The 57,671-nt window shown below is 45.1% G+C and carries 49 protein-coding genes and 10 tRNA genes; 40 read left to right on the top strand and 19 right to left on the bottom strand.

Translation table 11 applies throughout. The features are described from left to right. The first annotated feature begins 18 nt into the window (after nt 1-18). The 12 genes from HG547_RS13195 (at nt 19) to HG547_RS13140 (ending at nt 6,377) form a co-directional block, all read left to right on the top strand. Complete coding sequence (locus HG547_RS13195; protein WP_047537217.1) at nt 19-429, top strand: regulatory protein RecX; 411 nt, start codon at nt 19-21, stop codon at nt 427-429. Nucleotides 430-972: 543 nt separating this feature from the next. After that, nucleotides 973-3,597, top strand: coding sequence for an alanine--tRNA ligase (gene alaS / locus HG547_RS13190; protein WP_169548069.1), 2,625 nt, complete (start codon nt 973-975; stop codon nt 3,595-3,597). Between the two features lie 9 nt (nt 3,598-3,606). Then, nucleotides 3,607-4,863 carry an aspartate kinase gene (locus HG547_RS13185; RefSeq protein ID WP_037420970.1) on the top strand — a complete coding sequence of 419 codons (1,257 nt, stop codon included), beginning with the start codon at nt 3,607-3,609 and terminating at the stop codon, nt 4,861-4,863. Nucleotides 4,864-4,981: 118 nt separating this feature from the next. After that, the gene (csrA, locus tag HG547_RS13180) at nt 4,982-5,179 is read left to right on the top strand and encodes a carbon storage regulator CsrA (protein ID WP_006082602.1); all 198 of its coding nucleotides are present in this window, start codon (nt 4,982-4,984) and stop codon (nt 5,177-5,179) included. A 203-nt stretch (nt 5,180-5,382) separates the two neighbouring features. Continuing rightward, nucleotides 5,383-5,474, top strand: a tRNA-Ser gene (locus HG547_RS13175). Nucleotides 5,475-5,494: 20 nt separating this feature from the next. Next, nucleotides 5,495-5,571: transfer RNA gene (locus HG547_RS13170), tRNA-Arg, on the top strand. A gap of 30 nt (nt 5,572-5,601) precedes the next feature. Continuing rightward, a tRNA-Arg gene (locus tag HG547_RS13165) sits at nt 5,602-5,678 on the top strand. Between the two features lie 82 nt (nt 5,679-5,760). Continuing rightward, nucleotides 5,761-5,837: transfer RNA gene (locus tag HG547_RS13160), tRNA-Arg, on the top strand. Nucleotides 5,838-5,880: 43 nt separating this feature from the next. Further along, nucleotides 5,881-5,957, top strand: a tRNA-Arg gene (locus HG547_RS13155). Nucleotides 5,958-6,001: 44 nt separating this feature from the next. Then, a tRNA-Arg gene (locus HG547_RS13150) sits at nt 6,002-6,078 on the top strand. A gap of 36 nt (nt 6,079-6,114) precedes the next feature. Beyond that, nucleotides 6,115-6,206, top strand: a tRNA-Ser gene (locus HG547_RS13145). Between the two features lie 94 nt (nt 6,207-6,300). Then, a tRNA-Arg gene (locus tag HG547_RS13140) sits at nt 6,301-6,377 on the top strand. Between the two features lie 433 nt (nt 6,378-6,810). On the opposite strand, the gene HG547_RS13135 is transcribed toward HG547_RS13140, so the two are convergent. From HG547_RS13135 to raiA (HG547_RS13125), 3 genes are all read right to left on the bottom strand, one after another. After that, complete coding sequence (locus tag HG547_RS13135; protein ID WP_169548068.1) at nt 6,811-9,687, bottom strand: valine--tRNA ligase; 2,877 nt, start codon at nt 9,685-9,687, stop codon at nt 6,811-6,813. Between the two features lie 15 nt (nt 9,688-9,702). Continuing rightward, complete coding sequence (locus HG547_RS13130) at nt 9,703-10,167, bottom strand: DNA polymerase III subunit chi (protein ID WP_169548067.1); 465 nt, start codon at nt 10,165-10,167, stop codon at nt 9,703-9,705. A 1,169-nt stretch (nt 10,168-11,336) separates the two neighbouring features. Then, nucleotides 11,337-11,693 (bottom strand): ribosome-associated translation inhibitor RaiA, encoded by a 357-nt coding sequence (gene raiA, locus HG547_RS13125; RefSeq protein WP_037420938.1) that lies wholly within the window; start codon nt 11,691-11,693, stop codon nt 11,337-11,339. A gap of 297 nt (nt 11,694-11,990) precedes the next feature. Between raiA (HG547_RS13125) and HG547_RS13120 the strand changes: the two genes are divergently transcribed. Beyond that, on the top strand, nt 11,991-12,680 hold the full coding sequence (locus HG547_RS13120; RefSeq protein WP_169548066.1) for a cytochrome b/b6 domain-containing protein: 690 nt from the start codon (nt 11,991-11,993) through the stop codon (nt 12,678-12,680). 61 nt (nt 12,681-12,741) lie between these two features. Here HG547_RS13120 and HG547_RS13115 read toward each other — a convergent pair whose 3' ends face one another. After that, the gene (locus HG547_RS13115; protein WP_169548065.1) at nt 12,742-13,191 is read right to left on the bottom strand and encodes a cytochrome c; all 450 of its coding nucleotides are present in this window, start codon (nt 13,189-13,191) and stop codon (nt 12,742-12,744) included. A 189-nt stretch (nt 13,192-13,380) separates the two neighbouring features. On the opposite strand from HG547_RS13115, the gene trpR reads away from it, so the two are divergent. Beyond that, the gene (trpR, locus tag HG547_RS13110) at nt 13,381-13,656 is read left to right on the top strand and encodes a trp operon repressor (protein ID WP_011073277.1); all 276 of its coding nucleotides are present in this window, start codon (nt 13,381-13,383) and stop codon (nt 13,654-13,656) included. A 31-nt stretch (nt 13,657-13,687) separates the two neighbouring features. Here the strand turns inward: trpR and HG547_RS13105 are convergent, their stop codons facing one another. Further along, nucleotides 13,688-14,065, bottom strand: coding sequence for a hypothetical protein (locus tag HG547_RS13105; RefSeq protein WP_037420926.1), 378 nt, complete (start codon nt 14,063-14,065; stop codon nt 13,688-13,690). 193 nt (nt 14,066-14,258) lie between these two features. After that, nucleotides 14,259-14,921, bottom strand: a complete 663-nt coding sequence (gene slyD / locus HG547_RS13100) for a peptidylprolyl isomerase (protein ID WP_169548064.1) — start codon at nt 14,919-14,921, stop codon at nt 14,259-14,261. A 679-nt stretch (nt 14,922-15,600) separates the two neighbouring features. Between slyD and thrA the strand changes: the two genes are divergently transcribed. The 5 genes from thrA (at nt 15,601) to HG547_RS13075 (ending at nt 25,246) form a co-directional block, all read left to right on the top strand. Further along, nucleotides 15,601-18,069 carry a bifunctional aspartate kinase/homoserine dehydrogenase I gene (gene thrA / locus HG547_RS13095; protein WP_169548063.1) on the top strand — a complete coding sequence of 823 codons (2,469 nt, stop codon included), beginning with the start codon at nt 15,601-15,603 and terminating at the stop codon, nt 18,067-18,069. Further along, nucleotides 18,066-19,004, top strand: a complete 939-nt coding sequence (gene thrB, locus HG547_RS13090) for a homoserine kinase (protein ID WP_169548062.1) — start codon at nt 18,066-18,068, stop codon at nt 19,002-19,004. Before thrA ends, thrB begins: the two co-directional genes overlap by 4 nt. 67 nt (nt 19,005-19,071) lie before the next feature. Continuing rightward, entirely contained in the window at nt 19,072-20,355 is a 1,284-nt protein-coding gene (thrC, locus tag HG547_RS13085) for a threonine synthase (RefSeq protein WP_169548061.1), read from the top strand. A gap of 526 nt (nt 20,356-20,881) precedes the next feature. Beyond that, entirely contained in the window at nt 20,882-21,766 is an 885-nt protein-coding gene (locus HG547_RS13080) for a transporter substrate-binding domain-containing protein (protein ID WP_169548060.1), read from the top strand. Nucleotides 21,767-21,961: 195 nt separating this feature from the next. Then, on the top strand, nt 21,962-25,246 hold the full coding sequence (locus tag HG547_RS13075; protein ID WP_169548059.1) for a S41 family peptidase: 3,285 nt from the start codon (nt 21,962-21,964) through the stop codon (nt 25,244-25,246). A 205-nt stretch (nt 25,247-25,451) separates the two neighbouring features. Here the strand turns inward: HG547_RS13075 and HG547_RS13070 are convergent, their stop codons facing one another. The 4 genes from HG547_RS13070 to HG547_RS13055 all read right to left on the bottom strand — a co-directional run bounded on the left by HG547_RS13070 (nt 25,452) and on the right by HG547_RS13055 (nt 28,385). Next, nucleotides 25,452-25,889 carry an OsmC family protein gene (locus HG547_RS13070; protein WP_169548058.1) on the bottom strand — a complete coding sequence of 146 codons (438 nt, stop codon included), beginning with the start codon at nt 25,887-25,889 and terminating at the stop codon, nt 25,452-25,454. 99 nt (nt 25,890-25,988) lie between these two features. Beyond that, on the bottom strand, nt 25,989-26,339 hold the full coding sequence (locus tag HG547_RS13065; protein WP_023266561.1) for a DUF3325 domain-containing protein: 351 nt from the start codon (nt 26,337-26,339) through the stop codon (nt 25,989-25,991). Next, nucleotides 26,336-28,015, bottom strand: a complete 1,680-nt coding sequence (locus HG547_RS13060) for a PepSY-associated TM helix domain-containing protein (protein WP_169548057.1) — start codon at nt 28,013-28,015, stop codon at nt 26,336-26,338. Before HG547_RS13060 ends, HG547_RS13065 begins: the two co-directional genes overlap by 4 nt. A gap of 1 nt (nt 28,016) precedes the next feature. Continuing rightward, nucleotides 28,017-28,385 (bottom strand): DUF3649 domain-containing protein, encoded by a 369-nt coding sequence (locus HG547_RS13055; protein ID WP_037420902.1) that lies wholly within the window; start codon nt 28,383-28,385, stop codon nt 28,017-28,019. Nucleotides 28,386-28,766: 381 nt separating this feature from the next. Here HG547_RS13055 and HG547_RS13050 point away from each other — a divergent pair, with 381 nt between their 5' ends. Together HG547_RS13050 and raiA (HG547_RS13045) are read left to right on the top strand one after the other, a co-directional pair. Next, a complete protein-coding gene (locus HG547_RS13050) occupies nt 28,767-30,335 on the top strand; it encodes a PAS domain-containing methyl-accepting chemotaxis protein (protein ID WP_169548056.1) in 1,569 nt (522 codons plus the stop codon). 228 nt (nt 30,336-30,563) lie between these two features. After that, nucleotides 30,564-30,920, top strand: coding sequence for a ribosome-associated translation inhibitor RaiA (raiA, locus tag HG547_RS13045; protein ID WP_023266557.1), 357 nt, complete (start codon nt 30,564-30,566; stop codon nt 30,918-30,920). A gap of 64 nt (nt 30,921-30,984) precedes the next feature. On the opposite strand, the gene HG547_RS13040 is transcribed toward raiA (HG547_RS13045), so the two are convergent. Both HG547_RS13040 and HG547_RS13035 read right to left on the bottom strand, forming a co-directional pair. After that, complete coding sequence (locus HG547_RS13040) at nt 30,985-31,680, bottom strand: response regulator transcription factor (protein WP_169548055.1); 696 nt, start codon at nt 31,678-31,680, stop codon at nt 30,985-30,987. A gap of 44 nt (nt 31,681-31,724) precedes the next feature. Continuing rightward, entirely contained in the window at nt 31,725-32,867 is a 1,143-nt protein-coding gene (locus HG547_RS13035; protein WP_169548054.1) for a histidine kinase, read from the bottom strand. Between the two features lie 340 nt (nt 32,868-33,207). Between HG547_RS13035 and HG547_RS13030 the strand changes: the two genes are divergently transcribed. Beyond that, entirely contained in the window at nt 33,208-33,348 is a 141-nt protein-coding gene (locus HG547_RS13030) for a hypothetical protein (RefSeq protein WP_157173871.1), read from the top strand. A 128-nt stretch (nt 33,349-33,476) separates the two neighbouring features. Here the strand turns inward: HG547_RS13030 and HG547_RS13025 are convergent, their stop codons facing one another. Further along, entirely contained in the window at nt 33,477-34,199 is a 723-nt protein-coding gene (locus tag HG547_RS13025; RefSeq protein ID WP_037420892.1) for a YebC/PmpR family DNA-binding transcriptional regulator, read from the bottom strand. A 383-nt stretch (nt 34,200-34,582) separates the two neighbouring features. Between HG547_RS13025 and HG547_RS13020 the strand changes: the two genes are divergently transcribed. Both HG547_RS13020 and HG547_RS13015 read left to right on the top strand, forming a co-directional pair. Further along, nucleotides 34,583-36,151 (top strand): methyl-accepting chemotaxis protein, encoded by a 1,569-nt coding sequence (locus tag HG547_RS13020; protein WP_169548053.1) that lies wholly within the window; start codon nt 34,583-34,585, stop codon nt 36,149-36,151. A 323-nt stretch (nt 36,152-36,474) separates the two neighbouring features. Then, nucleotides 36,475-36,699 carry a TIGR02922 family protein gene (locus HG547_RS13015; RefSeq protein WP_037420886.1) on the top strand — a complete coding sequence of 75 codons (225 nt, stop codon included), beginning with the start codon at nt 36,475-36,477 and terminating at the stop codon, nt 36,697-36,699. 100 nt (nt 36,700-36,799) lie between these two features. Here HG547_RS13015 and HG547_RS13010 read toward each other — a convergent pair whose 3' ends face one another. After that, a complete protein-coding gene (locus HG547_RS13010) occupies nt 36,800-37,381 on the bottom strand; it encodes a TetR/AcrR family transcriptional regulator (protein WP_140907696.1) in 582 nt (193 codons plus the stop codon). A 129-nt stretch (nt 37,382-37,510) separates the two neighbouring features. Between HG547_RS13010 and HG547_RS13005 the strand changes: the two genes are divergently transcribed. Then, nucleotides 37,511-38,578 carry an alkene reductase gene (locus HG547_RS13005; protein WP_140907697.1) on the top strand — a complete coding sequence of 356 codons (1,068 nt, stop codon included), beginning with the start codon at nt 37,511-37,513 and terminating at the stop codon, nt 38,576-38,578. A gap of 79 nt (nt 38,579-38,657) precedes the next feature. On the opposite strand, the gene HG547_RS13000 is transcribed toward HG547_RS13005, so the two are convergent. After that, on the bottom strand, nt 38,658-41,078 hold the full coding sequence (locus HG547_RS13000) for an ATP-binding protein (RefSeq protein WP_169548052.1): 2,421 nt from the start codon (nt 41,076-41,078) through the stop codon (nt 38,658-38,660). A gap of 536 nt (nt 41,079-41,614) precedes the next feature. On the opposite strand from HG547_RS13000, the gene HG547_RS12995 reads away from it, so the two are divergent. Together HG547_RS12995 and HG547_RS12990 are read left to right on the top strand one after the other, a co-directional pair. Next, the gene (locus HG547_RS12995) at nt 41,615-44,272 is read left to right on the top strand and encodes a bifunctional diguanylate cyclase/phosphodiesterase (RefSeq protein ID WP_169548051.1); all 2,658 of its coding nucleotides are present in this window, start codon (nt 41,615-41,617) and stop codon (nt 44,270-44,272) included. Between the two features lie 107 nt (nt 44,273-44,379). Then, on the top strand, nt 44,380-45,609 hold the full coding sequence (locus HG547_RS12990; RefSeq protein ID WP_055647805.1) for a DEAD/DEAH box helicase: 1,230 nt from the start codon (nt 44,380-44,382) through the stop codon (nt 45,607-45,609). A 121-nt stretch (nt 45,610-45,730) separates the two neighbouring features. Here the strand turns inward: HG547_RS12990 and HG547_RS12985 are convergent, their stop codons facing one another. After that, nucleotides 45,731-46,240, bottom strand: coding sequence for a hypothetical protein (locus HG547_RS12985; RefSeq protein ID WP_169548050.1), 510 nt, complete (start codon nt 46,238-46,240; stop codon nt 45,731-45,733). 201 nt (nt 46,241-46,441) lie between these two features. Between HG547_RS12985 and HG547_RS12980 the strand changes: the two genes are divergently transcribed. From HG547_RS12980 to HG547_RS12925, 12 genes are all read left to right on the top strand, one after another. Then, on the top strand, nt 46,442-47,395 hold the full coding sequence (locus HG547_RS12980; protein WP_055647807.1) for a DUF523 and DUF1722 domain-containing protein: 954 nt from the start codon (nt 46,442-46,444) through the stop codon (nt 47,393-47,395). 120 nt (nt 47,396-47,515) lie between these two features. Further along, nucleotides 47,516-48,553 (top strand): MerR family transcriptional regulator, encoded by a 1,038-nt coding sequence (locus tag HG547_RS12975; protein ID WP_055647808.1) that lies wholly within the window; start codon nt 47,516-47,518, stop codon nt 48,551-48,553. Continuing rightward, the gene (phrB, locus tag HG547_RS12970) at nt 48,543-50,081 is read left to right on the top strand and encodes a deoxyribodipyrimidine photo-lyase (protein WP_169548049.1); all 1,539 of its coding nucleotides are present in this window, start codon (nt 48,543-48,545) and stop codon (nt 50,079-50,081) included. The genes HG547_RS12975 and phrB overlap by 11 nt, the downstream gene beginning before the upstream one ends. A gap of 44 nt (nt 50,082-50,125) precedes the next feature. Further along, nucleotides 50,126-50,572 (top strand): nuclear transport factor 2 family protein, encoded by a 447-nt coding sequence (locus HG547_RS12965; protein WP_037420859.1) that lies wholly within the window; start codon nt 50,126-50,128, stop codon nt 50,570-50,572. Then, nucleotides 50,572-51,372, top strand: coding sequence for an SDR family NAD(P)-dependent oxidoreductase (locus tag HG547_RS12960; RefSeq protein WP_169548048.1), 801 nt, complete (start codon nt 50,572-50,574; stop codon nt 51,370-51,372). Before HG547_RS12965 ends, HG547_RS12960 begins: the two co-directional genes overlap by 1 nt. Beyond that, nucleotides 51,369-52,619 (top strand): FAD-dependent oxidoreductase, encoded by a 1,251-nt coding sequence (locus HG547_RS12955; protein ID WP_169548047.1) that lies wholly within the window; start codon nt 51,369-51,371, stop codon nt 52,617-52,619. Before HG547_RS12960 ends, HG547_RS12955 begins: the two co-directional genes overlap by 4 nt. Continuing rightward, nucleotides 52,616-53,407, top strand: coding sequence for a DUF1365 domain-containing protein (locus HG547_RS12950; protein ID WP_169548046.1), 792 nt, complete (start codon nt 52,616-52,618; stop codon nt 53,405-53,407). Before HG547_RS12955 ends, HG547_RS12950 begins: the two co-directional genes overlap by 4 nt. 1 nt (nt 53,408) lies before the next feature. Continuing rightward, on the top strand, nt 53,409-54,665 hold the full coding sequence (locus HG547_RS12945; RefSeq protein ID WP_037420850.1) for a cyclopropane-fatty-acyl-phospholipid synthase family protein: 1,257 nt from the start codon (nt 53,409-53,411) through the stop codon (nt 54,663-54,665). Between the two features lie 21 nt (nt 54,666-54,686). Beyond that, a complete protein-coding gene (locus HG547_RS12940; protein WP_248278746.1) occupies nt 54,687-55,259 on the top strand; it encodes a DUF2878 domain-containing protein in 573 nt (190 codons plus the stop codon). A gap of 20 nt (nt 55,260-55,279) precedes the next feature. Beyond that, the gene (locus HG547_RS12935) at nt 55,280-55,828 is read left to right on the top strand and encodes a chalcone isomerase family protein (protein ID WP_169548044.1); all 549 of its coding nucleotides are present in this window, start codon (nt 55,280-55,282) and stop codon (nt 55,826-55,828) included. Next, the gene (locus HG547_RS12930; protein WP_047534873.1) at nt 55,816-56,367 is read left to right on the top strand and encodes a DUF3833 domain-containing protein; all 552 of its coding nucleotides are present in this window, start codon (nt 55,816-55,818) and stop codon (nt 56,365-56,367) included. Before HG547_RS12935 ends, HG547_RS12930 begins: the two co-directional genes overlap by 13 nt. 91 nt (nt 56,368-56,458) lie before the next feature. After that, the gene (locus HG547_RS12925) at nt 56,459-56,671 is read left to right on the top strand and encodes a hypothetical protein (protein WP_169548129.1); all 213 of its coding nucleotides are present in this window, start codon (nt 56,459-56,461) and stop codon (nt 56,669-56,671) included. 75 nt (nt 56,672-56,746) lie between these two features. Here HG547_RS12925 and HG547_RS12920 read toward each other — a convergent pair whose 3' ends face one another. Beyond that, a complete protein-coding gene (locus tag HG547_RS12920; RefSeq protein WP_169548043.1) occupies nt 56,747-57,091 on the bottom strand; it encodes a DUF3634 family protein in 345 nt (114 codons plus the stop codon). A gap of 154 nt (nt 57,092-57,245) precedes the next feature. On the opposite strand from HG547_RS12920, the gene HG547_RS12915 reads away from it, so the two are divergent. Then, on the top strand, nt 57,246-57,431 hold the full coding sequence (locus HG547_RS12915; RefSeq protein WP_037420841.1) for a hypothetical protein: 186 nt from the start codon (nt 57,246-57,248) through the stop codon (nt 57,429-57,431). A 57-nt stretch (nt 57,432-57,488) separates the two neighbouring features. Here HG547_RS12915 and HG547_RS12910 read toward each other — a convergent pair. Together HG547_RS12910 and HG547_RS12905 are read right to left on the bottom strand one after the other, a co-directional pair. Beyond that, nucleotides 57,489-57,564 (bottom strand) — tRNA-Thr (locus HG547_RS12910). Nucleotides 57,565-57,585: 21 nt separating this feature from the next. Beyond that, nucleotides 57,586-57,661: transfer RNA gene (locus HG547_RS12905), tRNA-Phe, on the bottom strand. Nucleotides 57,662-57,671: the final 10 nt, after the last annotated feature.

Here is a 57,671-nt window from a genome sequence, read left to right as displayed (position 1 = left end):
CAAGAAATCCGCACAAAACTGCTCGAAAAAGGCTTTGAGGTCGCTGATATCGATCCTGTGCTTGATGATTGTGAAGCGTCAGGATTTATCAATGATAAGCGCTATGCCGAGCTTCTCGTTCGAAGCCACATTGCCCGTGGTCATGGACCAATACGCATTCGTCAAGCTATTGCTCAAAAGGGGCTGACTAAAGATTGTATCGAAGCTGCCTTATCTGCAAATGAGCATGATTGGTTTGAGTTGGCAAAAGCGAAAGCCATCAAAAAGTATACGGTCCCTAAAGTGCTTGAAGTAAAAGGCTCACTATCCCGCGAGCAAATTGCAAAAGAAAAAGCCAAACGAGTACGGTTTTTACTGAGCCAAGGCTTTAATTACGAACAAGTCACCTATGCCTTAGATTATGATCCTTTGGAAGATAATGATGACTAGGGCGTGTTGACGTGTCAGGGTTATTTTTGCAGCAGTTTGGCTGGCTTTTCTGCCGCGTTATCGTCCGTTTATGTAGAATAACTACACTGCACTGACTTTGCCTTGCATAAAAGCCAGCCAAATGCTGCCTGAAGTGTTCGTCTGGCAAGCCTTTGCTCTTTGTCACTAGTCATTTGAGTAGAATAACTACACATCATTCCTCGTTTCGCGAGCACGAACTTGCCAGAACTAACAAAATTTAATCTCGAAACGTCAACACCCCCTAATGTAATCATATAAACTTGCCCTGGTCAGTTTGTGCTTATCATTCTTAACTCAGTTCATCTCCCTCGCAGAATTAGTCCTTTTTCACCACTTTCACCTTGGGTTGTTGTGATAAGCCCTGTATTAGATGAAAACTCATCGAAAATATTAGACTCCGAAGCGCGATATCGCTATTCAAGGCTGGTCGTCTTTCTTCAGTCTGCTTATAATGCTGGGCAAATAGAAATACGGCTACCTTATGGTGTAGCTGGTCATGCTTACCCAATTCAGGACGATTTCATGTATCAAACGACAGCAGCGCTTAGAAGTGCTTTCCTCGAATTTTTCCGCAGCAATGGTCACCAAGTTGTGGACAGTAGTTCTCTTGTACCAGGCAATGATCCCACGCTTTTATTCACCAACGCCGGTATGAACCAGTTCAAGGACGTGTTTCTTGGCATGGACAAACGTAGCTATACACGTGCGACCACTGCCCAACGCTGCGTCCGTGCGGGTGGTAAACACAACGATTTAGATAACGTTGGTTACACCGCGCGTCACCATACTTTCTTCGAAATGCTGGGTAATTTCAGCTTTGGTGATTACTTCAAAGAAGATGCGATTCGTTTTGGTTGGACCTTCCTGACTGAAGTATTGAAGCTACCAAAGGAGCGTCTGTGTGTAACTGTTTATCAAACAGATGATGAAGCCTTTGAAATTTGGAATAAAAAGATTGGTGTTGCTGCTGAAAACATCATTCGCATCGGCGATAACAAGGGCGCGCCATACGCTTCAGATAACTTCTGGCAAATGGGCGATACTGGTCCTTGTGGCCCTTGTACCGAAATTTTCTATGATCACGGCGACCACATTTGGGGTGGACGTCCTGGTAGCCCAGAGGAAGATGGCGACCGTTTCATCGAAATTTGGAACATCGTATTCATGCAATACAATCGCCAAGCATCTGGTGAAATGTTACCGCTGCCAAAACCCTCTGTCGATACTGGTATGGGGATCGAGCGTATCGCTGCGATTATGCAAGGCGTGCATTCAAACTACGAAATCGATATTTTCCGCGCCTTGATTGCTAAAGCGGCCGAAATCATCGGTGTGACTGACTTATCTAATAAGTCGCTGCGCGTTATTGCCGACCATATCCGTTCATGCGCCTTCTTAGTTGCCGATGGTGTGATGCCATCAAACGAAGGTCGTGGCTATGTACTGCGTCGTATTATTCGCCGCGCCGTGCGTCATGGTAACAAGTTAGGCGCCACCGAAGCCTTCTTCTACAAGTTAGTTCCGACGCTAATTGAAGTGATGGGCGATGCCGCTAAAGGTCTTGCTGATACCCAAGTGATTGTTGAAAAAGCCCTTAAAGCGGAAGAAGAGCAGTTTGCCCGTACGCTTGAGCGTGGTTTAGGTATTCTGGATAGCGCGTTAAACGAATTGCAGGGCGACACCTTAGACGGTGAAACAGTCTTCAAACTGTACGATACCTATGGCTTCCCAGTGGATTTAACCGCTGACGTATGCCGTGAGCGCAACATTATCGTCGACGAAGCGGGCTTTGAAGCGGCGATGGCTGAACAACGTAGCCGTGCTCAAGCCGCGGGTAACTTCGGCGCCGATTACAACGCAGCACTTAAGATCGATGCTGAAACCGCATTCTGTGGTTACTCAGAACTTACTGGCAATGCTAAAGTCACCGCGCTTTACCTGAACGGCGAGTCTGTTTCAGCGATCAATGCGGGTGATGATGCCGTAGTGGTGCTCGATGTAACGCCTTTTTATGCTGAATCGGGCGGCCAAGTCGGTGACAAGGGTGTATTAGTGGCTCAAGGTATTGAGTTTGCTGTTAGCGATACGCAAAAGTTTGGCCAAGCTTCAGGCCACAAAGGGACCTTAATGGCTGGTAGCTTAAGCGTTGGTCAAGTACTTGAAGCGAAAGTGGATAAAAAGCTACGTCACCGCACTCAGTTAAACCACTCTGTGACTCACTTATTACATGCTGCGCTGCGTCAAGTGTTGGGTACTCACGTTACTCAAAAAGGTTCGTTAGTTGACCCTGAGCGTTTACGTTTCGACTTCTCTCATTTCGAAGCTGTCAAACCTGCTGAGCTGAAACAGGTTGAAGAGTTAGTTAACACCCAAATTCGCCGCAACCATGAGCTGAAAGTCGCTGAAATGGCGATTGATGAAGCCAAAGAAAAAGGCGCTATGGCACTCTTCGGTGAGAAGTACGATGCTCAGGTGCGTGTTGTCACCATGGGCGATTTCTCTATCGAATTGTGTGGCGGTACCCATGTTGGCCGTACCGGTGACATTGGTCTGTTCAAAATTACCTCTGAAGGGGGTATCGCTGCGGGCGTTCGCCGTATCGAAGCGGTAACCGGCGCGGCAGCGATGGCCTATGTGGCACAGCAACAGGCACAACTTGAAGAAGCGGCAGCACTACTTAAAGGCGATACTCAATCCGTTGTGACCAAGCTTAAAGCCCAGCTGGATAAAATGAAGCAGCTTGAAAAAGACATACAGCAACTGAAAGATAAGTTAGCTGCGGCAGCGAGTGCGGATTTAGCGGGTGATGCGGTTGTGGTTAATGGCGTTAACGTGCTGATTAAGAAGCTGGAAGGCGTTGAGGCGGGGGCACTGCGCGGCCTGCAAGATGAGTTAAAGCAAAAGCTGAAATCTGCCGTTATCCTGCTCGGTGTTGCTCAGGAAGGCAAAGTGAACCTTATCGCGGGCGTGAGCAATGACTTAGTTAGTAAAGTCAAAGCTGGTGAACTGGTTGCTATGGTTGCTGCACAAGTGGGCGGTAAAGGTGGTGGTCGCCCAGATATGGCTCAAGCGGGTGGTAGCCAACCAGAAAATCTGGATGCGGCGCTATCTCAAGTATTACCTTGGATTACTGAGCGTTTAGCTTAAGAGGTTGCTGTGCTCGAAAAACGAAAGCTTAGTGGTAGCAAGCTTTTTGTGAAGAAGTTTGGCGGCACCTCGGTGGGTTCGATTGAACGCATCGAAGTAGTTGCTGAGCAGATTGCAAAGTCCGCTCACAGTGGTGAGCTGCAAGTATTGGTCCTTTCTGCTATGGCAGGTGAGACAAATAGGCTATTTGCGCTTGCGGCGCAAATCGATCCCCGCGCAAGTGCGCGGGAACTCGATATGCTTGTCTCTACGGGTGAACAAATCAGTATTGCGTTAATGGCGATGGCGTTGCAACGCCGCGGTATCAAGGCAAGATCCCTGACTGGCGATCAAGTGCAAATCCATACAAATAGCCAATTTGGTCGGGCGAGTATTGAAAGTGTTGATACGGAGTACTTAACCTCCTTGCTGGAACAAGGCATCGTGCCTATTGTGGCTGGATTTCAAGGGATCGATCCTAATGGCGATGTCACAACTTTAGGTCGTGGTGGCTCGGATACGACGGCTGTGGCGCTAGCGGCGGCGCTAAGAGCCGATGAGTGTCAAATATTTACCGATGTACCAGGCGTTTTTACGACAGACCCTAATATCGACAGCAGTGCTAGACGTCTCGATGTGATTGGTTTTGATGTCATGCTCGAAATGGCTAAGCTCGGTGCTAAGGTGCTTCATCCTGACTCGGTCGAATATGCGCAACGGTTTAAAGTACCGCTGCGGGTGTTGTCGAGTTTTGAAGCTGGTCAGGGCACATTAATTCAATTTGGTGATGAGTCTGAGCTTGCAATGCCCGCATCCGTACAAGGAATTGCGATCAATAAGGCCTTAGCAACCTTGACCATTGAAGGGTTATTTACCAGCAGTGAGCGTTATCAAGCCTTATTAGCTTGTTTGGCTCGACTTGAGATAGACGTTGAGTTTATTACTCCTTTGAAATTGAATGAAACTTCACCAGCGGAGTCTGTCAGCTTTATGTTGGCCGAGACGAAAGTGGATGTTTTATTACATGAGCTTGAAGTTTTAAGTGAAAGTCTTGATCTAGGCCAATTGAATGTTGAGCGTCAACGTGCAAAAGTGTCCTTAGTTGGCAAAGGTTTACAGGCAAAAGTTGGATTATTGACTAAGATGTTAGATGTATTGGGTAACGAAACAATCCATGCTAAGTTACTTTCGACATCGGAGAGTAAATTGTCAACTGTGATCGATGAAAGGGACTTACACAAGGCAGTTCGAGCGTTGCATCACGCATTCGAGCTAAATAAGGTGTAATTAAATAACTGTTTGAGTATTGAATACTATTAATTTGTACTCAGCTGACCCTATAATAAGCCCATCTACCGGATGAGTGCCGTGTGTAAGCTGAATTAAGACATAAAGGAGCTATCGAATGCTGATTTTGACTCGTCGTGTTGGCGAAACACTGATGATTGGTGATGAAGTCACAGTTACAGTGCTAGGGGTAAAAGGCAATCAAGTGCGTATCGGTGTGAATGCACCGAAAGAGGTTTCTGTTCACCGTGAAGAAATCTATCAACGCATTCAATCTGAAAAATCAGGTACGCCTTCAGAAGGCGGTAACTTTTAATACGAAGCTTATGCGAGTATTAGTCAGATAAAAAAGTCAGTTTTTAAACTGACTTTTTTATTTTTGAAACCGAAAGATTGGCGTAAATCAACACATTGGCTTGATATAACCGCAATGTGATTAAAAACAGTTCAAATGGAATCGGTTTCAGAAAAAGGGTTTGACTTATTTTCGTCAAACAGTAATATGTGCGCCAAGAAAACGGAGAGGTGGCCGAGTGGCCGAAGGCGCTCCCCTGCTAAGGGAGTATGGGCTTTATCTCCCATCGAGGGTTCGAATCCCTCCTTCTCCGCCATTTCTTACAAATAAAAAACTGCGCGTGTAGCTCAGCTGGATAGAGTACCTGGCTACGAACCAGGCGGTCGGAGGTTCGAATCCTTCCACGCGCACCATTTTTTATTGAAGCAAGATAGATACAAGTCGCGCATGTAGCTCAGCTGGATAGAGTACCTGGCTACGAACCAGGCGGTCGGAGGTTCGACTCCTTCCATGCGCACCATTTCTGCATCAGTTATGTTTAACTCATCAGGTTTGAATTTCAGAAGAAATTTTGTAATTAGTGCTTCAAGTAAGTGTTTTAAGCGCGTGTAGCTCAGCTGGATAGAGTACCTGGCTACGAACCAGGCGGTCGGAGGTTCGAATCCTTCCACGCGCACCATATTCAATCTTAATGCGAATGTGTTGAGATAACTGTTAAAACTGCGCATGTAGCTCAGCTGGATAGAGTACCTGGCTACGAACCAGGCGGTCGGAGGTTCGACTCCTTCCATGCGCACCAATTAGCAGACAGAGCAATTGCTTTGTTAGCAAAACGCAAAAATCGCGCGTGTAGCTCAGCTGGATAGAGTACCTGGCTACGAACCAGGCGGTCGGAGGTTCGAATCCTTCCACGCGCACCATTTTAGTAAGCATTAGCTTACAAATGCAGATTTTGCGGAGAGGTGGCCGAGTGGCCGAAGGCGCTCCCCTGCTAAGGGAGTATGGGCTTTATCTCCCATCGAGGGTTCGAATCCCTCCTTCTCCGCCATTCTATTCCTAGTGAATAGATTTAATTTGCGAGACTTAAGTGCTTCTTCTAGACTCTAGTCTGTCGGTAAGTTAGCAACTTACCCTGTATTTAAGCGCGTGTAGCTCAGCTGGATAGAGTACCTGGCTACGAACCAGGCGGTCGGAGGTTCGAATCCTTCCACGCGCACCATCTATTTAGTTAGATTTAGATAAGCCCTGCAAGCAATTGCAGGGCTTTTTTAATGGAATTTTTCCGCATAATCTCGCTTCAATCCTTATCTCTTCCTATGCTTTAGCGCCTTGATAATCCGCCTCTTACGCCACGTTATGGTTAATCCTGTACCTATGCCTTAAGCGGTAATGTTTATCGCGCTGGCTTGCTGTTTAGCACCTGATAAAGGGATAGCTGTAAGGGTTATCTTGACTCGCAAGCTGAGCTGTAAAAGAGACGAAGAGAAAAGCACGAACAAGGATTAATGTGTTTCTTTGCTTCTCGTCTTAGGAACGAGTCATGAGAGAGGTTTGAAGAGTGTTAGCGCGATCTAGGATGGAGCAATTTAGGACGGGTCAGGGGAAATAAAAAGGGCTATAAAATACAGCCCTTTTTAGCGTAGATGCCGTGATTAGGCTTCTAACTTAGCAAACTCGGCTTTTTGCTCTTTTAGTTTGTCCATATCGCGGGTCAAATCGGCCATCTTAGCGCGCTCTTTATCAATGACGGCTGGCGGTGCTTTCGCCACGAAGCCTTCATTCGATAATTTACCTTCGATACGGCCAATCTCTTGAGTCAGCTTTTCAAGCTGCTTGTCGATACGAGCCATTTCGGCCGCCACATCCACTAGACCTGCCATAGGAATTAATAATTCCATTTCGCCAATTAGACCTGTGGTCGACATTGGCGCCGTTTCACCTTCGCCAAGAATCGTCATGCTCTCTAAGCGCGCAAGCGTTGTGAAGAAGGCTTGGTTAGCCTCAACGCGGGCTTGGTCTTGGGCACTCACGCCACGCAGTAGGGCGTTTAATGGCTTAGAAGGCGCGATATTGAGCTCGGCACGGATATTACGTACTGCAACAATCACTTGCTTAACCCACTCGAGGTCGGCCATCGCGGTCGCATCTACTTTGGCGGCATCATAGCTTGGGAATGGTGCCAGCATGATGGTGTCGCCTTGGGCGCCAGTCAGTGGTTTAACGCGTTGCCAGATGGTTTCAGTGATGTATGGCATCATTGGGTGCATCAGACGTTGCATCGCTTCTAACACATTGACCAACGTATGGCGGGTGCCGCGCATTTGCGCTTCATTGCCGTTTTGCAGTACTGGCTTAGTTAACTCTAAGTACCAATCGCAGAACTGGTTCCAAGTGAACTCGTACAAGGTGTTGGCTGCGAGGTCGAAGCGGTAGTTTGCCATGTGGTCGTCGTAGGTTTTTACGGTTTGGTTGAATAAACCGATGATCCAGCGATCCGCCAGTGACAGTTCCATCTCACCGCCTTGGTAATCCGGTGAGTTCGGGCCGCAATCTTGGCCTTCGGTATTCATCAGCACGTAACGTGATGCGTTCCAAAGTTTGTTACAGAAGCTGCGGTAACCGTCTAAACGCTTCATATCCCAGTTGATATCACGGCCAGTTGAGGCCATTGCCGCTAGGGTAAAGCGTAGGGCATCGGTACCGTGGGCTTCGATGCCATTTTCAAACTCTTTACGGGTGCTTTTTTCGATCTTGGCGGCCAGTTGTGGCTGCATCATGTTGCCAGTACGTTTTTCAACAAGGGCTTCTAGATCGATACCGTCGATCATATCCAATGGGTCAAGTACGTTGCCCTTAGATTTTGACATCTTGTTACCCGCTTCATCGCGGATAAGGCCGGTCACATAAACGGTTTTAAATGGCACCTGTGGCTTACCGTCTTCATCTTTGATGAAGTGCATGGTCATCATGATCATACGGGCAACCCAGAAGAAGATGATGTCAAAACCCGTGACCAGCACATCGGTCGGGTGGAAGGTTTTTAAATCTTCAATATTGTCAGGCCAGCCTAAGGTCGAGAATGTCCACAGGGCAGAGCTGAACCAAGTATCCAGTACGTCTTCATCTTGGCGCAGGGCGATAGCATCATCGATATTGTGCTTAGCACGCACTTCAGCTTCGGTGCGGCCCACATAAACTTTACCGTTCGCATCGTACCAAGCGGGGATGCGGTGACCCCACCATAATTGGCGAGAGATACACCAATCTTGAATGTCGCGCATCCAAGAGAAGTACATGTTTTCGTACTGCTGCGGCACAAACTTAATATCGCCATTTTCAACGGCTTCGATGGCAGTTTTCGCCATAGGCGCAACGGCAACGTACCATTGGTCGGTCAGCATCGGCTCAATAACTACGCCTGAGCGGTCACCGTAGGGCACTTTTAGGCTGTGTGGCGCGATTTTTTCGAGCAGACCTAAGGTTTCAAACTCTGCCACGATTGCATCACGGGCTTTGAAACGATCTAAACCTGCGAAACGCTCAGGTAGGCTGCCATCTAAGGTGGTGTTGATGGTGCCATCGGTATTGACGACTTCGGCTGATGCGCGAATGGCCGCATCTAAGGTCAACACGTTGAACATGGGCAGCTTATGGCGCTTACCAACTTCATAGTCATTAAAGTCGTGGGCAGGGGTGATTTTCACGCAACCTGTACCAAAAGCCATGTCCACATAGTCATCGGCAACGATTGGGATGCGACGATTAACGATAGGCAGCAGAATAAATTTGCCGATCAGTGCTTGATAACGCTCATCGTCTGGATGAACTGCAACCGCGCTATCGCCTAACATAGTTTCTGGACGCGTGGTGGCGACTTCGAGGTAATCTTTACCGTCAGCAGTCAGTTCGCCATCGGCTAATGGATAACGCAGATGCCACATGTGGCCTTGCTTTTCTTTGTTTTCCACTTCGAGATCAGAAATCGCGGTATGCAGCTTGGGATCCCAGTTTACTAAGCGTTTACCACGGTAAATCAAATCATCTTCATAGAGACGGACAAACACTTCTTGAACGGCTTTAGACAAGCCTTCGTCCATGGTAAAACGCTCACGGTCCCAATCCACAGAGGCGCCCATACGACGTAGCTGCTTAGTGATGGTGCCGCCCGATTGCGCTTTCCATTCCCAGACTTTTTCCATAAAAGCATCGCGGCCAAGATCATGGCGGCTCTTGCCTTCTTCGGCTTCAAGCTTACGCTCAACCAGCATTTGAGTCGCAATACCCGCATGGTCAGTACCGACTTGCCACAGGGTGTTTTTACCCTTCATACGTTGGTAGCGGATCAGGGTATCCATGATGGTATCTTGGAAAGCGTGACCCATGTGCAGACTGCCCGTCACATTGGGCGGTGGGATCATGATGCAATAGTTGCCCTGTGAGGCATCGCCGTGGGGCTTAAAGTAACCTTGCTCTTCCCAGTTTTGGTAAAGAGTCTGCTCAATGGACTGAGGATCGTATGTTTTTTCCATGGGAACGTATCTGTCTCAAGCTAAATTAAGTGGATGTGTTGCTAAATTTTGGGTTGTTAATTCAATCCCTAAGCCACGATATTGGCGGTAGCGTTCACGTGCTATCGCCTTATGTTGGTCGTCATTAGCTACAAAATCGAAGATTTGACCAAAGTTTACCGCAAATGGCGGTACTTGGTCTGCAAGATTAATCAGAAGTTGACGACTTTTGTTAGGTCCAAGTCGATCAAAACCGATTTCAACGGGGGAACCCGTGGTTGAGCCTTCACCTTTGAGGTTATGGGGGACAAATGCACTGGGTTCAAACTGCCATAGTAACTCGTCGATTTCGAAGGCGATGTTCTTGTCCTGACAGTGAATATAGACCTGCTGCTGGTTTATAAATCCCTGTTGGGCCAAGCGGCAAGCCAATTGATACATGTCACTAAAGGCCGTGTTCACGCCCATCGGCGGCAGTAGATAAAACAGCGCTTGAGTCATGATTTCAATGCCTTGCTTTGAGTTATGGACGAACGGGTAAGTCTACACTAAAACTCGAGCTGGGTTAACGCTTAGCTCTGGGGTTTTTAGCGGTAGATTAAGCTACGGGGGACTGGTGTTTCACTTAAACAGTTACTGTGCGAAATGTGCATTAGCTTAAGAACAAGCTTGATACTAAGTGCTTAAGTAAATGGTTGAACGACTATGGAGTATAAAAGCAAAGCGCACCCGAAGGTGCGCTGGTTGAAAGACTGGTCAAACAAACTATTCCTCCTAGGTTATTGAGCATTGTTATTAAAGGATTCATTGACGCTTTGTGAATAAACAAACAGATATTGCATTAGATTTGTTTATTCAGCATGTTAACTCACTTTTCAACTTACAACTTTAGCTTACATTTTCACTTACGATTACACTTTAGAACATAGATAAAGAAATCTGGCCGATATTAGTACTTAAAAAGGTACTGGGTATTTTGCTGTTAAGCAGCTCGCCTTGTTTCGTGTTATCTAAATTCTTTTTACTGACTATTTGTAATATGCCCACTTGCTCATATTACCGATAACGCTATTAACCTCCTCATATTGTTTGACTGTTAAGAAGCTAATTCACCTAAAGTGGCCTTTCATGGTACCTATGCGGCTCTATTGCTAACGTCCTCCTCTTGGTTGTTACATTTGGGCTTGAAGAGTGTGTAAGACTTAAACTGGCAATATGATGTAGTAGGTTACTCCTTAATGATCGACTCGTGTGTTAACACCCATTAGTGCGTTTGTCGTTAGTTGTTGGTCATCGGTTTGTACTTTTAGTAACCTCGCATCTCATTTGATAATCAGATGGGAAACGCATAAACATTACAGCTTGGCGTTACCGAATTTATGTGGCTGCTTTAATGCTTTATGTGACTACGTGTGTCACTGTTTTTGAGTGTGAGTTTTGTATGGCGGCGTACTCCTTCTTGTGGTTGTATTAAATGCTATTAAGCTGAAATTCACATCACTTCGATTCTGCTGTCACTTAGTAAAGTGTAGTAGTTATTTAAAGGTTCACACTCTTTTTACTGGCCATTAGGATGGCCTATCAAACTTTTGCTAAAAAATGTGACCTATTAAACCTTATCTACTTTTATGCTCTCGAAGTGATGTGGTCTCGCACTAACATCGAGTAACTTAAGCTGCATCTTCCTCCTCGTAATCATCCTCGACATTAATAGCCTCTTCGGGATGAGCAATGGATGTAAAACGTTGTGCTTCAGGTTTGTGGGTTAATCGATTGAGTTGCTTCTCTAATTTTTGACCCATAGCAGTGATAGCTGCATAAAGATTATCGTGTTTAGCTTGAGCAAAAAGTTCTCCATTTGGGATGCCAACCGACGCTTCAATTTTGAAACCAGGTTTCTCCTCGGTAATAATGACATGGGGATTAATCAACTGCACATCATGTCTAGAAAGTTTCTCCAAACGGCTTTCAATGCGTTCACGGATTGGGGCAGTTACTTCTAATTGCTTGCTCGTAATCTTTAGCATATGTCGAACCTTCTATTTATTTTCTTCAGTTTCAGATTACCAATCTACACCTTTAAAAACGAGATATAAATCACATTTTTTGTCCAGTTAGATACTGTTCGTTGGATATTTGATCGCTTAGACAAATCTCGGTGATTCTTAGCCAAAAAGGCTTGTATTGGCTATCAGAACAGGCCATATTTGATGGGATAACTCCGCAGTCTTTCCTATCATTTACCTATCTTTACTTTAAGTTTTTCACTAGATCCCGATAAAATACCTTCACTTATTTCATTGTTTCGTCGAGTGGCAGGTATTATGGAAACCGAACATATCAAAGTTAAGGTCTGGGATTTACCCATACGCTTTTTTCACTGGGGCATGGTGGCCCTAATGGCCTTATTGTGGTGGAGCGCCGAAGTGGGCGAAATGCAATGGCACCAAATCTTTGCTTATAGTCTGTTGATCTTGATTGGCTTTCGTCTTTTGTGGGGCTTAATTGGCAGTGATACAGCCAGATTTAGCCACTTCGTGCACCACCCTAGGGTTGTGTTTGAGTATTTAAACGAAGTTCGATCAAAGGGCGTGTCTGTGGTATTAGGACATAATCCGATGGGCGGTTATATGGTAATTGTGTTGATTGCCATTATTAGCTTACAGCTAATCACTGGACTGTTTGCTACCGATGATGTGTTTACCGAAGGTCCGCTATACAGCTATGTGAGTGCTGATACGGGTTCGTTTCTCACTTGGTTACATAAGATGAATTTTAACCTGATCTTAGCCTTAACTGCCGTGCATGTGTTGGCGGTTATTGTGCACGCGCTTAAAGGTGACAAGTTAGTCGGTGCGATGGTTAGCGGTTACAAGTGTGTATCTAAGTTTGAGTATGCAAAGTTAGAGTCTCAGTTGGTTTTTAAATCACTGTGGCTGGCATTAATCCTGCTGCTAATCATCGCAGGGGTTGTATTTACTTATTTGATGTGGCCTGTAGTGCAAGTGCTTTAGCGGATGCTTAGGAGTAAAAAGCCTGCATATTGCAGGCTTTTTACAAGAGATTACGAGAACATTAATCTTTTTTGTAAATGTCATGGCAGCCTTTACAGCTCTTGCCAGTATCCATAAAGGCTTGCTTGATTTCAGCTTGGTCACCTTTTTGAGCAACAGTCGCTAAAATTGCAGCATTTTCTTGGAAGGTTTTCATCTTAGCGTCAAAGTCAGCCTTGTCTTGCCATACTTTGGCTAGGGCTTCGGTATCGCCTTTATCTGAACCTTCAATAAAACCTTCGAAAGGGATGTGTGAAAGCGCAGCGACATTTTTTGCGCGCATCGCAAAGGTTTCAGCATCGAAAGGCTTTTTACCTTTCATCATGGCGCCCATATCACCAAAGTTATAAGCAATTAAGCTGAATCCAGATTGGCGATATTGAATCGCATCTTTTGCATCTTCAAAATTGTGTGCTTGAGCAGTTGAAGCCAATAAGGTACCGGCAACGAGAGTTAGGAGTAATTTTTTCATCGTATTCTCACAAATTAGCGTCGAAGTGTGACATTGCTCTGCTATTGTACACAAATTAACTCAATGTACTAGAAGCATTTTTGTCAGTTTTTGTCTAGGTAGGAGGGATAAACGTAACAAGTTATTTGTTGGTAGAGTAAATCTGCTAAACTGCCGTTGTAATGCTTAAACAATACTTATGGGGCGATTATGCGAGCCAATTGGGACTTAGTATTAGAAAAAATTTTGAGCCATGGGAATTATGAAGAGCTGTCGGTATTGTTTCATTTATTGCTGACCGAGGAAGAGCGCAGCGCTATTGCCGGTCGGCTAAAAGTCTTCCAGCTATTGCTAAATGGAGAAATGAGCCAGAGACAAATTGCTGCCGAGTATCAGGTGAGTATTGCGACTATTACCCGTTGTTCTAACTATTTAAAGAATATGGCACCCAGCCATAGGGATAAAATCCAACAGCTTATCAGTTAATTATTTGGGCTCCATTGGACTAGATATTTGATTAAAACTGGGGAGTTGTCGGTATTTTATGTCGGCGGTGGATGGAGCGTCTAACGAGAATATAAAAACTATAACTGAGTAACATAATGGCCAACAAAGGATAAAGATTTTTAGGGAAAAATTTAAAAATAGCTAAGGCAGAAAAGAGATAAATAAAAGGCAATAAATCGTAAATTGTCTTAGGTAGATATCCAGATTTTCGGCGTTTTACAGGATCGGTTCGGCGATTTTGAGAACGTAAATTGTAAATTCTGGCGCCCAAAACAAACACAACAAGAGCAGCAATCAGCGCATAATCAGGTTCTAGCAGCATAAAGCTTAAACAGCCTAGTACCATATAGCCAAAGGGTAAAACTTCATATACTGGTTTTGCTAACATATGCACTCCGTTGCGTGATGTTTATATCGATTTGAAAATATTGTTTTTTTTAGCTGAAAATGCTGTTTGATTTTAAACTTCCCTATTTACCTGCTGATTATAATCATTTGGCGATAAAAAAAGCACCTCCTTATTTAAGGAAGTGCTTTTTTATCAGCTCCTCTGGGAGGGCTATTAGGCTTGTGAACCTACATTAGCCGCGGCAGCCGCAGCCACCGTTGCCATCACATCCCGCTTTAGGTGTGTCACAAGCTTCGTGATCATGGTCATGGTGGTGATGCCCATGGTCATCAGAACCCCCGCAGCAGCCACCAACATCATGACCTGAGCCACCACAGCATCCGCCGCCATGGTCATGTTCATGGCTGTGTCCATGACTGCCACATCCGCCGTGTGCATGAATATGTCCATGGGCAATTTCTTCAGCTGTCGCTTCACGTACATCGATGACTTCAATGTTAAAGCTGAGTGCTTGGCCTGCTAATGGATGGTTGCCATCAACAATCACAACATCATCTTTAACTTCGATGACTTGAACTGGACGCTGGCCCATTTCGGTTTCTGCAATAAAGCGCATACCTGGCACGATGTCTTCGATATCACCGAATGCATCTAATGGTACTGCCTGGCGAAGGCCATCATGGTACGGACCATAGGCCTCTTCGGCACTGATCGTCACGTCCAGTTTTTCGCCCTTAATTTTACCTTCTAATGCGGCTTCTAATCCTGGGATTAGGTTTTCTGTACCATGCAGATACAACATTGGTTCGGCATCAAAAGAGTCTTCTAAAAGTCTGCCTTCTTGATCTGATAAACGGTAATGAATGGTTACCGCGCTGTGTTGGGTGATCTTCATATCGCCTCCGGTTCGGAATGTGCGCGCATAATAACGCGCTTTTAGGGTGCTGGCGATAATTTGAAGTTGCTTATGTTAGATATCGCACAGCTTTTTGTGAGTTCGATTTACTGAGATTAAGGACGATACAAAAGATGAATTGTGGTTTTTTATGAGTTGCCCTTTGTTATGTGCGGAAACAGACTGAAATGCTTTAATTTTCGAATGATGAAAAAATATCATTATAAATTATTTATTTTTTAATAGGTTAAATTGATTGTAATTGTCTGGCGTTACGTTTACGTAAACAGTTTTATATTGATGAAAACGTATTTTTAGCCTATGAAAACTTGATATTTATTAATCTTGAATCACTAATTTACTCAAGTGAAAGATTTGTGCATAAATAATCCAGTTTGGGGGTTGACAAGGTTAGGTGAAAAAGGCAATTCTGTTTAACATCACATTGACATAGATAAGTCTAAACGTATGCATAGCCTTGGTTTCGTAGTAATTACCATTATTACAACCACCACTACAACCACCACTACAACCACCACTACAACCACCACTACAACCAGAGTGGGGGCGGGCTGATACACCCTAAAGAATTTTAACGACGAGCCCGCTTCCCACAAAGAAGCGGGCTTTTTTGTTTTTAGCTTATGTTTCTTAGTCGGGCGCGGTACAGGAGATCAAGATGAAAGTGATGAAATTTGGTGGTACCTCGCTTGCAAATTGGCAGCGATTTTCAATGGCGGCGGATATTGTTGCCAAGGCAGCGAAAGCTGAGCCGGTCGCGACAGTGCTCTCTGCGCCTGCAACAGTGACAAACGCTCTGCTAGAAATGGTCGATGTGGCGGTGAAAGGGGAAGATTATTCACCAGTCATTCAACACGTTGAGCGGGTGTTTACCTCGCTCTATCAGGATGCGGTTAGTTCTGGACTCTCTAGTAGCCAGAGCGAAGTGCTGTTCGCCGGACTAAGCGCGCAGCTTGCACGTTGGCAGGACAGATTACGCGGTATTACGCTGTTGCAGGAATGCCCAGACGGGGTGCGCGCCGAGATCGTGGTTGCGGGTGAGCGTTTGTCTGCTGCGTTGATGGAGCAAGTCATGCTGGCAAAAGGCATTACTTCGGCGCAGCTAGACCCACGTGAACTATTTTTAGGCCGTGGTCGTCCGCTAGAATCCGTGGTCGATATTGCCGTCAGCAAACCGCGATTCAAAAATCTTGCCCTCGATGAGAAGCGGGTTTGGGTGATGCCCGGCTTTACCGCCGCCGATGAAGACGGCAAGGTTGTGACCTTAGGCCGTAACGGTTCTGATTACTCTGCTGCCGTGCTGGCCGCTTGTTTAGATGCTTCAAGCTGCGAGATTTGGACCGACGTTGACGGCGTATACAATACCGATCCTCGGGTTGTTACCGATGCTAAGTTGTTGTCACAGCTCAGTTATCAAGAGGCGATGGAGCTGTCTTACTTTGGGGCTAAGGTGCTGCATCCTAAAACCATTGCGCCTATCGCCCAGTTCCACATCCCCTGTTATATCAAAAACAGCTTTAATCCCGATGCGCCCGGCACTCTGGTATCGAATCAGGCCGATCAGAGCGGCTTGCAGGTGAAGGCCATTTCTAATTTGGATAATCAAACCATGTTTGATGTATCAGGCCCTGGTATGAAGGGCATGGTCGGTATGGCGAGCCGCACACTGGCGGCGATTTCCCGTAGCGGTGTTTCTGTGTCACTCATCACCCAGAGTTCTTGCGAATACAGCATCAGCTTTTGTGTGGCGACCAGTGAGTCCGCCAAGGTGAAATCGGCGCTAGAGCAAGAGTTTGAGTTAGAAATTAAAAGTGACTTGCTAGAACCGATTGCAATGCGCCATGACTTAGCAATCGTCTCCTTGATCGGTGATGGTATGCGTACCCATAAAGGTGTGGCGGCGCGGTTCTTCCAAGCCTTAGCGCAGGCGAGTGTGAATATCATCGCGATTGCCCAAGGCTCCTCCGAGCGCTCTATTTCAACGGTGATCGAACAACGTAAGACCAAACATGCTGTAGCCGCCTGTCATCAAGGCTTTTTCGATGTGCAGCAGTATTTAGATGTGTTTTTAGTGGGTTGCGGTAACGTTGGCGCAGGCTTACTGGAGCAGATCAAACAACAGGCGAGCGTGCTAAAAGAGCAGCACATTAGCATCCGTGTCTGCGGTATTGTCAATTCAAGCAAAATGTTACTCGATAGTGCGGGTATTGATTTAAACAATTGGCAAAACCTGCTTGCCGATAGCCAGCAGCCAAGCGATATACCTGCGCTATTGGCGTGGGTGAAAGAGCAACAGTTATTAAACCCTGTGCTGGTGGATTGTACTTCAAGCGATCAAGTATCGAACCAGTATTTAGAGGTGATGAACGCGGGCATGCACGTGGTGACGCCGAATAAAAAGGCTAACACTCGCGATTACGCCTATTACCAAGCTTTGCGTCAAACAGCATTAAAGCAACGTCGGCAGTTTCTGTATGAGACCAACGTGGGCGCAGGATTACCCGTTATCGATAACTTGAAAAAACTGTTATTCGCCGGTGATAAATTGCACAAGTTTAATGGCATTTTGTCAGGCTCCTTATCCTTTATCTTCGGTAAACTCGATGAGGGTATGTCACTTTCTGAGGCGACTAAACTGGCGCGGGAAAAATGCTTTACTGAGCCCGATCCTCGCGATGATTTAAGTGGCATGGATGTGGCGCGTAAGGTACTGATTTTGGCCCGTGAAGTGGGGTTGAAACTTGAGCTAAATGATATTGTTGTCGACTCAGTCTTGCCCGCAGGTTTTGATGATTCAGGCGATGTGGAAAGTTTTATGGCGCGTTTACCCGAGGCTGATGCGGCGATTGCGGCGCGAGTGGCTGAGGCGAAAGCGCAGGGTAAAGTGCTGCGTTATGTGGGGCAGATTGAAGAAGGCGCGTGCTATGTGCGTATCACCGAAGTCGATGCTACCGATCCACTTTATAGCGTAAAAGGCGGTGAAAATGCCTTGGCATTCTACAGCCGTTATTATCAGCCGATTCCCTTTGTGTTGCGTGGATATGGTGCGGGCACAGAAGTGACTGCGGCAGGTGCCTTTGCCGATGTATTAAGAACCTTAAATTGGACTCGTGAGGTGAGTGTATGAGTTTGACCGTTTACGCTCCCGCCTCTATGGGTAATGTGGGTGTGGGCTTTGATTTATTGGGCGCAGCACTTGCGCCTATCGATGGCAGTTTACTCGGCGATAGAGTCACGATTGCGGCGGCGGATGCTGGGGTGAGCCTCACTCAAGTGGGAGCTTGGGCGCATAAGTTACCCAGCAATCCCGAGGATAATATCGTCCATCAATGTGCGGTGTTTTTCTTAAAAGCCCTTGGGAAAGAAAACCAAGGCGTGGCATTAACCCTAGAAAAAAACTTGCCCGTCGGCAGTGGCTTAGGCTCGAGCGCCAGTTCTGTGGTTGCAGCGCTTTATGCGCTGAACGAGCATTTTGAACGCCCATACGATAAACAAGCGCTACTCGAACTCATGGGCGAGTTTGAGGGCAAGATCAGCGGTAGCGTGCATTACGACAACGTCGCGCCCTGTTATCTGGGCGGCATGCAGCTGATGCTCAATGTGCCCGGCGCTATCTGTGAGCCGATTCCCAGTTTTAAACAATGGTATTGGGTGGTGGCGTATCCTGGAATTTCACTCTCAACGGCCATGATGCGTAAACTCATGCCAGAACAATACGATAAGTCTGTGGCCATCGATTTTGGGCGTTATTTGAGTGCCTTTGTGCACGCCTCTTATCAGCAAAACGCCAAGCTTGCGATTCAAGTATTAAAGGATGTATTGGCTGAACCTTACCGCGCAGCGGCGATTCCGGGTTATGACAATGCCAGAGCAGCGCTCGCCGAATTAGGCATGTTAACTACTGGCATCTCGGGCAGTGGGCCAACGCTGTTTTCTGTGACTGACGATCTCGCGATCGCTAACGCCGCTAAGGCGTGGTTAGAGGCTCATTATCTGACCGAAGCGGGGGGCTTTGCCCATGTTTGTCGCCTCGATGAGCAAGGCACGCGCCGAGTCGATTGATTTTTCTTACTTTTAAAAGCATTAAGCCTAAGCCTTAAAGGTTTGGCACTGATAAGGTCGAGTGAGCATGGAACTATATAATTTAAAATACCCTTCGCAGAAAGTGAGCTTTAAGGAAGCGGTGCAATTAGGACTTGGTAAAGACAGAGGGCTGTTTTTTCCTACTCAAATCCCTGTGTTGCACGATATTGAGGCGCTGCTGGCGATGCCTTTTGTCGAGCGCAGTAAAAAAGTTCTCGGCGCTTGGCTCGCCTCTGAATTGGGTCAAGATACGGTAGATCAACTGGTTGAGCGTGCCTTTAATTTCGATTTACCCTTAGTGGCAGTCGATGAGCAGCGCTCGTGCCTCGAGCTTTTCCATGGGCCCACCTTAGCATTTAAGGATTTTGGCGCGCGCTTTATGGCGCAATGCATCAATGTTTTTGCTCAAGACTCGCGCTTAACCATTTTAACGGCGACATCAGGGGATACAGGGGCGGCAGTGGCCGATGCCTTTTATGGTCTAGATAAAGTCAATGTTGTGGTGCTTTATCCTAAGGGCAAAATCAGTGAGCTACAGGAAAAAATGTTCACTACTTTAGGCAAGAACATCCACACAGTCGCGGTTGAGTCAGATTTCGATGCTTGCCAGCACTTAGTCAAACAGGCATTTGAAGATAGCGATGTGCGAGATGGTTTGCATTTAAACTCGGCTAACTCTATCAACATCAGTCGCTTACTGGCACAGATTTGTTATTACTTCGAAGCGGTTGCTCAGTCAAAACAGCGTCATGAGGCCGATCCTGTGATTGCCGTGCCCAGTGGTAATTTTGGTAATCTCACCGCAGGTTTGTTTGCTAAAGCCATGGGCTTACCCGTTAAACGTTTTATTGCTGCTACTAATGCGAATGACACTGTGCCACGCTATTTAGAGAGTGGCGATTGGCAGCCTAATCCCACTCAAGCCACTATGTCCAATGCGATGGATGTGAGTGAGCCAAGCAACTGGCCGCGCGTTGAAGCTATTTGCGAGAAACTCGGTTGGCCATTGGCAGACTTAGTGGGGATTCGCCTGTCAGAGGTGCAAACCTCGGAGGCGTTGGCAGATCTTTATGCTAAAGGTTATGTATCTGAGCCCCATGCAGCGATTGCGGCTAAAGCGTTAACCCTTAACTTAGTGCCTGGTGAAGTGGGGATATTTTTAGGTACGGCTCATCCCGCTAAGTTTAAGGATGTGGTCGACAGGGAGCTTGCCCTTAACTTACACCTTCCGCCTGAATTAAAAGCGGTAGAGCACAAAACAATATTATCGGCTGAATTAGCAGCTGATTTTGCCCAGCTAAAAAACCATTTATTTGCGGTATTAAACTAGGGCGTGTTGACGTTTCGAGATTAAATTTTGTTCGTTCTGGCAAGCACATGCTCACGAAGCGAGGAATGAAGTGTAGTTATTCTACTCAAATGACGAGTGACAAAGAGCAAGTGCTTGCCAGACGAACCCTTTGGGCAGCACTTGGCTGAAGTTTCTGCAGCGTTATCGTCCGTTTATGTAGAATGCTACACAGCACGGACTTTGCCTTGCATAAACATCAGCCAAATTGCTGCAAAAACAACCCTAAAACGTCAACACGCCCTAATCTTGTAAACGACGATAAATACTAACTAGATGAAATACAAAGGGAGTCGTTTGACTCCTTTTGTATAGATGTTTTTATTATTGTTCACGCTAGTTCGACCAATGGACTGTACTGAGCAACTTGATGGCATCAAGTTGGGATGCCGACTAAGCTTAGATCGAGTCATAAATAAGCCGTAGTAGCTTACATAGCATTAAGCCGTAAAAACTGAGTATTAAACCGTAAAATCATCGAAGAATAACTCGCGACGGGGCAACGATAATGCCAAAGTGCATTTTTCAGTTTAGCCATATCTTGCTGTTATATATTTTTATTTTCCCCGCTTGGAGTGTTCCATCCGAAGCGAATGTTTCCGCTTGTTCGAATCCCATTAAAGTCGGTTATAACGATTGGCCTCCCTATGCCTGGCAAGATATGCAGGGGGAGGCTCAAGGACTGGATGTTGAATTACTGCGTGCGTTTGCTGAGTTTTTGGGATGTGAGATTAACTTTATCAATGTCCCTGCGAAGCGTTCACATCAAATGCTGAAAAGTGGCTCACTAGATATAATGATGGGTGCTACAAAGACCGTCGAGCGTGAAGAATATTCATTTTTTTCAGATCCCTACCGTGATGAAGAAGTGCGCTTATTCGTATTAGATGAAAACAAAGACAATGTTAAGTTAGAACGATGGCAGGATATTTTTACTCAAAAGTTGCGGCTCTTAGTGCCAATCAGTGGTTGGTATGGTGCGGATTATGAGAAGACTCGAGAACGTTTAGCACTGGAAAACTTATTGATACTGAGTCCTGATGTCGACAAATCAGTGCAAATGCTCACTTATGACAGAGCGGATCTGATGATTGGGGATGCTATAGCGATGCCCTATATTGCAAGTCAACACCAAGGGGTCAGGTTATCAGCACTTAAACCGATATTGGACCATAATCCAATACACTTAATGCTAAGTAAGCAGAGTATGTCTCCCCTACTGTTAGCGCAATTTAATCGTGCAATTAAGGCGTTAACAATCAATGGTGAAATTGCGCGAATTGTCTATAAATGGCAGCAAATTTCGCTGGCACAGCAATCGAAAATCAGCAATCAATATGGCCCATTTTATCGCTTGTATGCTGGGTTATTAACGTTTGATATAGCAAGATAAGCGCTATTCTAATGAGTATGCAAAATGATAAGTCTATGACACATTTGCTAAAACATCTCTTATTTTAAGTTACTGCTCTCTCTATCAATTTCTGCTAGCTTGTTGGGTTACTGGGTTAGACTTTGGGTCATTATTGGTGAATTTTGCCCACTAGAAAGTCCATTGCTAACAATAACAATAGGATAGAGATTACACATGAAACTTCGTCACTCCGTTGCCTGCTGCATGCTCGCCCTTGGCACTTTGTCTGCAGCGCAGGTATTTGCAGCACAATCGACTAGCAATCAAGGTTATTACCGCGCGCCAGCGTTGCATGACCAGACCTTAGTGTTTACCGCTGAAGGGGACCTGTGGACGCAAACCCTAGGCCAAAAGGCGGCGACGCGCTTGACTACCTTGCCTGCTGAAGAGCTCGGCGCAGCCATCTCTGCCGATGGTAAATGGGTGGCTTATGTGGCCAATTATGAGGGCGCGAGTGAGGTTTATGTGATACCAGTGGCTGGTGGTGTGGCCAAACGCGTGAGTTTCGAAAACAGCCGAGTGCGCGTGCAAGGGTGGACCAGTAAAGGAGAGGTGCTTTATTCCACCGACACTGGCTTTGGCCCAGCGAATAATTGGATGCTGCGTCTTGTCAATCCCGAGAGCTTAACCACAACCGATCTGCCCTTAGCCGATGCGGTGGAAGGGGTGATCGATGCCAATAATCAGTATGTCTATTTTACCCGTTTCGGCCTGCAGGTGACGGGCGATAATGCAAAGGTATATCGCGGCGGCGCTAAGGGCGAATTATGGCGCTTTAAACTGGGTGGTAAAGACGAGGCACAATTACTTAGCAAGCAGCACCAAGGCTCGGTCCGCCAACCTATGCTATGGCAAGACAGACTCTATTTTATTAGCGATAGCGATGGTAATGACAATCTCTGGTCAATGGCGCTTGATGGCAGTGATGCTAAACAGTTGACTCAGTATAAAGATTGGCAAATGCGCGCTGCCCGTATGGATCAAGGCAAAGTGGTGTTCCAGCAGGGCGCAGATATTCATGTTTTTGATATCGCCTCCGCTAAAGACTCATTATTAGATATTGAATTAACCTCCGATTTTGCCCAACGTCGCGAACATTGGGTAAAAGATCCGATGGATTATGCTACCTCCGCTAATCTTGCCCTTGCTGGCGATAAAGTGGTGATTACCGCCCGCAGTCATGTGGCGATTGCTGGGACTGATGGCTCGCGGTTAGTGCAAGTCGCGCTTCCTGGCACTTATCGAGTACGCAATGCCATTCTGAGTCAGGACGGCAAGTCGGTTTACGCCATCAGCGATATGAACGGCCAACAGGAAATTTGGCAATTTCCTGCCGACGGCAGCAGTGGTGCTAAACAGCTTACTAAAGATGGTCATACTTTTAGAATGTCGCTGAGTCAGTCAAGCGATGGTCGTTATCTTGCCCATGACGATAACGACGGTAATGTGTGGCTATTGGATCTAAAGAAAAACACAAACCAAAAAATCATCAGCAACGGTGAGGGACTTGGTCCCTACGCTGATATTCGCTGGTCTAGTGATAGTCGTTTTATTGCGCTAACCAAAGCTGAAATCGGCAAGCAAAGACCACAAATCGTACTCTATTCGGTGGATGAGAATAAGGCCCAAGCACTCACCAGTGACAAGTATGAATCCTATTCACCGACTTTCAGTAGTGATGGTCAGTGGTTATATTTTCTCTCCAATCGCCAGTTTACCGCAACGCCAAGCTCACCTTGGGGTGACCGCAATATGGGGCCTGTATTTGATAAGCGCAGCCAGATTTTTGCGATTGCCTTAGTGAAGAATGCCAAGTTCCCCTTCAGTAAACCAACGGAATTAGTGGCAAAGGCGGCAGAAAAAGCTGACTCAAAAGATAAACCGACGCCTGTAAAAATTGATTGGGCGGGAATTAGCGAGCGTTTATGGCAAGTACCTGTTGATTCGGGTAATTACAGCCAGCTATCCGCCATTGATGGTCGTTTGTATGTACTCGACCAAGCGATTGGTGATGAAAGCCAACCTAACCTCATGACAGTTAAGTTCACTGAGCAGCGCCCTAAAGTCGAAGTGTTTGCTGAAGATGTGGCTAACTACAGTGTCTCTGCTGATGGTCAAAAGTTGTTGCTGCGTAAACAAAGTGATGAAAAGTCGCTGATGATTGTTGATGTGGGCGATAAACTCGGCGATACCGACAATGCCAAGGTACAGACTGACCAATGGCAATTAGCGATTTCGCCAAGCTTAGAATGGCAACAAATGTTTGAAGATGCGTGGTTAATGCATAGAGATTCCTTCTTCGATAAAAAAATGCGCGGTCTCGATTGGCAGGCAACCAAGGCTAAGTACCAACCATTACTCGCACGTTTAACGGATCGTAATGAGCTAAACGATATCTTTATGCAGATGATGGGCGAGTTAGATTCGTTGCACTCGCAGGTGCGTGGTGGTGATTTGCCGAAGGACCCTGACGCGGCGAAGGGCGCGAGTTTAGGCGCTCGATTACAGCAAACTAGCGACGGGGTGAAAATTGCCCACATTTATCAAAATGATCCCGAACTGCCGAGCCAAGCATCACCTTTGAGCCGTATTGAAGTCGATGCGAAAGAAGGCGATGTGCTACTCGCCATCAATGGCACGCCTGTGGACAATGTGGCTGATGTGACCCGCTTATTGCGTAATCAACAGGATAAGCAAGTGTTACTGGAGCTTAAACGTGGTAGCCAAAGCCATAAAACCGTAGTGATGCCTGTGAGCACTCTGGTCGATGGCCAATTACGTTATTTAGATTGGGTCAACCATAATGCGGAGGTCGTGACCAAGGCGAGCCAGGGCAAGATGGGTTATCTGCACTTATATGCCATGGGCGGCGGCGATATTGAGAGCTTCGCCCGTGAGTTTTACACCAATTATGATAAAGACGGTCTGATTATCGACGTTCGCCGTAACCGTGGTGGCAATATTGATAGTTGGATTATCGAAAAACTGTTACGCCGCGCTTGGGCATTTTGGCAGCCAACCCATGGCACGCCTAATACCAATATGCAGCAAACTTTCCGTGGGCATTTAGTGGTGTTAACCGACGAGCTGACTTACTCAGATGGTGAAACCTTCTCGGCGGGAATCAAGGCGCTGGGAATTGCTCCGCTGATAGGTAAACAAACCGCAGGCGCTGGAGTGTGGTTATCGGGTCGTAACTCACTCACAGATAAAGGGATGGCGCGGGTCGCCGAATATCCGCAGTATGCGATGGATGGTCGCTGGGTACTCGAAGGTCATGGTGTAACACCGGATATCGAGGTGGATAACTTACCCTTTGCGACCTTTAACGGCCACGATGCACAGCTCGAAACCGCCATTAGCTATCTTAAGGATGAATTGATTAAGCAGCCTATTCCAGCATTGAAGGCGCAACCTATGCCAGCGAAAGGTATGGCGGAAGATATAAAGGCTAAGTAGTTGGCTTAACGTAAATTTTTAACCGAAATTTAAGCTAATTCAGCTAAGCTGAGTCTGTTCAATGTTAGGGCGTGGTCTTGTAGTTCCCAAGACCACGCCCATTTTTTTGCCTATAGATTTGGTGCTGGTTAACGGTTCATCGTTATTTTTGCGGCAAGGTAATTGGTCTATGGCAAGTCTATCTGCATGAACTTGCCTATAACCATCAAAACTTTATTTGAATATCCGTTGCTAAGCTATTAGCGATAAAGCAGTTTGCATGGGCTTTTTCGTGAATTTTCTCAAGTGTTTCCTGAGTGACTTCCACACCTTCAGCAAAAACGACCTTAGGATTTAAGATCATTTTAGTGACGGCAAGTTTACCAGCTTCATTTTTTCCTAGTTCCGCAGATGCTTCATCGACATAGGACACGACGGGGAGGCGTTTGAGGTGCGCAATGGCGAGGAAGGTCAGCATATGGCAGGAAGACAGCGCCGCGAGCAGGCTTTCCTCTGGATTGACAAAATGTGCATTGCCCTTGTACTCAGGGGCTGAGGATGCCTGAATCGTTTGACCGCTGCCAAAGGTAATACTGTGATCACGGCAAAATTCGTCTTCTTCTGCTGGCGAGGTTTGCCAATTCACTGTTAAGTTAAAGCCCATGTTTTTCTCCTTATTGCAGGACATCAGGGCACTATAGCTTAGCTAAAAAGACTTCTCCAGCATGGGGCGCACAGTTTAGTGCGCCATCTGTGAAACGGTTTAGATCCCACCACTTAACAGTAAGCTGCCAGTCAATACACTGCCAGTAACTATCCCTATGGGAAGGTGGCGTGGGCTGTAGCTTAGGGTCAAAATCACTAACATGGCGGCTAGTGAGATGATCCCCATAAACAGAATACTGCCATAGGCCCAGCCTTGCCCGTGGGCGCAGGTGCTTAAGCTAATGATTAATAACAGCCAAGCAAACAGGGTTAACAGGCGGCTCTGCCATTGTGACGGTGGGCGTTTAAACACATCTTTAAAGTGGCCAAACTTAGCTAACGCAAACAGCGCAAGGGAGAGATAACTAAGCCCGAGAATGCCGAGCATAGGGATAAATTCTGGCATCATGACTTTGCTTCCTCCAAGGGCGATGAGGTAAGTTCGGTTGCGTAAGTGGTCTCAACGGGTTTTCGCATAGGTTTTTTATCTGAAATAGTATTTTTTCGATTCGGTTTTTGCAGTGTTTTTGCCACCACAGAGAGCTTGGTGCTGGAAAATAGCATTACTACACCGATTAAAACCGCTAACACATCAAAACCAACCAAAGCCCACTGTTGAGACTGGATATTATCAATAAAGTGGCTTGGCGATGTGAGTGCATTGAGTATGGGCAGCGCACAATATAGTGTGCCAATCAGCACCAGAGCTATTTGCCAATCGCGTCTGCTGCGCCCGAAAAATGCCCACACGCCCATAGCACCTAAAGCAATAAAGAAGCTGTGTACTTCCCAAGCGGAACGCGTTGCAAAATCGGCGGGTAATATGCGATTGGCATAGAAAAACGCAGCCGTACCCAAGGGCAAGCCTAAGATAAACATGAAGTTTAATCCCTCAACTAAGCGCAGGCCACGGCTCGGTTTCTCGCCTTTATCGATTGCCTTTTGCTGTTTCTGGCGCAAACGAATCGCCCACATTAAGGTGCCAGTCGCTACCATGGCGCAGCCGAGTAAGCCGCAGAAGAAGAACAAAATACGCAGCAACGGCGCAGCAAAACGCGCGGTGTGCAGTGACATCATAGTGTCGTAGGTTGCCACCGTTCCTGACACTTCGTGTGGACTGGCGTATTTGAGTTCACCTGTCACGCCGTTAAACACGAGGAGTGTTGCTTCATCGGTGACATCTTTGCCAGTATTTTGATAGAAGGTCACTTGGCTATTTTTATCTTGAGGATAGGAAACAATCACCAGCTTGATTGGCGCATTACCCCATTCAGCCTGAACTTGGGGTAACAGTTGGCTTAAACGTACTTGCTCGGCATAAATGCCTGAGGCCTTCTCCGTTTGTCTTGCCGGATTGAGTTCTTTTAAAAAGGCTTGATTATCCTCAGGATAAGCTGTGCTTACCGTCCATGGGATATAGATCAGCATCAAGGTAATAAGGCCGGTATAGGTGATCATCAGATGATAAGGCAGTGCAATAACAGAACTGACATTATGGGCATCGAGCCAAGAGCGTGCGCCCTTGTTTTGACGAAAACTAAATAAATCCTTAAAGATACGCTTATGGATAACGATACCGCTGATAAGGGCAATCAGCATAAACATAGTGCAGACGCCCACAATGTAGCGCGCTGTAATGGCGGGCATATAGTGCAGGTCGAAATGTAAACGATAGAAGAAGTCACCCCCACGACTATCGCGGACGTCAGTGATGACGCCACTCCCATCAGCAAGTGCCGTATGTTGCTCGATTTTGCCACGACGTTGCCCTTTTTCAGGCGGCAGTTGCCAAGCAAAGCTAAGCATAGGACTGCGCTGGGTCGGAAAGTTTATTAACCAGCGTTGTGTTTCCGCTGGCGAATGACTCTCAATATAGTGTTGGCCCTTATCAAGCTGGCTTATCAATTGATTTGCTTGATAGTCTTGAAATGTACCGCGGTGAAGTTCTGGCTCAGCCCATAGGCTGATTTCATGGCGAAAATAACTCAGGCTGCCTGCAAAAAAGATCAGCAATAATACCCAGCAAACGAGTAAACCCGCCCAAGTGTGTAGCCAAGATAAGGTTCTAAAAAAGGTTTCTTTCATCTTACTGTCCACACACCTTAAGCAGAGTAAAACACAGGAGGCTAAATAACATCAGATCCCGCCACGCATGCCAGGTTTTACGCACGCAAAAGGCATAAATAATGGCGATGGCATAAAACAAGAATGCCAGCATATTGGCCGTTAATGTGCTCTCAAATCGAGACATTGGCAGTATTTGAGTCAGTAAACAGGCCAGCGTTGCCGCTGCAATATAGCCAGCCAATAACGCAGCACTCGCGCGAACAAATACCTGCAAACCAAATTGAGTTTGCTCTTGTTTTAGCCACCGAATGGCGGCTTGAAAATAACCCGATACAGGACGTACAGCTATCGCTGAGAGGGGGGAATTTGATGTTGGGATATGTGACATAAGTGCTACTTATTTCAGTCAATATTAAACGGTTAATCCAAATGCCAATTCAGCCATAGCTGAATACAGCGGGCATTCTAATGAGCTATCAGGCTATTGTTTTGATGATTATAACGCAGTTGATTTAAATGATAAACAATATCATTTGCATTTATTGAGGCAGTGCACAAAATATCCTTAACACATTTTGAGTGCTAGCTCGCGTTATGCGTAACCCTGTGCAATATGTCACAAATGTTTGGTTTTATTGATGAGATTGATCTTACTTGTTTAGCATTTGGTTAAATTTTCTGCTTTCAGTGTGAACTTAATCAAAGTAGGTGTTCTGTCATTTTGGCAAAATCCCCTGCAACTTTCACTTGGAGTCATTTTGATATCCCTATGCAAACACATTCAAAAAAAGGTGAAAAACACCTATCTGAAAACGCAATCCTACTCTCTACGACCGATTTGAAAGGAAATATTAAGTACGTTAATCAAACCTTTTCGCAGATAAGTGAATATAGCGTTACTGAGTTGCAAGGGAGTCCTCACAATATCGTTCGTCACGAGGATATGCCTGCTGCTGCGTTTAAAATGCTTTGGGATAGAATTAAAAGCGGCAAACCTTGGATGGGCATAGTCAAAAACAAGACCAAAACTGGCGGTTACTATTGGGTCAATGCCTATGTTGCACCTGTATATGAAGATGGCAAAATTCATGAATATCAATCAGTACGTCGCCAGGCGACACCTGAGCAAATCAGAGCGGCTGAAGATGTTTATCAAGGCATTAATCAAGGTAAACAACCTAAAGCATTAAAAAAAGATAGCTTAGGATTTCGGGGGAAAATTCTCTCCTCCATGTTTTTATCTATTACGGCGACGGCGTTTTTGGCATGTTACTCCCCTTTATTAGCCGCACTTGTGGGGGCTTTAGTTGCTTGGGTATTGTGGTACAAGCTTATGCAACCATTACAAGCATTAGTTAGCGTTGCTACTCATATTATTGATGATCCCGTCGCGATGGGGATTTATACCGGTAGACAGGATGAAATCGGGAAAATTGATCTGGCTCTGCGGTTTTTAATTACTGAAATCGGTGGGGTTGTTGGCCGGATGGCGGATTCAGCAAGTGAAATACAAGAGCAGAGCGTCAATCTCAAACAAACCATCACTAATACCTGGGAGCATGCCGATAGTCAGAGCGTGCAAACCACTCAGGCGGCAACGGCAATGGAACAAATGAGTGCCAGTTTTGCTGAGGTAACAGATAATATCCATCGCACGGCATCTGAAATGGTCTCCAGCCATGAGGCTGCACAGCGCGGCCATTCACGGCTTGAAACTGTTATCGAAGCTATCCATCAACTGAGTGTGCAGGTAAGCCATTTTTCCGATGTGGTCCAAACCATAGAGCAGGATAGCCAAGCGATTTATCAAGTGTTAGAAGTTATTCGCTCTATCGCCGACCAAACTAATCTACTGGCGCTTAATGCGGCAATTGAAGCGGCACGGGCTGGGGAGACTGGCCGGGGATTTGCTGTCGTTGCCGATGAGGTGCGGCAATTGTCTAGCCGAACCAGTCAGTCAACTTCACAAATTGAGCAAATTGTGAGTCGATTTAAAGATAGCACGCAAAAAGCGACATCGACGATGACGGCAGGTCAAGAGCAGGTGAAACGTTCTGTCACTTTAGCGCAGGATGCCAGTGTGGCTTTTGGTGAGTTGTTATCCTCTATCGCTCGGATCAACTCTTTAAGTGATGACAATGCCGCAGCAATGACTCAACAGACATCTGTAGCGGCGGAAATTAGCCGTGCTATCCATGTGATCAGCGATTTGGCGCAGCAGAGTTTAGAGCAGACTCAAGATGCGGCGGCTAGGGGCGAGCAGGTTTCGCGCTTATCGACAAAAACTCATCACCTATCACAGCAATTCTGGCAACAAAGCGTGCAGCGTAAGTATTAGCACTTGGCATTCAACTGGTTGGTTTATTTTTTGTCGGTTATAAATCAACCAGTTAATTTATTTTAACGTTCCCGTATTGTGCCATTTCTTTGATGAGTCTCACATTTAGCTGCTGCTAATACCTGTTTCATTCGAAATATTTGTCTAGGGGGCTTGTGTTTTATTTGCCATGCCCCAAGCTCTAATAGTGAAGCGAAAAAAAAGTAAAGACACTAAAAGGGACAACCTATGAAAATTAATCTTTCTGGTCACCATGTCGATGTTACTGATTCTGTCAAAGAACACGTTAACGAAAAGTTTTCAAAAATCGCCACTCATTTCCCCACTCTCATTGGGCTTGATATCATTATTGCTAAGGAGCATGGCGAGTTTCAGGTTGAAATTCGAACAAATTACGAAGGCAGTCGCATCTCCGCCTCTGGTACGGATGAAATCATGTACCCCGCGATTGCTGCAGCAGCTAAAAAATTGGATGCTGCACTAAAACACCGTAAAGGTCAGTTAAAGGCCGATTTACATGAAAAGCCTACCTGCACAACGCCACCTATTGCCCATGAAATTATCCAAGAGATGGATTTACGCTAGTTTTTTGCGGCAGTAATTACATTGAAAAGGGCCTTTAAGGCCCTTTTTCGTTGGTGGGCCCGTCCTAAATTAAGCCGATTTGTAAGCCTTTTAGTACTGCTTGAGTACGGTCTCGGCAATTGAGTTTAGCCAAAATGGTTGAAACGTGGTTTTTCACGGTTCCTTCGGCCAAAAATACTGCATCGGCGATTTCTTTATTGGAAAACCCTCCCGCCATATAGCGTAAAATCTCTTGCTCGCGAGCTGATAACAACGCTTGAGTTGCAATGTTGAGAGGTGCAGGAGATAGAGATGCATGAGATAGGTGCTGCATCTGTTCAAGTACTGAAGGTTCTATCAGATACTCACCTTTGGCAACTGTTTCAATGGCATGCAGTAACTTATCCAGAGACACATCCTTCAATAAGAAGCCATTTGCGCCGGCATGTAAGCTATTTAAAAACAATTCGCTGTCATCAAAGGTGGTTAACATTATTACTGGTAAGGGATTTTGTGCGGCGCGAAGCTGTTTTAGCAAACTAATACCATCGAGCACAGGCATGCGAATATCGCTTAATAGTAAATCTACGGCTTCAGTTTCCAGCAGCCTAAGTGCTTCTTGACCATTCTCGGCCTGCCAAGTCACCTTGATATGCTGAGAAATGGCAATCAGGCTCGCGATCCCCTGACGAACTAACTGTTGGTCTTCCACTAATCCCACCCTGATAGTGTGAGGTGCGGATGGGTTATCAGTTGTGATTGCCGATTGAAGTTTTTCCATAAGTAGCGACTTATTCCTTGTAACCCGTTTTGTTGGGATGTCTTTTACATTGTTGTATTTTGTGGCAGCCGGATAATAAGGCTACAACCTTGAGCATCTTCATTGGGCTGCAAACACACCTTTCCATTAAAGGCTGATAACCTTTCCTGCATGCTATTGAGCCCGATACCTGTTGAAGCGGTTTGGTTGATACCTTGACCATTATCGTTAAGTTGAATGATAAGTTCGGTTTGTTGCTGTTGCATCGACAGCGTGAACTGATTGGCCTTGCCATGGCGCACCCCATTACTGATCCCTTCCTGCAATACCAGTAATAAGGCTTGAGCCAGTTCAGTCGACTGTAGCGGCACTAATGATTTATACCGCAAGCTAACATTAGGTAAACGGCTTGCTATTGCATCAAGCGGCGGCTTTAAGTCGAGGCCAATATTAACCCGCTGCGCACGAACCACGGCGCGGATACTCTCTAATAATTCCTTGGCAAGTGATTTACTCTGATTGACTGTGGATTTGAGCTCCGTAGGTGCTTGATGACTTAATAGCTCAAGTTGCAATGATAACGCAGTGAGTTGGTGGCCGAGAATATCGTGCAAATCCCGTGAGATCCTCAACCTTTCTTGCTGCTCGCTGGTTTGACTCAGCAAGGCTCTCGTGGCGATAAGTTGTTGATTAAGATGTTCCTGTATCCGGCGAGACTCGCGCTCGGACAATCTCGCTTGACTACTGCTGTAAGCAAATAGCTGGAATCCCATATAAATAAGGACATTAAAAATAATACTGTTTGAGGTGTGTGAGTGCAGAATGAAGTAATAGCTAAGATTGGCTAACAGGATTTGTCCTATCGCGGCATTGCGGCTAAAGAACTCGGGTAACAGTGACGCCCATATTACGAGCAAGATGGGTAACAAAGAATGCTCACTTAACAGCATTAAGCCGAGGGTACAGCAAACAAGTACTATGGTTAAAAGCCTATTTATCTTGAGACTTTTACGAGAATGTTCGAAGATTGTCAGCAATAAAAACAATAATATAAACAATGCATAAAGTGCTAAATGGCAACTTTTGTTGAGCGTGGGTAGCTTGGCTTGAATATCTTGATTAAATCCCAGCCAAGCGACAAGTGCCCAAGTGAGGCTACCCGCACCAATTAGCATCGTTTCTGCTTTGGTTAATCGATTTCCTTGCACCTATTTGCTTCCTTCAATCACAATTTATCATCCATTCTAAGGCAAGTATTCCATAAGAAACTATGTCTATCACGCAGGCAAAATCTTAATCCGCTAAGTTATTCGAATTATTTATTTAATTCAGTTTGTGAAGTTTTATCTGATATGTGGTTTATTAACCACGCCTAATAGCGCCAGCTATATGGAGATGCTGCATATTTATTTCAAATCAATATATTAGAGTCCTATCTCAATGTGAGCAGTGTTTTTGATAAAATCAAGCTACGTTGTTTTTATTAAGCGGGAGTTGCGGTGTCGTTAGCCTATGAGGTAATGAGTTAGTGATAGTAGGAATGCAACCTTGGCATTGCGATACCAATTGCCGGATGCGGTAACGCTTTACTACTCGCAGGTGTTAGTGGTCGGTGGGTATTGTATGGATATGGCGCCGCTTTCGGCAGTGGCAACTATTTTCCATAATGATTATGGCCCATCGCGATGATGAGTCCCTCCATGAAGCGCGCTACGAGATCTCGCGCGTTTGGCCAAGTGTGCAGCGATTGAATTTCATGCATGATCGCAAATAAAAACGCAGCTCATTGGCTGCGTTTTTGTTAAGTAAGATTTTAATTAATCTTGAATTTCTGCATTGTGATAAACGTTTTGCACGTCGTCACAATCTTCTAAAGCGGCGATAAATTTATCGAATACTGCCACATCTTCACCGGACACTGGGGTCATAGTTTGAGGCACAAAAGTGATGTTCTCGACTTCAAAGTTGATGTTAGGCATTGCATCTGTCAGTGCCGTTTTAACTTTGAAAAACTCGGTGTGTGGTGCGATAACACTGATCATGCCATCTTCCACTTCAACGTCATTCACATCGACATCGGCCATCATTAGAATTTCGAGGATGGCATCTTCATCTTCACCGGGGAAAACGAACACGGCAGATTGGTCAAACATATGGCCTACTGTACCGGGTGTACCAAGTTTGGCATCGTTTTTTACAAAGGCTTGACGCACTTCGGTGAAGGTACGTTTTACGTTATCGGTTAAGCAGTCGACGATGACCATACAGTTACCTGGGCCGAAACCTTCATAACGGGCAGTATCATAATCTTCACCGCCACCACCTTTGGCTTTATCAATAGCACGTTCAATAACGTGTGCTGGTACTTGATCTTTCTTCGCGCGTTCGATTAAACGACGGAGTGATAAGTTGCCGTCCGGCTCGACACCACCTTGTTTGGCGACTACGTAAATTTCTTTACCGTAGCGTGAGTAAAGGCGGGTTTTCTGGCCAGCTGTTTTCGCCATGGATTCTTTACGGTTTTGATATGCTCTGCCCATCTTGATCTCGTTAGCTCAAAAAAATTGCGCCGATAGTAGCAGTTTTCTTGCCGTATGTGCAGTCACTCGAGTTGGAATTCTTGTCAATAAAGCGATAAGCACCACATTTTGTCAGCTAAAAATGGCCAGAGTATTTTAGGAAGGATTTATTGGGTAATTCGGCGAAATCTATACTAATGTCTAATGCCATAAGCGCGTTAGAGCGCTGAAGATAGACTATAGGTTTTAGGATGAATAGTTCAATTTAGTCAGAAGGATAGACTCACTACGCAGTGTTTGAATTTGTCTATTCTGCTTACTGCGGCCAATCAAATAGCAATGGATAGCAAGTGAATACTCACTTCTCTCACTTTGCATGTTCGTTTTCTTGGTGAGATACAAATATGGAATTACAACATAAAATCGTCATTGCACTGAGTTTAGTCTTAGTTGTGTTTGGCAGCCTTTTACTTAATGCCATCTCCTTATCCGGTTTTACACATGCCTTGGTTTTAGGCGGGATAGTTTGTGTGTGGGTATTATGGATTGTTAAGCGTTTTTTGAGTATCAAGGCGCCAAATCCTGATGAAAATGCTCTTAGGCTCAATCGGTTAAGCTCTCCTGAACATGATATCAGCGTCCAAACCAGTAAGATTGCAATTGGTGCAGCTGAGGTCTCACATTTTATTGATTTATTGAATAAATCGATTGAGTCCAATGGTGAACATGCGAGTGCTATCGCGGTGGCTGCGGCGCAATTGAGTAATACAACTGCTTTGCTTGGTGATAATGCCAGCAGCATTTTAGTCCAAACCCAAGAGGCTGAGCGCTTGAGTGTGCAAGGCAGAACTCAAGCAAAAAAGGGCGTATCTGCTATCGAATCATTAAATGCTGATATCAACACTGCCGCTCAGCAAGTGCAGGCCTTAAAGTCAAAAGCTGAACAAATTCAAAAAATCACCGAGGTCATTAATTCGGTTGCGGAACAAACAAACTTACTGGCATTAAATGCTGCTATTGAAGCGGCAAGAGCTGGAGAGCAAGGGCGAGGATTTGCTGTGGTAGCTGATGAGGTTCGAAGCCTTGCCGGAAAAACGGCTGGAGCGACCCAAGATATCGGTAAGATGCTGCTCGAAATTCGTGCTGAAACAGACAAAAGTTCAGCGTTAATGGAACGAGTGGTTTTGCAAACTGCTGATGTTGTCGGTGCGATGGGGGAGTTGGATGGTCACTTTACTGATATCTCAACCTCTGTAACTTGTTCTGCGCATGCGCTTGGAGATATGGAAGAATCCCTTAAGCAATACAATCATACCACCAATGAGATTAGCAACTCGGTAGCGCAGATCCGTGACTCGCTGACTGCGACAGGAAGACAAAGCATGACGGTTTCTGAGCAGGCGTTTACCCTGTCATTAACGACAGAGGGTATATTTAAAGCATTGTCTCATTGGGATACTCAAACCTTTGATCAACAAGTGCTATTAGTCGCTAATGAAGCGGCAAAAGCTTGCGGAGAGAAACTTGCGCAAGGATTAGCTAATGGTAGTTTTACGGAAGCAGAGTTGTTTAGTCCCAAATATCAGCCAATTGCCAATACTCAGCCGCAGAAATATACCACAGCATTTGACCGTTTCACCGATCAACATTTTCCCGCGATTCAAGAACCGATTTTAGCTAAGCATAGTGAGATCATTTATGCTGGAGCCGTTGATAAAAAAGGTTATTTCCCAACCCATAATAAACGCTTTAGCCAAGCATTAACGGGCAAAGTTGAGGTTGATATGGTGCACAATCGCACTAAACGCTTATTTAATGACCCTACGGGCAGCCGTTGTGGGACACATACGGATCCTGTTTTACTGCAAACCTATAAGCGAGATACCGGGGAGATTATGCATGACTTGTCAGTACCCATTTATGTTAATGGTAAACACTGGGGCGGTTTTCGAGTGGGGTTTAAAGCGAAGTAACTGTAGTTTAATATAGAATTAACGCTTTTATTTTGTAGATAAATATTCATCTGTCCTTGTTGCTTAAGTGTGATCGATTGCGCGGATTTGATTAACAAAATAGAAATAGATTGGCATCTATTTGCCGAAGTGCTTAAATGATGTGATATTCATGGCGCGATGATGTCTTTATCTTTTGTACAAAGTTATATCGCTTTGAGTTTTTAATTTGTTGATTTTAAATGGTAAAATAAGTTTTTGGTTTTGTTTTCATAAGAGATGAATGGAGACTCTTGCCACTTTGATCGATAGCAGTAGATACTGCTTAATGTGAGTTAAAAGTTATGCAAGCAACACAAGCGACTGTTACAGTTTTGTATTATGATGCGCCCGTTGGGTTAATTATGCACAATTCGGTGTTACAAGGTTTACCTGTTAGCGAGTCAGGTCGTGTGATGATTCCTGCAAGTTTTCGCAAAGGAAAATCCATTATTGCCGTATTAGAAGGTGAATGTAAGATTTTGAACTCACTCGGTGAGCGTGTTTTTGCACAGGCAAATATAGGTTAAGAAAAAATATACTGGCAAAACATCATATTGAAAGGACGATAAGTTGATTTATCGTCCTTTTGCTTTATGTGTTCGGTTAAATAAGCGTCAGGTTCGACTGTTATCTGCAAACATCATCAAACAGTTTATTGGCTAATTGCTGCAATATCTCCGCCTGCGGATGGGTGTGGGCGAAGGTTCGTAAGCCATAAATTCCCATCATTAAATATTGTGCTCTCTGCTCGCTATTGAGCTGCCCTTGTAACATTCCTTGAGAAGCTGCAAATTCAAATTGTGCGGTGAGTGCGTTTTGCCATAGATGGAGATTCTGACTGATAATATGTTGAATCTCATCGTCTTGCTCGGCGATTTCATTTAACGCCTTGGTCAGTAAACAGGCTTGCTGGCTATCGCAGCTGATACATTCGACGACTACATTATCTAAGTAAGTTTTTAAATTTTTAAGCACTGGCTGGTTGTTGGAGAAGATAAGCTTGAATTGCTCGTTTCTATCCTGTTGATATTGCTCGATAGCGGCAATGAGTAATCCACGTTTATTACTAAAAGCACAGTAAATGGACCCAGGGTGTAATCCGGTGGCTTGGGTGAGATCTTGCATGCTGGTCTTGGTATATCCCTTACGCATAAAGGCCGCCATTGCCCCCCTGAGTACTTGCGCCCTATCAAACTCTGCGTTTCGCATTGCATTCTTACCTCTTACCGATACTTGCCGGAGATTCTAACTAATTTTGAACAAACATTCAAAAATGTTCTTGAATGATCATTCAAATAGTAATATCTTGAACGTACATTCAAGAATGGGGTTTAACCAATGACGATTGAAAATGCAGTGAACTCTGTAGGTAATCTATTCGACACCTATAAGCTTAATGACACGATAACCTTAAAAAACCGTATTTTGATGGCGCCATTAACGCGCTGTATGGCTGATGCCGACTTGGTTCCTACCGATGATATGGTGGCTTACTATGCACGCCGTGCTGAAGCCGGATTGATTATCTCTGAGGCCACGATTATTCGCCCTGATGCCCAAGGCTACCCAAACACTCCCGGTATTTTTACCCAAGGGCAAATTGCAGGCTGGCGCAAAGTGACTGATGCTGTGCATGCCAATGGCGGTAAGATTTTTGTGCAATTATGGCATACAGGCCGTGTTGCTCATCCACATTTCTTCGGTGGTGGTGATGTGCTGGCTCCTTCTGCCCAGAAAATTGAAGGCAGTGTGCCAAGAATGCGTGAATTGACCTATGTAACGCCAAAAGCTGCAACGGTTGAAGATATTCAGGGGCTGGTGCGTGATTATGCAAAAGCGGCTGAGAATGCGATTGAAGCCGGCTTTGATGGCGTTGAGATCCACGGTGCTAATGGTTACTTGATTGATGAATTCTTACACCATGATAGTAATCGTCGTACCGATGAATATGGTGGCACACCAGCCAATATGTCACGGTTTGCCTTAGAAGTGGTCGATGCAATTGCCGCACGTATTGGTAAAGACAGAACGGGTTTACGTATTTCCCCTGGCGCCTATTTCAATATGGCAAGCGATAGCCGTGACCGTGCGGTTTTTGATTATTTACTTCCTGAGTTAGAAAAACGCGATCTGGCCTTTGTGCATATCGGTATTTTCGATGACAGTATGGAGTTTGATTACTTAGGCGGCTCTGCATCAAGTTATGTTCGTGCACACTATGGCAAAACGCTAGTGGGTGTGGGCAGCTATAGTGCACAGACGGCGAGCAAGGCCATTGCTGAGGATAAATTTGACTTAATTGCAATTGGTCGCCCCTTTATCGCTAACCCCGATTATGTTGCTAAAGTGCGTAAAGGCGAGGAGCTGGTGGCTTATAGTGACGAGATGTTAGCAACCTTGATTTAAGGTTTAGATTGCTACGCTGGTAAAAAAGGGTTAGCTAAGCTAACCCTTTTTGCTTTTTGTATCTGTTGTTCAATCGAGACTATGAATTCGTTTTGCTGAGTGCTCTCAAAGCATTAAGTTTGTGTTGGGCAATGCCGAACACGCAATCCGATGCATAGTGCTCTGCGTGTTTACTCTCATCGGTTTGCACTATCGCAGCGGCTTTACCTAATAGCAAAGTCATCGCTTGAGTAACATGGTTAATCGCCCAAATATGGAATTCACCACGCTCAACCGCTTCCACAATATCTTGGCGTAGCATTAAGTTTGCAATATTCGACTCGGGAATAATCACTCCTTGACTCGAGGTTCTACCCTTGATTTGACACACATCGAAAAAGCCTTCAATTTTCTCATTAACCCCGCCGATAGGTTGGGCTTCGCCAAACTGATTCATTGAGCCAGTAATGGCAATATCTTGTCTTAAGGGCAACTCACTGATGGCGGAGATAATAGCGCAGCATTCGGCCATTGACGCACTATCACCATCGACACCGCTGTAGGATTGCTCGAAGGTGAGGTAAGTGGTGAGAGGAATTTGCGCGGTTTTACCTAACACAGAGGCTAAATAGGCGGTAAGGATTAAAACGCCCTTAGAATGTATTCGCCCACCCAGTTTGACCCTATGTTCGATGTCCAGCACTTCTCCTTTACCATACGCGGTCGTGGCGGTGATGCGATTAGGCAGACCAAATTGATGATCTGAAGTAGAAACAACAGATAACGCATTGATTTGACCAACGACTTTATCGTGAGTATTAATTAGTGTGGTGCCATTAACGAAGCTTTCCATGATGTTGTCGTGCAGGCGGGAGACGCGTTTCTCTTGATTTTTAAGTGCCTGTTCAACATGCTGCTTTTCTATTTGTTCACTTGCTACGGCTTTTGCGCAAAAGTTGGATTCCCGTAATAGGTTGGCAATATTAGCAGAGTGCAGTGAGAGCTTCTGTTGATCCTGTGCCTCACGTGAGCTGTATTCAATGATGCGTGCAATGGCGCTACGGTCGCAGTGCAGCATGTTGTTATCGTGGACAATACTGGAAATAAATCGGGCATAATGGGCTTCGGAGTCGTCGGTTCTATCCATGACATCTTCAAAGTCGGCAGTTACCCTAAATAGTTCACTGAAATCAGGATCATAATGCTGTAATAGTTGATAGGTTTCATGGTCACCGAACAGGATAATTTTAACATCTAACGGAATCGGTTCCGGTGCTAATGAAATGGTGCCTGACAATGAGACTTCCCGCTCTAATGAACTCAGATCCAACTTGCGTGAACGCAATGCTCGCTTTAACCCATCCCAAACATAGGGGCGTTCAAGCACTTTGATCGCGTCCATTAACAGCACGCCACCGTTTGCCTTATGTAAACTTCCTGGGCGGATCAATGAAAAGTCGGTAAACACTGTGCCTCTGAAGGTGGCGTTTTCAACATAACCAAACAGGCTGTGGTAGCTTGGGCTTTCTTCGACCACGATGGGGAATTTCTGTTCGCCTTGGCATACAAGTACATTGACCTGGTAGCGGCGGGGCATTTTCTTTTCAAGTGAAGCGTAGGCAAGGGCGAGTTGTTCTTCACTTTCTTCAAGGAAAATATCTAAATTACTTAGGATATCTGCCTGCATTCCGGTTAAAAATGCTCTGACATCTGGTTGATGTTTGTACTTATCCTTCAAGGGTTTAAAAAAGTGGATCAACACATCCTTGGCAACTTGTTCATCATGTTCCTGCTGAGTATCACTAAATTCTTCTTCCCATTCAGTGTTTTGGCGAATAATGCTCCTTAGTTTTACTTCTAGCCCATTGATATTACTTTCAAATTGACTACGCTCGGCTTCCGTGAGGGCGCTGAAGCTGGCTTCATCATGGGGTTCATCACCATTGAGGGCGATCATTTGATAATCTCCCTGCATGGTTAAGCTCAGACTAATATTTTTTTGTTTGGCCTCTTCGCTGAGCTCTGTGAGTGCGGCTTCTTGCTTTTGTATCAGTTGGCTTTTAAGTTTTTCAGCTCTGGCATAATACATTTCATTATCAAAGGCTAAGGGTAATGCTCTTACCAGTTTGAGCATGAGTTTCTCGATGGATTTCTTAAACTCTTGCCCTGTGCCAGCGGTGAGTTTTAGCACTTTAGGGCTGCGGGTATCGTCAAAGTTGACCACATAGCACCAGTCAAATAACGCGGGTTTTATGGGATCGTGGCGATTGAGATAGCGCAGCATCATGGTTCGTTTACCGAGACCATTTTGGCCGATCGCATAGATGTTATAGCCCTTTTCTTTTATCCCCATGGCAAATTCTACCGCCTGTTGGGCACGTTCTTGGCCAACAATATCATCGAGTGGCGTGAGCTGGGCTGTAGATTGGCACTCAGTATTAAGCTGTTTAAGTTCTGACTTTCGGTAAAGCTGCTGGCTCGTTAACGGGATGGCGGGTGTGGCTGTAGGCACGGTAGGCATAAAAATCCTTGTTTTTCTTTCTGATTATTTCCATTGTAGACAATAGGATAATGTTATTGTCAATGAAAAGACGGTAATTTCTACTTAAACAATCCTTATGCGAGGGGGCTATACCTTGGGATTCGGCCCTGTTTGTAGGCGTGAATTTTTGCTTGCGAAACGAAGATGAAGATGTTTGATTTTTATTCAAATGTTTTATTGCTAAGCTTTTACTGACGTACTCATTTTTGAGTAGCTTTGAGTCTAACCTTTATCGACAGTGAGTCTGTTGGCGATAATGGTGTTTAAATTTCGTTATCTGAAACAAACTAATCTGCTAATAACTCAAATAATTATGTATTAGTGAATGACGATGATTGAGTGTCTGCGGTAATATCTGTCAATTGAGGGTGGGATTGTACTGGTTTTGTACTTCAGCCTAGGCTCAGATTTTATTAAGACAGTGGGTGGGTATTGTTGTCGGTGTAGTGTTTTTTAGGGGGGCGCTTGTTGTCCTTATTTAACATGGAATTGTAGAGGCTATAGTTAGCAAGCTTATGATTGATTTTGCAATTTCACAAAAGCAGTTAACAGATTGGGCAAACGACTTACAGTTAGTCGCCAATATCACTCAGTCGCATGCGGTGATTTTAACTGCGAATGTAGCGGGTGAATATCGTCAGTTAATTCAGTCTGAACGGTGCCAACTTGTTGATATAGAAGCTCTTGTTCGGCATTTTAATCATAAAGCTCATTTAAACCTCTATCAACATGCGACACCTAAAGTTAATACCCCATCCACTCGCTCCGCTTCCCATTATCCCTTCAACGAATCAAGTACCTTTAGTCATCATCAGGTTAATATTCCGTTGGATGTACGTCATGCTGCTGCATTCAAGCAAGCCTTGATCCCTGATGTAAAATCAACGCCAAAATGGCGTGATACCGGACTTGGAAGCTTAATTTATTTGCCTATCATCTGGAATTCTGGAGCGCATTTCGGGGTATTTTGTTTATATCATCATACTCCTTTACAGTTAGATGATAAGGCACTGCAACTCGCTTCCCTAACGGTTAATAGCCTACAGCTTAATTTGAGTGAGTTGCACAGGGCCCAACGACTGCAAATGGCCGCCTTGCGCGGTGATGCGAAGTCGATGGATGTTATTGACTTGCAGACCTTTATCGATAGTTTTGAAGAGCATATTTGGGTCAAAAATACCGACGGTGTTTACACCATTTGCAACCAAAGTGTTGAAAATGCGTGGGAGCTACCCCGCAGTGACATTATTGGCAAGACGGACGAAGAGTTATTTGGCAAAGCGATTGCGGATATTTTTCTTAATGGTGACAAACTTGCTATTGAGACTGGGGCGCCAATTATTGTTGCCGAATGTTTAGATGGTGAGAATCAAAATAAACACTTATGGCTAGAGACCCTTAAAATCCCCGCCTTAACGCCCGAGGGGGAACTGGCGGGCGTGATAGGCATGACCCGTAATATCTCTAAACATAAAGAAGTGGAAGAACAACTTACCCTCGCTACCAATGTCTTTAAACACTCCCTTGAAGGTGTAGTCGTGACTGATAGACACGGTAATATTACCGATGTTAATGGTGCCTTTTACGAGATTACAGGTTACTCGCGAGAAGAGTTACTTGGGCAAAATCCACGCCTATTTAATTCCGGCCGTCACGATAAAGCTTTTTTTGAAACCATGTGGAATCATTTACTCGATGCTGGTAAGTGGAATGGTGAAATTTGGAATCGACGTAAAGATGGCACTATTTTTCCGCAAAATATCACTATTAGCGCCATCTACGATGAGGTTGGGGAGATCCGCTATTTTGTCGCAGTCTTTGCCGATATCTCCGCTCAAAAACAGAGTGAAGCGCAACTTGCTCATTTAGCTTATTTTGACCCACTGACTCATTTGCCGAATCGCATGAAGCTGATGATGCAGCTTAAGCAAGAGGTCAGGCATTCGAAACGACTCAATGCCCAACTAGCGACAGTCTTTATTGATGTGGATTTGTTTAAACACATTAATGACAGTTTTGGTCATAGTATTGGCGATGAAATGCTGGTGGAACTGGCTAAACGTCTTCGCAGCCAATTACAGGAGCAAGATGTGTTGTCACGTATTGGTGGCGATGAGTTTGTGGCGCTGATTTCCGGCATTCAAGGCCATGAGGATGCTACAGCGGCAATTAACCAATTGCGCCAAGTATTTGATCTGCCTTTTGTGGTAAGCACCGGGGATCATTTACGCCTTACCGCCAGTATGGGGATTTCCCTTTACCCAAGTGATGGTAGTAATGCTGATACGCTGCTACGCAATGCCGATGCCGCCATGTATCGCGCTAAGAGTGAGGGGCGAAATAATTATGCCTTTTACACCGAATCATTGACCAAAGAATCGATCGAGCATTTAAAGTTGCAGAGTGCGCTTTATGGTGCACTTGAGCAAAATTCTCTGTATTTGATGTATCAACCCAAATTAAATTTGGTGACCCGCAAAACCGTTGGAGTTGAGGCGCTATTGCGTTGGAACGATCCGATTTTAGGACAAATTTCCCCAGGGATGTTTATTCCCGTCGCCGAGAAAATTGGCTTAATTTACGATATTGGTTTGTGGGTGCTTGAAACGGCTTGCCAGCAAGGTGTGCGTTGGTTGGCTGACGGTAAACAGTTTGGCCGCATTGCGGTTAACGTCGCAGGACAGCAGTTACAACGTGGCTCCTTTGTGGAGGACGTGAAACGTATCCTAACGCAAACAGGCTTACCTGCAACTTGCCTTGAGCTTGAAGTGACAGAAAGTGTGATGATGAATAATCCGGATGTCGCGATTCGTGATTTAAAATTGTTAGGTGATTTGGGCATTGAGCTCTCGGTCGATGATTTTGGTACGGGTTATTCATCACTAAATTATTTGAAAAAACTTCCAATTCATAAGCTTAAAATCGACCAGTCTTTCGTACGGGACATTCCCTTCGATACCAACAATACCGCGATAGCTAAAGCTGTGATTGCCCTTGGTCATGCCTTAAAATTAGATATTGTTGCTGAAGGGGTAGAAACCATCGAGCAAGCCGAGTTTTTAACTCAAAATTTTTGCGACCAAGCACAGGGATATCTCTTTAGCCGCCCACAATTACCAGCGGATGTTGAGGCTTTTTTTACCGAAGCGGAATTGTTTACCAAACCTAAGTAGTGGTGTGGCTGTGACCGATAAGCATGATATTAAAGGTGCGATCGTAAACTGGTCGCAGTCCGTCCGGTCTGCTAACATTGCGGCATGATTGTTTTTGGTGATGTTTCATGTCTTTTAGCGCGCTTTCCTTAAATACCCAATTAGTTAACACCTTAGCTGAACTTGGTTATCAACAACCCACGCCTATTCAAGTTGAAGCCATTCCCGCCATTTTAGCAAAACAGGATGTGATGGCGGGGGCTCAAACGGGAACGGGGAAAACCGCAGCCTTTGCATTACCCATTCTGCAACACTTAATCGCTGATAACGAAAACCTTAAGGCGCCAAAAGAAATCCGCGCCTTAGTTTTAGTGCCAACGAGGGAGTTGGCACTACAAGTTCAGCAAAGCTTTGTAAAATATGCGAAAGGCACAGATATTCGTGTGGGTATTGCCTACGGCGGAGTGAGTATCGAGGCGCAGCAAGCGGTGTTTAACGCCGGGATTGATGTGTTGATTGCAACCCCAGGCCGCTTGCTTGATCATTTACGTCAAGGTGCACTCAATCTTAGCCAATTGAACACACTGGTATTTGATGAAGCCGACCGGATGCTTGATATGGGATTTATGGATGAAATCAAAGCCGTGCTTAAGCAAGTGCCCGCTCACCGACAAACTCTGCTATTTTCCGCCACTTTGGATGATTCGATTTTTAGTTTCAGCAAAAACCTTCTGCGTAATCCCAAGCTGATTGAAGTGGCTAAACGTAATACGACCGCGGCCCAGATAGAGCAGCGAGTCTATGCCATTGATAGCGATCGTAAAACTGAGTTTGTCAGCCATTTAGTCCGTAGCAAAAATTGGCAGCAAGTGTTGATATTTAGTCGCACTAAACAGGGAGTCGATAAGCTGACCACTCAGCTCAATCAACTCGGGGTGGCAACGCAAGCTTTCCATGGCGACTTGTCCCAAGGTGCGCGGGAAAAGGTATTGCAGGAGTTTAAACAAGGACAAGTGCAAGTCTTAGTTGCCACCGATGTGGCTGCAAGAGGGCTTGATATTGCTGAACTACAGTATGTGATTAATTTCGAATTGCCGTTTATTGCTGAAGATTACATTCACCGTATCGGTCGTACTGGTCGCGCTGGCAGTGCCGGGGTGGCTATTACGCTTTTTAGCCAAGAGGATGCGCTACTGCTAGAAAAAGTCGAAGCCTTGCTCGATAAGCGTTTGCCACAACAATGGTATCCTGGCTTTGAACCCGATTTTAACAAAATGGTCTCCGAGCCAAGGCGCAATAGCAAAGCTGCTCAAAAACAACGGGCTAAAAAACGCGCCTTAGGTGGTAAAAAGCGCTAATTAAGGCGACAAGGTTGTTTCTGATAGCGAGCCGCCCTTTGATAGGGCGGATAATCATTTCACCAATGGCTTTGCATGATGATTCAGTTGGCTTGTTGTTCTTGCTATACCGCTCGCGTTATTAACTAAAATACACTTCAGCTTGGTTATTGCGTTGTCGTTCTTCATTTTTCTCAGTGGCTTCTTTAATTAGCTCCACTTTTTGAGCTTGGAGTAATTCAATTTTTTTTGCTTTTTCCTCTTCGGATAAGCTGTCATCACCTGCTATTTTTGCTATCTCCTCATCTAGCTGTTTAAGCTTATCCCTATCAATGCCTGTGCGTTTATCGAGAATCGCCTGCATTGCGTCTTCTAATCTATTATGCGGCTTTTCAGTCTCTGCCGTACCGGCAATATGTTGCACATTGGCGGTGTAATGTTGTTTGGCATTAGGCGCAAGCTGACCATAGGTATCACTGCTTTCAGCATCTCGAGTCACGCCGCTAGATAGGGTGACTGTATCTTGCGGGGCTGTCATTTGAGCTCTCGGATTCTTAGCAGGGCTTGATACACTTTGCGTTTGCTGAGTTTGCAACGATTTTACTTGGTTCAACGCGATGGCCGCATAGCTATTGGGATTGATGACAGTCATTTCCTTATTTTTCCTCGTTGATTTTCACTTTCAGATGCCGCGCCAATAGGGCAAATAAATTAAGCAATATCAAGGCCAAACTCTGGCGACTTTCGTTGGATTTTTAGTAGAAAAATATTTTTATAAAAAATTGTACAAAAACTTGATCCTTGTACAAGAGTGGTCCGTAATAGTATCTAAATTGATACAAGGAATCTCATTATGTACAAGTTTAATCCGCAACGTATTCAAATAGGGATCAGTGCGTGCCTGTTAGGGGAGAAGGTACGTTTTGACGGTGGTCATAAAAATTCCTCCTATTGTAATCAAGAAATTGCCCCATTTTTTGATTTTGTTCCTATCTGCCCAGAAATGGCGATTGGCCTAGGCGCACCTCGTAAAAGTATTCGTTTAGTACGCGATGGTGAACAAATACGGGTACAGAGCGCGGATGGAAGTTTAGATGTCACCGAAAAACTCAATGATTTCAGTGAGCGCAAAGTAGAAGAGTTAGATTTTTTAGGCGGTTATCTACTATGTGCTAAATCCCCAACCTGCGGTATGGAACGTGTGACAGAGTACAAGATTGGCACCAATAACGGCTCTAAATCCGGTATTGGCGTATTTGCCCGCAAATTAATGGAGCGTTATCCCCATTTACCGGTTGAAGAAGAAGGGCGTTTGCACGATATGGTGCTGCGGGAAAACTTTTTTACTCGGGTCTACGCCTATCACGACTGGCATACAATGCGTCACGAGGGGCTGACTAAGCATAAGTTAGTGAAGTTTCACTCCCGTTATAAGTACTTATTAATGGCCCACAGTCCTAAATGGTATCGCGAGCTTGGACCGATTGTGGCCAATATTGAGGATATTGAAGCGACCGCTGACCGCTATTTTACAGGCTTTATGACCGCCTTAAAAATCAATGCGACCCGTAGAAATCATACCAGCACCTTGCAGCATATTCAGGGCTATTTTAAAAAGCACTTAACTAAGGAGCAAAAACAAGAACTATCTGAAATGATTATGAAATATCGTCAAGGACTCTTGCCTCTGTTAGTGCCTATCACCTTGATTAACCACTACTTAAGACAATTCCCAACGCCATATATTGAAGATCAAGTGTACTTAAATCCCCATCCGGAGGAGTTAAAACTGCGTTATGCCTACTAGGGTTTTGCTGATAGGTGCGTTTGAGCAAAATGGCTTAACAGATACAAACCACGATTGGCGAAATGGTTTAGCACAACATGCTTGGGCCAACCAATCTGATTCATGAGTTAAGAGACAAAAATGGAAGATCATAATTTAGAGCTTGCTGCTGATAATCCCAGCAGTAGCGAATTACTGCCGATCGGTGAGGTGTCGCGGCTTACTGGCGTTAATGCGGTGACATTAAGGGCATGGCAGCGGCGTTTTGGGCTTGTTATCCCTGAGCGTACTCCCAAGGGGCACAGGCTGTATACTGCCGAAAATATTCAACAAATCCATGAGATTAATGCATGGTTAGCAAAAGGCGTTGCCATCAGTAAGGTAAAGCCATTATTGATAAGTTCGGCTAAAGCGATAGATGTCGCAAGTGTGCAATTTCAATCGTCTGATTTTTGGCATGAGCAGATTTTGGCGTTAAATACTGCATTTTTTGAGTTAGATCAGCTCAAGTTTCACCAAATCTTAGATGAAGCCTTGGGCTTATATCCATTTCAATTGGTTAAACAAAAACTGCTACAAGCTTGGTTTGCACAATTAATGCCTTTATTGGAGCCGCGTTTAGATGTGGAGCTGCTACTTGCTTGGTTAGACAGTGAGTTAGCTAGCCGTATCGGTGGGCGTTTAAGCGTAGCGGGGCTAGCAAGCTCGCCCCAGATTGCGTTAGTGCGTTTGCCTTATGTTACATCGCAAAAAAATACAGAGCCTACGCTTGCGCCCAGTTCAAGCCTTACTAACCGTTTGTATTGCCTTGCACTATTACTGGAACTTGCCGATTTAAGAGTCTCAGTGGTCAACTTAGGCGTGCAACATATCAGCAGTCTTGGGCTAATCAATAACAGGCTTAAGGTTGATGCGTTAGTGTTATTGCCAGAGGCGAATCACTCACTATCAAAGCAGACAGAGCTGCAAATGTTGCTGGAGACTAAGTCACTCACTTGCTATCTCGTTGGCCCTTTCGCGCCGACACTAACCACTTTATCGGACTATATCGCCCCTAGTGTTACCGAGATCATTCTGCAAATAACGGCCGCAAAGCAGCAACATAAAAAACAGTATCGTAGACAGAAAAACCAGGCTAATGCTGCACTGATTGAAGGAGAGAGCGCCGATGAGCATTAATCAATGCGGTTTGGAGAAACAGGCGTTAATGTGGTTTCGCCAAGATCTGCGCCTTACCGATAATCAGGCGTTTACGGCCGCCTGTGATTGGGTAAGGCAACATCATGCCGCCAAGCTTAAAGCGATTTACATTGCCACCCCAAGTCAATGGCGTCGCCATGATATCGCGCCAATTCAACTCGACTTTATTCAGCGGCATGTGAATCTACTGGCCCAAGGACTGGCGAGTTTAGGAGTTGAATTTGAACTCATTCAACTTGATAGCTTTAAAGATATTCCCGCATTTTTAACGGGTTATTGTGAAGAGCATCGTATTGGACGGGTATTTGCAGGACGAGAACCTGAGATCAATGAGCAAAAGCGCGATCAAGCTTGTATTGAAGCGGGGATTCCTTTGGTGCTTAGTGATGAACATTGCTTATTACCACCGGGAACTGTGTTTAATTTAAGCGGTGACATGTATCGGGTGTTTACTCCTTTTAGCCGCAAGTGGCGAGAGGTTGCCGCAAAGCAGCCGATTGTGCCGCTGGGTGTGCCAGCACCGCTTGGTCCTATCTTATCGGAGCCTAAACCATTATTTTTTAAAAATATCGGCTTTGCTGATTCTCCTGCCTACAAGGGCATTGCGCCATCAGAAACAGGTTTAAATCAAACCATATCAACCCCGCTTATCTCGAGTGAACAGTGGGCGGCAGGTGAGGGGCAAGCCAAGCGGCTGCTTAATCAGTTTATTCAGCAAAAAGTGCAAGACTATAAGCAAGATAGAGATTTCCCCGCCATTGATGGCACCAGTGTTATCTCCCCTTATCTGGCGATTGGTGTGCTCAGCCCAAGGCAATGTGTCGCGGCGCTTTTACAACGTTTCCCTGAGGTAATGGTTGATGACACTAGCCCCGGGCGAACATGGCTAAATGAGCTGATTTGGCGGGAGTTCTACCGTCATTTGCTGGTGGCTTTTCCTGATTTATCCAAGGGACACAATTTTAATCGCCAAGCCGATCATGTGCCGTGGCGCAACAATCAAAGTGAGTTTTTAGCTTGGTGTGAGGGCAAAACCGGCTATCCGATAGTGGATGCAGCTATGCGCCAACTTAATCAAACCGGCTGGATGCACAATCGCCTGCGTATGGTGGTGGCGAGTTTTTTAACCAAACATTTGCTTATTGATTGGCGTTGGGGTGAGCGGTATTTCCGCCAGCATCTTATCGACGGCGATCTGGCGGCTAACAACGGCGGTTGGCAGTGGTCGGCAGGATGCGGTTGTGATGCGCAGCCGTACTTTCGGATTTTTAATCCTATGAGCCAGAGCGAAAAGTTTGATCCAGATGGCCGCTTTATTCGTAAGTACTTACCAGAACTCGCATCTTGGGGCGTTAAGCGATTGCATCAACCGAATCAGCAAAAAATGCCTTCGTTGTTTGAAGCACCATTATTTGCATCGCAAGCGGATTATCCCTATGCGATTGTTGAGCACAATGCGGCAAGAGCAAGAGCGCTGACGGTACTGGGTGTGCTGAAAAAGGCTTAGACCACAAGTTCAACCTTAATACTTATCCCTTAGGGAGTGTCTGGATGATAAACCAAGCGAAGATTGAGCATAGCGGATTAGTAGATGATTTTATCGGCCTCTATCAAGCGTTAAATAAGGATAATCTGCATCTACTTGCAGAGGTCTATGATGACAATATTTGTTTTATCGATCCGATGCATCAAGTGAATGGCTTAAACGCGTTGACACAGTATTTTGCCAAGCTTTATCAAAATATTGGCTATATTCATTTTGAAATCAAAGAAGTATTACAGGATGACACTCAAGCATCGCTGTTTTGGCAAATGCAATATCGTCATCCTAAGCTCAATAAAGGAGAGATAGTTCGGGTTGATGGGATGAGCCAGCTTAAGTTTCATCAGCGCATTTATTTTCATCGGGACTATTTCGACCTCGGGCAAATGCTGTATGAACATTTGCCTTGTATGGGCGGACTTATTCGCTTGCTTAAAGATAGGGCGGCTAAGTAATGACCTCTTTGCTCACCAAAAAAATCAATACAGTGCTGATAACTGGGGCAAGTTCAGGTATCGGTTTGCAGTTAGCAAAGGATTATCTGGCCTTGGGTTGGCATGTGATTGCCTGTGGCCGTGACGCCTCAAAACTTGATTTGTTGGCGCAGAAGGAATTGATAGGCGCCACTTGCTTGAGTTTTGATATTAGCGATCGTGTTCAAGTCCAGCAGGCTGCTACTGAGCTGGGCGATATGCTCTCGAGCAGTGAATGTCTATTGGATATCGTGATCCTCAACGCCGGTAGTTGTGAGTATATCGACGATGCAAAACATTTTGATGATCAGCTCTTTGAGCGAGTCATACACACTAACTTGATTGCGATGGGCTACTGTTTAGGGGCATTTTTGCCTCTAATGCCAAAAGGATCGAAATTAGCCTTGATGAGTTCCAGCGCGATTTATTTACCCTTTCCCCGTGCCGAGGCTTACGGCACATCTAAAGCGGGCGTTAAGTACTTGGCTGCGAGTCTGTCACTCGATGTTGCGCAAGATGATATTCGTGTCAGCGTGATTTGCCCTGGATTTGTAGCAACCCCCTTAACCGCCAAAAATGACTTTGCCATGCCAATGCAAATTGATGTGCATGAAGCTTCATTGGCGATTCGTGTTGGTATCGAACGCGGCGACGCAGAGATCCATTTTCCAAAACGATTTACTTATTTGTTGAAATTGATGTCATTTTTACCAGCATTTGTATGGCAAAAAATGATCCAAAGAGATAGCCAAGCAAAAGCGCTAAAGGACACCGGAAGATGAAAAATATTGCCATTGTAGGTACTGGAATTTCAGGGCTGACCTGCGCTCATCTATTGAGCCAGTCACATAAAGTGACGGTATTTGAGGCTAATGATTATATCGGTGGTCACACTGCCACTGTGGATGTGGATTATCAAGGTAAAACCTATGCGATAGATACTGGGTTTATCGTATTTAACGATAGAACTTATCCCCGTTTTGAGCGGTTGTTAGCCCGCCTTAATGTCAGTATTTTGCCGACAGAGATGAGTTTTAGCGTGCACAATGCGCTCACTGGGCTTGAATACAATGGCCATCATTTTGCGAGTTTGTTTGCCCAAAAGCGTAACCTCCTGAATCCGCGCTTTTGGGCCTTTTTAAATGAAATTGTTCGATTTAATAAAAGCTGTAAAGCCATTTATCAGCTGGACCAATACCCTGATGCTAATTTAGGGGATTTCCTCGACAGAGAGCGCTTTTCAGCTTTTTTTGCTGAGCATTATATTTTGCCAATGGGCGCGGCGATTTGGTCATCGAGCATTGAAGATATGCGGGCTTTTTCGCTGCGCTTTTTTATCCGTTTCTTCGAGCATCATGGACTGTTAAATGTAACAGACAGACCACAATGGTATGTGCTGAAGGGCGGTTCACGCAGTTATATTCCTGATTTAATTGCACCATTTAAAGATAATCTCCATTTAAACAGCTCAGTTAGTGCCATCGAGCGCCATGATGATTGCGTCAAGCTTCAGGTTAATGGAGAGTGGCATGTGTTCGATGAAGTGATTCTAGCTTGCCATAGCGATCAAGCGCTTGGAATGCTAAGCGATGCTACCTCCGCTGAAAAAGCCATTCTGGGCGACTTGCAGTATCAGAATAATGAAGTGGTATTGCATACGGATACCCGCATTTTACCTAAGCGTAAAGCGGCTTGGGCAAGTTGGAATTATCGCTTAGATGGCGATAAAAAACGTCCTGCATCAGTGACATATAATATGAATATCCTGCAGCGCTTACCTAGCGACGCGCCAACGTTTTGTGTGACGCTTAATCAGAGTGAGCTCATTGATGAGTCGAAAATTCTGCGTCGTTTCAACTATGCTCATCCAGTCTTTAACGAACGTAGTTTACAGGCACAGGCAAGGCGGGAGGAGATTTCTGGCAAAAACCGCACCCATTTTGCAGGGGCCTATTGGCACAATGGTTTCCATGAAGATGGTGTACGAAGTGCGTTAGATGTTTGCGACCATTTTGGGATTAGCCTATGAGTGAGCTCAATAGTGGTATTTACTACGGCACAGTGACGCATAGTCGCTTTACCCCAATAAAACATCACTTTAGCTACAAAATGGCGTTGCTGGCGATTGATTTGGATGAAGTTGATTCTATCAGTCGTATGGGGCGGATATTTGCTAGTCAGCGCCGCGCCTTGCTGAGATTTAATCCTGCGGACTATCTCACTACGTTTACCTCAAAGGACAATCTTAACCGCAAACTCGATATAGAGGAGCCGAGTGCTTCAGCCCTCAAGATCCGAGTGCTTCAGCAAGTGGCAGAATTGGGCGGAGAAGAGCGATGTAATCGAGTGCTATTTGTTGGGCAAATTCGGCATTTTGGCGTGTATTTTAGCCCGGTAAATTTCTATTTTTGTTATCAAAATCAACAGCCTTTATACATGCTTGCCGAAGTGAGTAACACCCCGTGGGATCAGCGCCACTGCTATTTAGTGGATTTATCGGCTCCTGAAATAACGGATAAAGTGTTCCATGTTTCGCCTTTTATGAATCTTGATATGCGCTACCAGTGGCATGTTGCCCCCCCCACTGAACGCTTAAATATTGGTATTGAAAATCTGCCGAATCATTCAGGCAAGCGTTTATTTAATGCAACGCTTTCGATGACTCGCCAAGACATTAATGCCACATCACTTAGGACGCTGTTGTTTCGCTTCCCTTTTATGACGTTGAAAATTTTCGGTGGGATTTACTGGCAGGCGTTAAAGCTGTTCTACAAACGAGTGCCTTTTGTGCCACATCCTGCTCAAATGGAGAAATAATATGGAAAACACTGCATCGCAATCTTCAGTTGTTACGGCAAAATTGCCTGACAGTCTTGCCCGTAAACTACTGCTTAAGGCATTAGAAAATCTCCCTAACGGATGTTTAACCTTAGTCGAGGGTGATAAAAGCTATCGTTTTGGTGAGCACCACAGTGAGCTACATGCAACGCTAGTCGTGAAGCATCCGAGCTTTTATCGTCAAGTGATGTTTTCAGGCTCCATCGGTGCAGGTGAGGGGTATATTCAAGGCCATTGGACCAGCCCTGACTTAACCAAAGTCGTGCAACTTTTTGCTCGAAATTTGCCGTTGCTTGACCAGATTGAAGCTAAATTTAGTTGGCTTACTGGCTCGATTAATCGCTTTAAGCACTTGCTTAATCGTAATTCTCAACAGGGCTCTAAGCGTAATATTCTTGCCCATTACGATTTGGGCAATGCGTTGTATGAGCAGTTTTTAGACCGTGAAATGCTGTATTCCAGTGCCTTGTATCCCCATAGCGAGGCAAGCCTTGCTGATGCGCAGCTACACAAGCTCAAAACCATTTGCGAACGGCTCGATTTAAAGCCGGGGCAAACCCTATTAGAAATCGGGACTGGTTGGGGCGCTTTGGCGATTTATGCAGCTAAACATTATGGTGTGCACGTTACGACCACTACCATCTCCGATGCCCAATATGCCTATGCTAAAGCGCGGGTTGAACGTGAAGGGCTAAGCGATAGTGTGACCTTACTGACCGAGGATTATCGAAATCTTAGCGGTCAATACGATAGATTGGTGTCTATCGAGATGATTGAAGCCGTAGGTCATGAATATTTGCCTGGGTTCTTTAAAAAGCTGGAATCATTGCTCAAACCTGAAGGGCGGATGTTATTACAGGCAATCACTATTTCAGATCAGCGTTACGATAGTTATCGTAAAAGCGTTGATTTTATTCAGCGATATATTTTTCCTGGCGGCTGCTTGCCTTCGGTTCACCAAATGGTTGGCCATTTGGCGAAGCGCACCGATATGCAAGTCTGGTCGATCGATGACATGGGCTTAGATTACGCCAAAACCTTAAAGGATTGGCACGACAACTTTGATCGTTCCGTTGCCCAAATCCAAGCCCTTGGTTATGGCGAAGATTTTATTCGCATGTGGAAGTTTTACCTCAGTTACTGCGAAGGCGGATTTTTAGAGCGCACCACAAGCACTGTGCATTTAGTGGCTGTACGTCCCGGGTATCGTTTACCTAATACGATTAACCGTAGTTAACGTCGCGCAGAGATGCTCCCTATGGTCAGATACATTCAAAATATGTCTAAGCTTCAAGGGGTTATTATCTACAACGCCTTGAGCTTTCAGTGTGTTTGGTGGAGTAGCATCTTATGGGGTAATCGAGTGTTGTTACTCAATATCTCATTGTTATTGATTCATTTTTTACTGTTGGCTTTGGTTGAAAACCGACAAGCTGTGTTTCGGGACTTCAGTACCATGATTAAGGTGGGGTTGCTGGGTATTGCGATTGATACCTTGCTCACTTTGTTCGGGATATTTGAGTTTACCGTTTTACCTTGGTGGCTCGCTTGTCTATGGCTGCATTTTGCCTTGAGCCTGCACCACAGCCTCATTTTTGTGCGTGCTTTACCTATTATTTTGCAGGTTATATTGGGTGGTGTATTTGGCAGTCTTAGCTACATTGCGGGCGCGCAATTTAATGCGGTGACGCTTCCTTTTGGCGAAAGTATTTCCATGCTTATCCTTGCTGTTGTTTGGGCTATCTTATTGCCGCTGTTTATCAAAATATCCCGTAGTTATAGGCCAGTTAGGCGTTATGGGCTTGAACATCGTCGCTTGTGCGATCGTTAATTTTCAAGTGGAGGAATCGGATGTCTATGCTATCGACTAAAACCTATCTTAGGGTCATCTTTGGGTTGTTACTCTCTTTTGCTGGATATGCAAATTCAACCGCTACGGTCGATAACTCGAAGACCCAGGATCTTGTTGAGGTTGGGCGCGGCGAAATGGATTGGCTGTGGTTCAACTTATATAAAGCTCGTCTGATGACACCAACCGGTCAGTATCAGCAGGGGGTGTATCCGCAACTGTTAGATATTGAATATTATCGTGATATTGATGCTGCAGATTTACTGGAAGCCACAGCCGACCAATGGCGACATCTAGGTTATGCCGATAGTGATATTGGTCGCTGGCTTAATTTACTAAAGGGTATTTGGCCTGATGTCACGCCAGGTGATCATTTAAGTTTTAAGATTATCGATGCAAACCAGAGTCAATTTTATTTTAATCAACAACCCCTCGGGCTTATCCAAGAACCACAATTTGCACAGGCTTTTTTAGCGATTTGGTTATCGACTAAAACCAGTCGTCCAAGTTTACGAGCGCAATTACTAGGAGAAAAATCATGCGATTGTTAACGCTAAATTGGACTAAAAATGTCATCTTAAGTTTATTGATGCTCAGCCTGTTATCTAGTTGTTCCTCGGTTGAAGTAGCTGATTATCAAGGTACAAATCCACCATTAGTATTGGAAAAATTCTTTAATGGCCCGCTTAAGGCATCGGGCATCGTTGAGGATTTTAGTGGCAAAGTGATCCGTAAATTTAATGTCACTATGGAGGCGAGTTGGAAAGGGAACGAAGGCGTTATCGATGAATGGTTTGTCTATGATGACGGTGAAACCCAAACCCGTATCTGGCGTATAACCTCCCTAGGTGATGGACAGTATACCGGCACGGCAGGCGATATTATTGGTACTGCAGTAGGTGAGGCGAGGGGAAGCGCGCTGCGCTGGCGCTACGATATGTTATTGCCTGTTGATGGTGATGAATACCAAGTGCATTTTGATGATTGGATGTTTTTAGTTAATGACAATACCATCATCAATAAAAGCGACATTATTAAGTGGGGGGTTACCGTTGCTAAGGTGACTTTAGTGATCCAGAAGCTAGATTAAGCGGCTTGCTGTCATGGTTAACGGTATGGCTTGGCTAATAATCGCTCTCTGACTGCTCTAGACTGGCTCAAAGCAATCTATCGTGAATCATATAATGAAAAAGTATTGGATGTTACTGGCTGTGTTAGCAAGTATTTCATTAACAGCTTGTTCTAGCATTGATTTTCGTTTCGAAGATACTTCAGAGAAACAAGCAGATCCTCATCAATCGAGTGGCGATCCTATGGTGCAAGATAATGAGCGCCGTGTTCGTGATGCGCGCGAAGATGGAAAGCTAGAGCCAAAGGATCCGATTAAATTCTAAGATTGATCAATCTCAATAGAGTTTGAGTGAATTGTGCAGCCCTTACTTTGACATAATGGCTGATGATTCGGAAAATTAACCCGCTTGACGACTATTATCCACTGTCTTCTTATCGTAATACTCAAAGGGAAATTGATTACGGATCCTTTGTTGTAGATTGTCATTTACATTGGCAGATATATGTAGTCGGACGTCGGTATTTTTCTCGGCTCTGATAGTACAAGTGAGTTTATCTGCTTTAGCAAGATGTCGACATTCCTTCTCGAAACGCTCGGGGATTTTGCCTTTGTGGTGAGTCATACGGCCGTCTTTAAAGTGCATTTCGAAAATAGTCGATCCCTTCTTACCACCAAATATCAGCTTATAAACCAGAAACAAACCACTTGCGATAAAAATAAGTTTAAAAATCGTAGCTGTCATGATGTCTCCTATCTTATGTTTATAGAATAAAGATACTCTGGAGTAGCAATGTTTAACAGTGCGCTAACACGCAATTTTAATTTGGCAACGTTAGGTTTATGACCTAGTGTTAATCAATTAAGGAAATATCATCCCCTTCGTTAAGGAAAACGCTATGTACCTATCAAATGCAGACCGTTGGTCGTTATTGTGTAAAATGCAAATTGAAGTGATCGACAAATTATCTTCGCACTTTCCTGAGCGAAAAGAGCCGCTAAGCGAGTTAACTCATGGTTGGCGACACTTGCAGCATCAAGTCCAAACGGGGGATAGGCCGATAGTGCATGAGCTGATAAAGTAAATTGCTAAAATCACAGATACAAAAAATCCACTCAAAGAGTGGCTTTTTTGTTTTTTATGGTGCCGGCACCAAGAGTCGAACTCGGGACCTACTGATTACAAGTCAGTTGCTCTACCAACTGAGCTATGCCGGCTTAACTTTTACTGCTGAATAATGGTGCCCGAACCCGGAATCGAACCAGGGACACGAGGATTTTCAATCCTCTGCTCTACCGACTGAGCTATTCGGGCAACTAAACTA

Source organism: Shewanella sp. DNRA4, assembly GCF_012843185.1.
GTDB classification, from domain to species: domain Bacteria; phylum Pseudomonadota; class Gammaproteobacteria; order Enterobacterales; family Shewanellaceae; genus Shewanella; species Shewanella xiamenensis.
Note: the sequence above shows the minus strand (reverse complement) of the source record. Positions and strands in the feature narration are given on the sequence as shown.

Excerpts from the sequence above, each read along its gene's own strand:
- alaS (WP_169548069.1), top strand. The coding sequence starts at position 973 with ATGTATCAAACGACAGCAGCGCTTAGAAGTGCTTTCCTCGAATTTTTC.
- csrA (WP_006082602.1), top strand. The coding sequence starts at position 4,982 with ATGCTGATTTTGACTCGTCGTGTTGGCGAAACACTGATGATTGGTGAT.
- HG547_RS13135 (WP_169548068.1), bottom strand. The coding sequence starts at position 9,687 with ATGGAAAAAACATACGATCCTCAGTCCATTGAGCAGACTCTTTACCAA.
- HG547_RS13130 (WP_169548067.1), bottom strand. The coding sequence starts at position 10,167 with ATGACTCAAGCGCTGTTTTATCTACTGCCGCCGATGGGCGTGAACACG.
- raiA (WP_037420938.1), bottom strand. The coding sequence starts at position 11,693 with ATGCTAAAGATTACGAGCAAGCAATTAGAAGTAACTGCCCCAATCCGT.
- HG547_RS13120 (WP_169548066.1), top strand. The coding sequence starts at position 11,991 with ATGGAAACCGAACATATCAAAGTTAAGGTCTGGGATTTACCCATACGC.
- HG547_RS13115 (WP_169548065.1), bottom strand. The coding sequence starts at position 13,191 with ATGAAAAAATTACTCCTAACTCTCGTTGCCGGTACCTTATTGGCTTCA.
- trpR (WP_011073277.1), top strand. The coding sequence starts at position 13,381 with ATGCGAGCCAATTGGGACTTAGTATTAGAAAAAATTTTGAGCCATGGG.
- HG547_RS13105 (WP_037420926.1), bottom strand. The coding sequence starts at position 14,065 with ATGTTAGCAAAACCAGTATATGAAGTTTTACCCTTTGGCTATATGGTA.
- slyD (WP_169548064.1), bottom strand. The coding sequence starts at position 14,921 with ATGAAGATCACCCAACACAGCGCGGTAACCATTCATTACCGTTTATCA.
- thrA (WP_169548063.1), top strand. The coding sequence starts at position 15,601 with ATGAAAGTGATGAAATTTGGTGGTACCTCGCTTGCAAATTGGCAGCGA.
- thrB (WP_169548062.1), top strand. The coding sequence starts at position 18,066 with ATGAGTTTGACCGTTTACGCTCCCGCCTCTATGGGTAATGTGGGTGTG.
- thrC (WP_169548061.1), top strand. The coding sequence starts at position 19,072 with ATGGAACTATATAATTTAAAATACCCTTCGCAGAAAGTGAGCTTTAAG.
- HG547_RS13080 (WP_169548060.1), top strand. The coding sequence starts at position 20,882 with ATGCCAAAGTGCATTTTTCAGTTTAGCCATATCTTGCTGTTATATATT.
- HG547_RS13075 (WP_169548059.1), top strand. The coding sequence starts at position 21,962 with ATGAAACTTCGTCACTCCGTTGCCTGCTGCATGCTCGCCCTTGGCACT.
- HG547_RS13070 (WP_169548058.1), bottom strand. The coding sequence starts at position 25,889 with ATGGGCTTTAACTTAACAGTGAATTGGCAAACCTCGCCAGCAGAAGAA.
- HG547_RS13065 (WP_023266561.1), bottom strand. The coding sequence starts at position 26,339 with ATGATGCCAGAATTTATCCCTATGCTCGGCATTCTCGGGCTTAGTTAT.
- HG547_RS13060 (WP_169548057.1), bottom strand. The coding sequence starts at position 28,015 with ATGAAAGAAACCTTTTTTAGAACCTTATCTTGGCTACACACTTGGGCG.
- HG547_RS13055 (WP_037420902.1), bottom strand. The coding sequence starts at position 28,385 with ATGTCACATATCCCAACATCAAATTCCCCCCTCTCAGCGATAGCTGTA.
- HG547_RS13050 (WP_169548056.1), top strand. The coding sequence starts at position 28,767 with ATGCAAACACATTCAAAAAAAGGTGAAAAACACCTATCTGAAAACGCA.
- raiA (WP_023266557.1), top strand. The coding sequence starts at position 30,564 with ATGAAAATTAATCTTTCTGGTCACCATGTCGATGTTACTGATTCTGTC.
- HG547_RS13040 (WP_169548055.1), bottom strand. The coding sequence starts at position 31,680 with ATGGAAAAACTTCAATCGGCAATCACAACTGATAACCCATCCGCACCT.
- HG547_RS13025 (WP_037420892.1), bottom strand. The coding sequence starts at position 34,199 with ATGGGCAGAGCATATCAAAACCGTAAAGAATCCATGGCGAAAACAGCT.
- HG547_RS13020 (WP_169548053.1), top strand. The coding sequence starts at position 34,583 with ATGGAATTACAACATAAAATCGTCATTGCACTGAGTTTAGTCTTAGTT.
- HG547_RS13015 (WP_037420886.1), top strand. The coding sequence starts at position 36,475 with ATGCAAGCAACACAAGCGACTGTTACAGTTTTGTATTATGATGCGCCC.
- HG547_RS13010 (WP_140907696.1), bottom strand. The coding sequence starts at position 37,381 with ATGCGAAACGCAGAGTTTGATAGGGCGCAAGTACTCAGGGGGGCAATG.
- HG547_RS13005 (WP_140907697.1), top strand. The coding sequence starts at position 37,511 with ATGACGATTGAAAATGCAGTGAACTCTGTAGGTAATCTATTCGACACC.
- HG547_RS13000 (WP_169548052.1), bottom strand. The coding sequence starts at position 41,078 with ATGCCTACCGTGCCTACAGCCACACCCGCCATCCCGTTAACGAGCCAG.
- HG547_RS12995 (WP_169548051.1), top strand. The coding sequence starts at position 41,615 with ATGATTGATTTTGCAATTTCACAAAAGCAGTTAACAGATTGGGCAAAC.
- HG547_RS12990 (WP_055647805.1), top strand. The coding sequence starts at position 44,380 with ATGTCTTTTAGCGCGCTTTCCTTAAATACCCAATTAGTTAACACCTTA.
- HG547_RS12985 (WP_169548050.1), bottom strand. The coding sequence starts at position 46,240 with ATGACTGTCATCAATCCCAATAGCTATGCGGCCATCGCGTTGAACCAA.
- HG547_RS12980 (WP_055647807.1), top strand. The coding sequence starts at position 46,442 with ATGTACAAGTTTAATCCGCAACGTATTCAAATAGGGATCAGTGCGTGC.
- HG547_RS12975 (WP_055647808.1), top strand. The coding sequence starts at position 47,516 with ATGGAAGATCATAATTTAGAGCTTGCTGCTGATAATCCCAGCAGTAGC.
- phrB (WP_169548049.1), top strand. The coding sequence starts at position 48,543 with ATGAGCATTAATCAATGCGGTTTGGAGAAACAGGCGTTAATGTGGTTT.
- HG547_RS12965 (WP_037420859.1), top strand. The coding sequence starts at position 50,126 with ATGATAAACCAAGCGAAGATTGAGCATAGCGGATTAGTAGATGATTTT.
- HG547_RS12960 (WP_169548048.1), top strand. The coding sequence starts at position 50,572 with ATGACCTCTTTGCTCACCAAAAAAATCAATACAGTGCTGATAACTGGG.
- HG547_RS12955 (WP_169548047.1), top strand. The coding sequence starts at position 51,369 with ATGAAAAATATTGCCATTGTAGGTACTGGAATTTCAGGGCTGACCTGC.
- HG547_RS12950 (WP_169548046.1), top strand. The coding sequence starts at position 52,616 with ATGAGTGAGCTCAATAGTGGTATTTACTACGGCACAGTGACGCATAGT.
- HG547_RS12945 (WP_037420850.1), top strand. The coding sequence starts at position 53,409 with ATGGAAAACACTGCATCGCAATCTTCAGTTGTTACGGCAAAATTGCCT.
- HG547_RS12940 (WP_248278746.1), top strand. The coding sequence starts at position 54,687 with ATGGTCAGATACATTCAAAATATGTCTAAGCTTCAAGGGGTTATTATC.
- HG547_RS12935 (WP_169548044.1), top strand. The coding sequence starts at position 55,280 with ATGTCTATGCTATCGACTAAAACCTATCTTAGGGTCATCTTTGGGTTG.
- HG547_RS12930 (WP_047534873.1), top strand. The coding sequence starts at position 55,816 with ATGCGATTGTTAACGCTAAATTGGACTAAAAATGTCATCTTAAGTTTA.
- HG547_RS12920 (WP_169548043.1), bottom strand. The coding sequence starts at position 57,091 with ATGACAGCTACGATTTTTAAACTTATTTTTATCGCAAGTGGTTTGTTT.
- HG547_RS12915 (WP_037420841.1), top strand. The coding sequence starts at position 57,246 with ATGTACCTATCAAATGCAGACCGTTGGTCGTTATTGTGTAAAATGCAA.